Source organism: Pseudofrankia sp. DC12 (assembly GCF_000966285.1).
GTDB lineage: Bacteria > Actinomycetota > Actinomycetes > Frankiales > Frankiaceae > Pseudofrankia.
The window spans coordinates 306,978-363,891 of the sequence record NZ_KQ031391.1 but is presented as its reverse complement, the minus strand read 5'-3'; the positions used below and the strand labels follow the sequence as shown (position 1 = coordinate 363,891).

At 74.0% G+C, this 56,914-nt stretch carries 49 protein-coding genes and 2 pseudogenes; 32 read left to right on the top strand and 19 right to left on the bottom strand.

All coding sequences use genetic code 11. The features are described 5' to 3' along the window. The first annotated feature begins 163 nt into the window (after nt 1-163). Nucleotides 164-1,075: a PAC2 family protein gene (locus tag FRADC12_RS01445; protein WP_045875251.1), complete on the top strand. Its 912-nt coding sequence runs from the start codon at nt 164-166 to the stop codon at nt 1,073-1,075. Between the two features lie 171 nt (nt 1,076-1,246). Here FRADC12_RS01445 and FRADC12_RS01440 read toward each other — a convergent pair whose 3' ends face one another. Both FRADC12_RS01440 and FRADC12_RS34735 read right to left on the bottom strand, forming a co-directional pair. Then, nucleotides 1,247-1,789: a GNAT family N-acetyltransferase gene (locus FRADC12_RS01440; protein WP_157488662.1), complete on the bottom strand. Its 543-nt coding sequence runs from the start codon at nt 1,787-1,789 to the stop codon at nt 1,247-1,249. Between the two features lie 200 nt (nt 1,790-1,989). Beyond that, the gene (locus tag FRADC12_RS34735; protein ID WP_232303539.1) at nt 1,990-2,154 is read right to left on the bottom strand and encodes a VOC family protein; all 165 of its coding nucleotides are present in this window, start codon (nt 2,152-2,154) and stop codon (nt 1,990-1,992) included. A 12-nt stretch (nt 2,155-2,166) separates the two neighbouring features. On the opposite strand from FRADC12_RS34735, the gene FRADC12_RS34730 reads away from it, so the two are divergent. From FRADC12_RS34730 to FRADC12_RS01425, 3 genes are all read left to right on the top strand, one after another. Further along, on the top strand, nt 2,167-2,364 hold the full coding sequence (locus FRADC12_RS34730) for a hypothetical protein (RefSeq protein WP_232303538.1): 198 nt from the start codon (nt 2,167-2,169) through the stop codon (nt 2,362-2,364). Nucleotides 2,365-2,862: 498 nt separating this feature from the next. Next, entirely contained in the window at nt 2,863-3,957 is a 1,095-nt protein-coding gene (locus FRADC12_RS01430; RefSeq protein WP_045878922.1) for a CE1 family esterase, read from the top strand. 49 nt (nt 3,958-4,006) lie between these two features. After that, on the top strand, nt 4,007-5,707 hold the full coding sequence (locus FRADC12_RS01425; protein WP_045878921.1) for a DUF4139 domain-containing protein: 1,701 nt from the start codon (nt 4,007-4,009) through the stop codon (nt 5,705-5,707). Between the two features lie 30 nt (nt 5,708-5,737). On the opposite strand, the gene FRADC12_RS01420 is transcribed toward FRADC12_RS01425, so the two are convergent. Then, complete coding sequence (locus FRADC12_RS01420) at nt 5,738-7,060, bottom strand: DUF1501 domain-containing protein (protein ID WP_045875250.1); 1,323 nt, start codon at nt 7,058-7,060, stop codon at nt 5,738-5,740. An 18-nt stretch (nt 7,061-7,078) separates the two neighbouring features. Next, nucleotides 7,079-8,422 (bottom strand): DUF1800 domain-containing protein, encoded by a 1,344-nt coding sequence (locus FRADC12_RS01415; RefSeq protein WP_232303537.1) that lies wholly within the window; start codon nt 8,420-8,422, stop codon nt 7,079-7,081. Between the two features lie 122 nt (nt 8,423-8,544). On the opposite strand from FRADC12_RS01415, the gene FRADC12_RS01410 reads away from it, so the two are divergent. Both FRADC12_RS01410 and FRADC12_RS01405 read left to right on the top strand, forming a co-directional pair. After that, entirely contained in the window at nt 8,545-9,342 is a 798-nt protein-coding gene (locus FRADC12_RS01410; protein WP_232303536.1) for a response regulator transcription factor, read from the top strand. Next, entirely contained in the window at nt 9,335-10,885 is a 1,551-nt protein-coding gene (locus FRADC12_RS01405; RefSeq protein WP_045875248.1) for a sensor histidine kinase, read from the top strand. The genes FRADC12_RS01410 and FRADC12_RS01405 overlap by 8 nt, the downstream gene beginning before the upstream one ends. A gap of 28 nt (nt 10,886-10,913) precedes the next feature. On the opposite strand, the gene FRADC12_RS01400 is transcribed toward FRADC12_RS01405, so the two are convergent. Then, entirely contained in the window at nt 10,914-11,159 is a 246-nt protein-coding gene (locus FRADC12_RS01400; RefSeq protein ID WP_045875247.1) for a DUF2630 family protein, read from the bottom strand. 77 nt (nt 11,160-11,236) lie between these two features. Next, on the bottom strand, nt 11,237-12,145 hold the full coding sequence (locus tag FRADC12_RS01395; RefSeq protein ID WP_232303535.1) for a hypothetical protein: 909 nt from the start codon (nt 12,143-12,145) through the stop codon (nt 11,237-11,239). A 160-nt stretch (nt 12,146-12,305) separates the two neighbouring features. Here FRADC12_RS01395 and FRADC12_RS01390 point away from each other — a divergent pair, with 160 nt between their 5' ends. The 18 genes and pseudogenes from FRADC12_RS01390 (at nt 12,306) to FRADC12_RS01310 (ending at nt 32,446) form a co-directional block, all read left to right on the top strand. After that, complete coding sequence (locus FRADC12_RS01390) at nt 12,306-12,530, top strand: hypothetical protein (protein ID WP_045875245.1); 225 nt, start codon at nt 12,306-12,308, stop codon at nt 12,528-12,530. A 319-nt stretch (nt 12,531-12,849) separates the two neighbouring features. Further along, nucleotides 12,850-13,335 (top strand): annotated as a pseudogene (locus FRADC12_RS34725) (serine hydrolase); the annotation flags it as partial. Then, nucleotides 13,259-13,705, top strand: coding sequence for a serine hydrolase (locus FRADC12_RS34720; protein WP_052710626.1), 447 nt, complete (start codon nt 13,259-13,261; stop codon nt 13,703-13,705). The pseudogene FRADC12_RS34725 and the gene FRADC12_RS34720, both read left to right, overlap by 77 nt. A gap of 160 nt (nt 13,706-13,865) precedes the next feature. Next, nucleotides 13,866-14,381 carry a nuclear transport factor 2 family protein gene (locus FRADC12_RS01380; RefSeq protein WP_052711237.1) on the top strand — a complete coding sequence of 172 codons (516 nt, stop codon included), beginning with the start codon at nt 13,866-13,868 and terminating at the stop codon, nt 14,379-14,381. Continuing rightward, nucleotides 14,378-14,596 (top strand): hypothetical protein, encoded by a 219-nt coding sequence (locus FRADC12_RS01375; RefSeq protein ID WP_045875243.1) that lies wholly within the window; start codon nt 14,378-14,380, stop codon nt 14,594-14,596. Before FRADC12_RS01380 ends, FRADC12_RS01375 begins: the two co-directional genes overlap by 4 nt. A 166-nt stretch (nt 14,597-14,762) precedes the next feature. Further along, on the top strand, nt 14,763-15,626 hold the full coding sequence (locus FRADC12_RS01370; RefSeq protein WP_052711236.1) for a GNAT family N-acetyltransferase: 864 nt from the start codon (nt 14,763-14,765) through the stop codon (nt 15,624-15,626). A 90-nt stretch (nt 15,627-15,716) separates the two neighbouring features. Next, a complete protein-coding gene (locus FRADC12_RS01365; RefSeq protein ID WP_045875242.1) occupies nt 15,717-18,041 on the top strand; it encodes an FdhF/YdeP family oxidoreductase in 2,325 nt (774 codons plus the stop codon). A gap of 472 nt (nt 18,042-18,513) precedes the next feature. Beyond that, entirely contained in the window at nt 18,514-19,266 is a 753-nt protein-coding gene (fabG, locus tag FRADC12_RS01360; RefSeq protein WP_232303534.1) for a 3-oxoacyl-ACP reductase FabG, read from the top strand. 298 nt (nt 19,267-19,564) lie between these two features. Continuing rightward, nucleotides 19,565-20,959, top strand: a complete 1,395-nt coding sequence (gene gabT / locus FRADC12_RS01355; protein WP_084010383.1) for a 4-aminobutyrate--2-oxoglutarate transaminase — start codon at nt 19,565-19,567, stop codon at nt 20,957-20,959. A 130-nt stretch (nt 20,960-21,089) separates the two neighbouring features. Continuing rightward, entirely contained in the window at nt 21,090-24,500 is a 3,411-nt protein-coding gene (locus FRADC12_RS01350; RefSeq protein WP_232303533.1) for an NAD-glutamate dehydrogenase domain-containing protein, read from the top strand. Beyond that, nucleotides 24,497-24,979, top strand: coding sequence for a hypothetical protein (locus tag FRADC12_RS01345; protein ID WP_045875239.1), 483 nt, complete (start codon nt 24,497-24,499; stop codon nt 24,977-24,979). Before FRADC12_RS01350 ends, FRADC12_RS01345 begins: the two co-directional genes overlap by 4 nt. A 93-nt stretch (nt 24,980-25,072) precedes the next feature. Beyond that, nucleotides 25,073-25,471, top strand: a complete 399-nt coding sequence (locus FRADC12_RS01340; RefSeq protein ID WP_045878917.1) for a pyridoxamine 5'-phosphate oxidase family protein — start codon at nt 25,073-25,075, stop codon at nt 25,469-25,471. Between the two features lie 192 nt (nt 25,472-25,663). After that, nucleotides 25,664-26,437: a creatininase family protein gene (locus FRADC12_RS01335; protein WP_045875238.1), complete on the top strand. Its 774-nt coding sequence runs from the start codon at nt 25,664-25,666 to the stop codon at nt 26,435-26,437. Further along, nucleotides 26,434-28,047: a phytoene desaturase family protein gene (locus FRADC12_RS01330; RefSeq protein ID WP_045875237.1), complete on the top strand. Its 1,614-nt coding sequence runs from the start codon at nt 26,434-26,436 to the stop codon at nt 28,045-28,047. The genes FRADC12_RS01335 and FRADC12_RS01330 overlap by 4 nt, the downstream gene beginning before the upstream one ends. A gap of 235 nt (nt 28,048-28,282) precedes the next feature. Next, a complete protein-coding gene (locus tag FRADC12_RS01325; protein ID WP_045875236.1) occupies nt 28,283-28,462 on the top strand; it encodes a hypothetical protein in 180 nt (59 codons plus the stop codon). A 134-nt stretch (nt 28,463-28,596) separates the two neighbouring features. After that, on the top strand, nt 28,597-29,850 hold the full coding sequence (locus FRADC12_RS01320) for a glycosyltransferase (protein WP_045878916.1): 1,254 nt from the start codon (nt 28,597-28,599) through the stop codon (nt 29,848-29,850). Continuing rightward, a complete protein-coding gene (locus FRADC12_RS01315; protein ID WP_232303532.1) occupies nt 29,847-30,950 on the top strand; it encodes a glycosyltransferase in 1,104 nt (367 codons plus the stop codon). Before FRADC12_RS01320 ends, FRADC12_RS01315 begins: the two co-directional genes overlap by 4 nt. Then, the gene (locus FRADC12_RS01310; RefSeq protein ID WP_052710625.1) at nt 30,947-32,446 is read left to right on the top strand and encodes a glycoside hydrolase family 130 protein; all 1,500 of its coding nucleotides are present in this window, start codon (nt 30,947-30,949) and stop codon (nt 32,444-32,446) included. Before FRADC12_RS01315 ends, FRADC12_RS01310 begins: the two co-directional genes overlap by 4 nt. A 35-nt stretch (nt 32,447-32,481) precedes the next feature. Here FRADC12_RS01310 and FRADC12_RS01305 read toward each other — a convergent pair whose 3' ends face one another. The 9 genes from FRADC12_RS01305 to FRADC12_RS01265 all read right to left on the bottom strand — a co-directional run bounded on the left by FRADC12_RS01305 (nt 32,482) and on the right by FRADC12_RS01265 (nt 44,101). Continuing rightward, nucleotides 32,482-33,783, bottom strand: a complete 1,302-nt coding sequence (locus tag FRADC12_RS01305; RefSeq protein ID WP_045875235.1) for a serpin family protein — start codon at nt 33,781-33,783, stop codon at nt 32,482-32,484. 83 nt (nt 33,784-33,866) lie between these two features. Then, nucleotides 33,867-35,231, bottom strand: coding sequence for an FAD-binding oxidoreductase (locus FRADC12_RS01300; RefSeq protein ID WP_052710624.1), 1,365 nt, complete (start codon nt 35,229-35,231; stop codon nt 33,867-33,869). A gap of 86 nt (nt 35,232-35,317) precedes the next feature. Continuing rightward, the gene (locus FRADC12_RS01295) at nt 35,318-36,547 is read right to left on the bottom strand and encodes an ABC transporter substrate-binding protein (protein ID WP_198152750.1); all 1,230 of its coding nucleotides are present in this window, start codon (nt 36,545-36,547) and stop codon (nt 35,318-35,320) included. Nucleotides 36,548-36,756: 209 nt separating this feature from the next. Continuing rightward, a complete protein-coding gene (locus tag FRADC12_RS01290) occupies nt 36,757-37,689 on the bottom strand; it encodes an ABC transporter permease (protein ID WP_052711235.1) in 933 nt (310 codons plus the stop codon). Between the two features lie 5 nt (nt 37,690-37,694). Continuing rightward, nucleotides 37,695-38,453 (bottom strand): ABC transporter ATP-binding protein, encoded by a 759-nt coding sequence (locus FRADC12_RS01285; RefSeq protein WP_052710623.1) that lies wholly within the window; start codon nt 38,451-38,453, stop codon nt 37,695-37,697. 4 nt (nt 38,454-38,457) lie between these two features. After that, complete coding sequence (locus tag FRADC12_RS01280) at nt 38,458-39,735, bottom strand: amidohydrolase family protein (RefSeq protein WP_045875234.1); 1,278 nt, start codon at nt 39,733-39,735, stop codon at nt 38,458-38,460. A 151-nt stretch (nt 39,736-39,886) separates the two neighbouring features. Beyond that, nucleotides 39,887-41,167 (bottom strand): methylenetetrahydrofolate reductase C-terminal domain-containing protein, encoded by a 1,281-nt coding sequence (locus tag FRADC12_RS01275; protein WP_157488660.1) that lies wholly within the window; start codon nt 41,165-41,167, stop codon nt 39,887-39,889. 138 nt (nt 41,168-41,305) lie between these two features. Next, the gene (gene pruA / locus FRADC12_RS01270; protein ID WP_045875233.1) at nt 41,306-42,931 is read right to left on the bottom strand and encodes an L-glutamate gamma-semialdehyde dehydrogenase; all 1,626 of its coding nucleotides are present in this window, start codon (nt 42,929-42,931) and stop codon (nt 41,306-41,308) included. A gap of 183 nt (nt 42,932-43,114) precedes the next feature. Further along, a complete protein-coding gene (locus FRADC12_RS01265) occupies nt 43,115-44,101 on the bottom strand; it encodes a malate dehydrogenase (protein WP_045875232.1) in 987 nt (328 codons plus the stop codon). A gap of 115 nt (nt 44,102-44,216) precedes the next feature. Between FRADC12_RS01265 and FRADC12_RS01260 the strand changes: the two genes are divergently transcribed. Together FRADC12_RS01260 and FRADC12_RS01255 are read left to right on the top strand one after the other, a co-directional pair. Continuing rightward, nucleotides 44,217-45,797: a carboxylesterase/lipase family protein gene (locus FRADC12_RS01260; RefSeq protein ID WP_045875231.1), complete on the top strand. Its 1,581-nt coding sequence runs from the start codon at nt 44,217-44,219 to the stop codon at nt 45,795-45,797. A gap of 147 nt (nt 45,798-45,944) precedes the next feature. Further along, nucleotides 45,945-46,373 (top strand): cold-shock protein, encoded by a 429-nt coding sequence (locus FRADC12_RS01255; RefSeq protein WP_045875230.1) that lies wholly within the window; start codon nt 45,945-45,947, stop codon nt 46,371-46,373. Between the two features lie 256 nt (nt 46,374-46,629). On the opposite strand, the gene FRADC12_RS01250 is transcribed toward FRADC12_RS01255, so the two are convergent. Then, on the bottom strand, nt 46,630-47,022 hold the full coding sequence (locus FRADC12_RS01250) for a DUF2237 family protein (RefSeq protein ID WP_045875229.1): 393 nt from the start codon (nt 47,020-47,022) through the stop codon (nt 46,630-46,632). A gap of 452 nt (nt 47,023-47,474) precedes the next feature. On the opposite strand from FRADC12_RS01250, the gene FRADC12_RS01245 reads away from it, so the two are divergent. Beyond that, entirely contained in the window at nt 47,475-47,687 is a 213-nt protein-coding gene (locus FRADC12_RS01245) for a DUF3073 family protein (protein WP_045878908.1), read from the top strand. Nucleotides 47,688-47,801: 114 nt separating this feature from the next. Here FRADC12_RS01245 and FRADC12_RS01240 read toward each other — a convergent pair whose 3' ends face one another. Both FRADC12_RS01240 and FRADC12_RS01235 read right to left on the bottom strand, forming a co-directional pair. Beyond that, entirely contained in the window at nt 47,802-48,134 is a 333-nt protein-coding gene (locus FRADC12_RS01240) for an ArsR/SmtB family transcription factor (protein WP_045875228.1), read from the bottom strand. 210 nt (nt 48,135-48,344) lie between these two features. Further along, nucleotides 48,345-48,665: a hypothetical protein gene (locus FRADC12_RS01235; RefSeq protein ID WP_045875227.1), complete on the bottom strand. Its 321-nt coding sequence runs from the start codon at nt 48,663-48,665 to the stop codon at nt 48,345-48,347. A gap of 225 nt (nt 48,666-48,890) precedes the next feature. Between FRADC12_RS01235 and FRADC12_RS01230 the strand changes: the two genes are divergently transcribed. From FRADC12_RS01230 to lon, 4 genes are all read left to right on the top strand, one after another. Next, nucleotides 48,891-50,270 (top strand): M20/M25/M40 family metallo-hydrolase, encoded by a 1,380-nt coding sequence (locus FRADC12_RS01230; RefSeq protein ID WP_045875226.1) that lies wholly within the window; start codon nt 48,891-48,893, stop codon nt 50,268-50,270. Nucleotides 50,271-50,390: 120 nt separating this feature from the next. Beyond that, entirely contained in the window at nt 50,391-51,179 is a 789-nt protein-coding gene (locus tag FRADC12_RS01225; protein ID WP_045875225.1) for a DUF459 domain-containing protein, read from the top strand. A gap of 24 nt (nt 51,180-51,203) precedes the next feature. After that, on the top strand, nt 51,204-52,247 hold the full coding sequence (locus FRADC12_RS01220) for an NAD(P)-dependent alcohol dehydrogenase (RefSeq protein ID WP_045875224.1): 1,044 nt from the start codon (nt 51,204-51,206) through the stop codon (nt 52,245-52,247). Between the two features lie 289 nt (nt 52,248-52,536). Further along, a complete protein-coding gene (gene lon / locus FRADC12_RS01215) occupies nt 52,537-55,008 on the top strand; it encodes an endopeptidase La (protein WP_045875223.1) in 2,472 nt (823 codons plus the stop codon). 142 nt (nt 55,009-55,150) lie between these two features. Here lon and FRADC12_RS01210 read toward each other — a convergent pair whose 3' ends face one another. Next, entirely contained in the window at nt 55,151-56,251 is a 1,101-nt protein-coding gene (locus FRADC12_RS01210; protein ID WP_045875222.1) for a glycoside hydrolase family 26 protein, read from the bottom strand. Nucleotides 56,252-56,350: 99 nt separating this feature from the next. Here FRADC12_RS01210 and FRADC12_RS31925 point away from each other — a divergent pair. Beyond that, nucleotides 56,351-56,914 (top strand): annotated as a pseudogene (locus FRADC12_RS31925) (glycoside hydrolase family 130 protein); the annotation flags it as partial.

Below are 56,914 nucleotides of genomic sequence, written 5' to 3'. Positions count from 1 at the left end.
ACGTTGCCGGCAACGCCGGACCTAGCCGGCAGGATGGCCACGGCGACCCGCCCACGACGTGACAATGGAGGGACGGTGACCCGGCACCGTCCCGGAACCCGGCCAAAGGAGGCGCGGCTGCGCCGTCGGAGGCCCGTGAAGGTGCACAGGGGAGGTCTCGGCCATGCTCGACCCGAGTGAGCTCTACGAGGTCCACGGCGACCTGCCCGACCTGGGCCGGCCGGTGCTGCTCGAGGCGATGACCGGCGTGGTGGACTCGGGCAACGCGGTCCGGCTGGCCAGCGAGCACCTGCTGACGAGCCTGGAGCACGAGGTCGTCGCGACCTTCGACATCGACCTGCTGCTCGACTACCGGTCCCGGCGCCCCGCGATGACGTTCGTCGAGGACCACTGGGAGCACTACGAGGACCCGGTGCTCGCCCTCTACGCCCTGCGCGACCGCGCCGACACCCCGTTCCTGCTGCTCGCCGGCCCCGAGCCCGACCTGATGTGGAAGCGGTTCTCCACCGCGATCCGGGAGCTGACCCGCCGGCTGAACCTGCGGCTCGCGGTCGGCCTGAACGCGATCCCGATGGCCGTGCCGCACACCCGGCCGACGGGGCTGATCGTGCACGGCACCCGCAAGGAGCTGGTCGCCGGCTACGAGCCGTGGGTCCGCCAGGTCCAGGTGCCAGGCAGCGCGGGCCACCTGCTGGAGTACGAGTTCGGCAAGGAGGGCCGGGACGCGATGGGGCTCGCGGCCCTCGTCCCGCACTACCTCAACCAGACGGACTTCCCAGCGGCCACCGAGGTGCTGCTGACCTCGGTCTCCAAGACCACCGGTCTGATGCTCCCGCTGGACGGCCTGCAGTCGGCCGCGGCGACGGTGCGCGGCGAGGTCGACCAGGAGCTCGCCAAGGGCGGCGAGATGGCGTCGCTGGTGCACGCGCTGGAGGAGCAGTACGACGCCTACAAGCGTGGCAAGGAGTCCGGCGGCCTCCCGACCGTCCAGCCCGAGGACCTTCCCACCGCCGACGAGCTGGGCGCCGAGCTGGAGCGCTTCCTCGCCGAGCAGTCCGAGCCGGACGGCCAGTAGGCCCCGGCTCAGCGCAGCCCGTCGATGATTTCGGCGAAGGCGGCGAGGGGGGCTCGGGTATGACCGCTACGCGGCCCAGGGCGGCGACTGGGGCTCGGCCGTGACGTCCGCGCTCGCGGCCCACGACAAGGAGCACCTTGTCGGGATCCACCGGGTTGCGATTCGGCCGCCTCAGGCGACCCGGCCGCGGGTCTTCGTGCGGTAGGGACGGAAGCCGCGGGCGCGGTAGTTCGCCAGGGCGCGCCGGTGATCGAGGGTCGAGGTGTGCAGCCAGACGCGGCGGACGCCGTCGAGCGCCGGGTGGTCGAGGGCCCAGGCGAGCCTGGCCGCGAGCGTCAGCGCGTGGCCGCCGATCCCGGTGCCGACATGCTCGGGTACCAGGCCGAAAGAGACGATCTCCACGTCGTGCGGCGGGTGCGCCTCGGTCTCGACGACCCCGGCGACCTCGCCCTCGGCGCCGCCGACCCGCAGCAGGAAGCTCTGCCGGCGCGGGTCGGTGAACCAGTCCGCCCAGGCGGCGTCGTCCCAGGCGACGGACGGCCACCGGTAGGGGGTGCCGACCCGCACGATGGTCTCCCGCGTCAGCGGTCGGTCGGCGACCGCCGTCGGCATGAGAACCAGCTCCGGTGCGACCCGGCCCGGTCTGAGCTGGTCGGGGCTGGTCATCTCCAGGAACGTGATGACCTCGCCTCGGACCGGCTCCACGACCGCCACGGTACCCCTCCCCGATCAGCCCGCGGGGCGGCCACGGGACCGGCGGACCGACGCCCTCGCGCCGGCCAGCCCCGACGATGCCGGCCGGCGGCGGCCCGTGCCGCGCGCCGCGCCGAGCGAGCCCCGTCCGGCCCGGCCCGCGCCCCGCGCGGCGTCCCGCATCGCCGGACGAGGTGGCCCGAGCCGGCCCGGATCGCCCGTCAGAGCACCTTCGTGCCGTACATCTCGCCGAGCGGGTCGGCGATCAGCTCCAGCCGGGCGCCGTCGGGGTCGCGGAAGTAGACCGAGACCTCGGAGTGGGCCACATGCTCGACCCCGGCAGCCTGGAGCTTGCCGGCCAGCTGGCGCCACTGGTCCGGGGCCACCGAGATGGCGACATGGTGCAGGCCGCCGAGAACCCCGGCGTACGGGCCGAGGTCGAGACCGCGGAAGTCGGAGAAGGCGATCAGGCTGCCGTTGCCGATGTCGAAGAAGAAGTGCGACGAGCCGGCGTAGCCGCGGTTCTCGATCAGCTCGGTCAGCGGGAACTCCAGCAGCCCCTGGTAGACGGATCGTCCGCTCGACGTCGTGGCTGATCAGGGCGGCGTGGTGCAGCCCTCGGGCCGAGGACGGCGCTCGCTCGCCGCCCGGGGCCAGGTAGGTGGCCCGCAGGGCGGCCCGGGCCGCTTCCAGGGCTGGTAGGCCGCGGGCCACGGTCGTCGGCTCACTGCTCATGACTTGCCCCGATGCCCGGTCCGTCCCGGCCCGCCGCTGGGCCGGCGCCGTCGTGCGGCAGAACTAGTTGCCGTTACAACACGTTCCCGGGCCCGATGTCGGCAGGACGATGGGCCGGCCTGGAGGCACCTCGCACAGGTCCAGCGCCGTTCAGTCCTACGCCATGGCCGCGATATCCCCGGCCCAGTGACCACGCCGTAGGACTCGCGCCCGTCCGCGGAGAGCCTGTGGCGGGGCCTGACCTGGTTCTTACAAGACCCTTGCGAGCCGTTGGGTGATCTCTGCAAACGTGCTCCCTGTCGGGGTTGACCAGCCGGACGGCTGGCGGGCGAGGGGACGGGCTGATGCGACGGGGCGTGATGCCACGGCTGACGGCCGTGGCGGCGCTGGTGGCGGTCGCCGCCGGGGCGGCCGCTGCCTGCGGGCCGATGGACCGGCGGGCGCCGGTGGCCGCGTCGCCGTCGTCCGGGACGGCGCCACAGGCGGGGACGGTCAGCCACACGCTGACGGTCGACGGCCTGTCCCGCGACTACGCGATCCACGTCCCGGCCGGGACGGGCACCACCCCGCTCCCGCTCGTCGTCCAGCTGCACGGCGGCGGGGGCAACAACGTCAACATCGAGAAGCAGACCGGCTTCTACGACCTGGCCGACCAGGACCACTTCCTGGTGGCGAGCCCCGACGGCACCGGCGGCAGGGCGGACCGGCTGCTGACCTGGAACGCCGGCTGGTGCTGCGGGTCGGCGCTGAACAACAAGGTCGGCGACGTGGCGTTCGTCGCCGCCATGCTCGACGACCTCGAAGCCCACTACCCGGTGGACCCGCGCCGGATCTACGTCACTGGCTTCTCGAACGGCGCGATGATGACCTACCGGCTCGGCTGCGCGCTCGCCGGCCGGATCGCCGCGATCGCCCCCGTCTCGGGGGCCCTGGACCTCGACGGCTGTGCCCCCGCCCGCCCGGTGCCGCTGCTGGCGATCCACGGGACGGCGGACGAGAACGTGCCGTATGACGGCGGCAAGGGCTCCGACGAGGGGAAACGGTTCCCGTCGCAGAAGGACCGCGTCGACCGGTCGGTGGCGGACTCCGTGGGCTTCTGGGTGAAGAACGATGGCTGCCCGGCGGCCCCGGCCGAGCAGCGTTCCGGCAGCCTGATCCGGGCGGCCTACCGTCCGTGCGCCGGCGGCGCCGAGGTGGTCCTGGACACGATCGTCGGCGGCGTACACGCGTGGCCGGGCGGCCAGAAGATCCGGCCGAAGTCCGGGGAGCCCAGCGACGCCATCAACGCCACGGCCGAGATCTGGGCGTTCTTCTCGGCTCATGAGCTGCCAGGTTCCGCCCCCGGGAGCCCTGGGGCCGCCAGCCCCGCGACCGCGACCGGGGCACGGCCGGCCGGCCTGGTCGGTCTGCCACCCGCGGCGCGCGTGACGGAGCCGGCCAGCGCCGTGACGTAGGCGCGTGGCTCGTGCCGATTTGTCGGAGGCCCTGGTTACGCTGACCGTCATGGCTGATCCAGCAGCGACGGCGCTCACCCTGGACGCTCCCATCACGGCGGTCGTCGTGTACCCGAGGCAGGCCCGCGTCACCCGGCGTGGCGTGGTGACGCTGCCCGCCGCGGCGCCGGACGCCGCCGCGCCCACCGAGCTCACGGCGACGCTGGGCGGGCTGCCGCAGCAGATCGACCCGGACTCGGTCCGGGTCTCCGGGCGCGGGGCGGTCCGGATCCTGGGCGTAGAGGTGGATCTCGAGACCCGCGCCGCCACCGCCGATGCCACGCTCGCCGAGCTGGAGCAGCGGCTGCGCGTGCTGCGGCGCCGTGCCCGTGAGCTGGACGACGCCGCCGAGGCGGAGCAGGTCCTGCGCAGGTTCGTGGAGGTGGCCGGCCGCAACGGCGCCGCGGCGGTCGCCCGGGGCTGGGGCGCGCCGACCTGGCATGGCGGGCCGACGGAGGGGCGTGGGGATGTGCCGCCCCCGCCGGCCGCCGACGTCCCGAGCGCCGAGTCGCTGCGGCTCGCCGAGATCGGCGCAGCGCTCGGCGGGCAGCTCGCCGAGCTGTCCGGGCGCCGCCGCGCGATCGCCGAGCAGCAGGAGGACCTGAACCGCGAGATCGCCGCCGCCGAGGCCGCGGTGGCCAAACGCCAGGGCCGCGCCCGGCCACAGCAGGCCTACCGGGTCACCGTCGCACTGGAGCCCACCAGCGCCGGGGACGCGGCCGCCGGCGCCGAGGTCGAGCTGGAGGTCTCGTACCTGTCCCTCAACGCCTCCTGGTCGGCCCGGTACGACGCGCGCCTGGTCGACGAGACGGTGACGTTGACCTGGTTCGGGCTGGTCACCCAGTCCAGCGGCGAGGACTGGCCGGCGTGCGACCTGGCGCTGTCGACGGCCCGGCCGGCGCGCAGCAGCGGCCTGCCCGAGCTGACTCCCTGGTACGTGGACGTCGCCCGGCCGGCGCCCCTGCCACCGCCGATGGCCAGGCCGATGGCCGCTGCCGCCGCGCCCGGCACGCTGGCGGGCGGCTCGGTCCGCGCGTTCGCCGCCGCCGCGGCGCCCGTCGAGCATGCCGTCGCGACCGTCGACACCTCCGGGACGGCGGCCACCTACCGCCCGGCCCGGCCGGTGCCGGTGCCCGCCGACGGCCACTCGCACCGCGCCACGCTCGCGATCCTGGAGCTCGCGGCCGAGCTGGACCACCTGACGGTTCCCAAGCTGGCCCCCGAGGCCTACCTGCGGGCCAGCGTCACGAACGCGTCGGCGCACACGCTGCTCGCGGGCCCGATCGCGATCTTCCACGGGGCCGACTACGTCGGGACCAGCGCGCTGGACCAGCCCGTCCCGCCGGGCGCCGAGGTGGAGCTGCAGCTCGGCGTCGACGACCGGCTGGTCGTCGAGCGGGAGCTGGTCAGCCGGGCCACCAGCCGCAAGGTCGTCGGCAGCCTGCGCCGCACCGACGTCGGCTACGCGGTCACCCTGACCAACCACACCGGTCGGCCAGCCAGGGTGACCGTCCGCGACCAGATCCCGGTGTCCCGGCACGAAGGCGTGGTCGTCAGGGACTTCCACGCCACGCCGGCTCCCGGCGAGACCACGGAACTCGGCCAGCTGACCTGGCCGGTGGAGCTCGCCGCCGGGGCCACCAGGAAGATCGAGTTCGGTTTCCGCCTGGAGCACAACCGTGGCCTCGACCTGGCCGGCTGGGCCGAGTAGACCCAGCGGGCCGAGCGGGCCGGCCCGGCGTCAGACGAAGGACAGCCGGGGGAAGTGCTCGCCCGCGCCGAGCACGGGGCCGGCGTCGCTCGCCAGCACGCGTTCGAGGAGGGTGGCGTAGATGGACCGGAAGTCGGTGGTGGCCTTCAGGTCGCCGTCGTCGAGGCTCGTGAGGCTCGGCTGGTCGCCGTAGAAGCCGCCCCTGACCCGTGAGCCGAGGACGAGGACGGGCGCGGCGGTGCCGTGGTCGGTGCCGTTGTTCGCGTTCGCCGCGACCCGGCGGCCGAACTCCGAGTAGACCAGCGTCGTCACCCCCGCACCGTGCGGGTCGGCGCCGACGGTGGACTGGAACCGGGTGAGAGCCGCGTCGAGCTGGCCGAGCAGGCGGGCCTGGGTGGCTTTCTCCTCGGTGTGCGTGTCGAAGCCGCCGAGGTTCACCGAGTAGACCCTCGTCGGCACGCCGGCCCGGATGCAGGCGGCGACGACGTCGAGCTGCGCGCCGAGCTCGCCGGCGTCGGCTTTCGCCGTGGTGCCGGCCGTCCCGCCGCCCGCCGCGTTCGTCGTGGCCGCGGTCGGGTCGGAGCCGGCGTCGAGCTGGCCCGTCGGTGCCTGGGTCTGGTCGGACCTGGCGGTGAGGACCGGCGCCAGGGCGCCCGCGACGGTGAACAGGTCGGCGCCGGACGAGGCCACCCGGGCGGCGAGCGGCCCGTCCGCTCGGTCCGGCCGGTAGAGCAGGTGCAGCTCCTGGCCGAGCGCGCCCGCGGGCGCCTTGAACGACCCGGTCGGCACGGCCGCCGCGGCGGTCGAGGCGCCCACGACCAGCGGCGCCAGCGTCGGCCCGACGGAGATCGCGCGCAGCGCGGCGACGCTGCTCGCGGCCTTCGGGTCGGCCTTGGCCTGGGCGTCGAGCCAACGGCCCAGCCAACCTGTGCTCGCCACCGTGTCGGGGGAGGCGGTCTGCCAGATCGCCATCGACCGGAAGTGGCTGTGGTCGGGCTTCGGGTAGCCGACGCCGCGCACGATCGCGAGCTGGTGGGAGTTCCACAGCCCTCGCAGCCCGGTCAGCGCGGGATGCAGCGCCAGTCCGTCGCTCAGCGGCAGCGCGTCGCCGGCCGAGTAGGCGAGCTCGGGCCGGGCCGCCTGGTAGGCCGGGTCGCCGGCCGGGATCACCATGTTCAGGCCGTCGTTGCCGCCGTAGAGGGTGACGACGACGAGCACGCCACCGCCGGCGAGCGGCTGCTCGGAGGCCGCATGGTGCAGGTCCCGGTAGGTGAGCACGCCACCGCTGGCGGCGGCGGCGAGCCCGCCCGTCACCCCTGAGGCGATCAGGAACCGGCGTCGGTCGAACGGCATCGGTCTGTCCTACCTTTCCTAGACCGTCAGGTACTCGGGGGACAGCAGGCCGAGCGCGACCAGCCGGGCCGGGTTGCCGCCCGTCGCCGCGAGGGCCGCGCGGGTCCGGGTGGTCCAGCCGTCGACGGACAGCAGCTGGGCGACCGCGTCGGCGCGGCCGGAGGCCGGCTCGTCGGCGATCACCGACAGGTCCGCCGCTGCCGCCGCCGCGGCGGCGAACCTCGCGCGGACCTGGGCGGAAGCGGTCGTCAGCCAGGCCGCGTTCGACGGCCAGCCGCCGACGCTGGGCGGGTCGAACGGCACCTGGCCGAGTCCGACCAGGACCGCGAGGACCGCCTTCTGCTTCAGCGCGCCCTGGCCCGCGGCGGCGTCGGTCGCGGCGCCCGACCCGTCGGCGTCGGCCGGCGCGACGCGCAGGCCGAGGGCGCGCAGCACCCCGACGACGTACTCGACCGGTTGCGGCACGAGCTGGCCGCGGGTGGCCAGGAACCGCGGTGAGAGCAGCATCGCCCGGACGGCGGCGCCCACGTCGAGCGTCGGGGAGTAGGCCGCGAGCATCGTGGCCGCCGCCGGGTTCGCTGTCGGCGCGGTCGGGGCGGCGAACCTGCTGAACAGCCGGCCACACACCCAGCGGGCCGATGCCGGGGCGTGCGTCACCAGGGCGATGACGTCCTCACCACTGAGGTTGCCCGACTTCCCGAGGACGGTCTTCGTCCCGTCGTCGTGCTGCGCGGCGGCCAGCTGGAAGCCGGTCCGGGCCTTGTCGACCCGCCAACCGGTGAACGCCCGCGCCGCCTCGCGCACGTCGGTCTCGGAGTAGTTGCCGATCCCGAGGGTGAACAGCTCCATCAGCTCGCGGGCGAAGTTCTCGTTCGGGTGCTCCTTGCGGTTCTGGCCTGCGTCCAGCCAGACCAGCATCGCGGGGTCGTGCGCGGCCGCGAGCGTCAACGCGTCGAACCGGCCGGTGCCCTGCTGGCGGAAGATCTGGTTCTGGGCCAGCATCATCGCCGCCGAGCGCACCTTGACGATCGACGTGGCGAAATGGCCGTGCCAGAAGAACGTCAGCTTCTCGGTGAAGGGGGCGTCGGTCGCCGCCATCCGCCGCATCCACCAGCCGGCGAGCGTGGTCGCCTGGTCGCGGACCATCTTTGCGTAGGTGGCCCGCGCCTGGGTGTCAGCGCCGCGGGGGAGGGTCAGCGGGGCGAAGGCCGGCGGCGGTTCCAGCGGCACGGTCGCCGTGGCGCCGAGCAGGGCGTCGACGGTCGCGCCGTAGCCACGGCCGACTGCGGTGTCGAGCTCCGCCGGGCGGGCGCCGAACGCGGCCCGGCGGTAGAGGAACGCGAGGTCCGAACGAGAAGCCACGACGCAGAACATTCCAGCGGACCGTCAGCGGCCCGTGGCCGTCATGTTCGAGGACGGTAAGGGAAGGCGCGCGAGTCCGATAGGCCTCCCGTCGGCGGCCTGTCCGGCCGCACACTGGAGCGGTGGCAGCCCCTCCCTCAGCTCCCGGCCAGCCGCCGTCCACGCCGCCCACCGCCGGGCCGCCGGCCACGGCCGCGACAACCGACGCGCCCGCGCCCGCCGCCGGGCCGGCGCCACGCCAGCAGACCGGCCTGGTGCTGGTGGTCGAGGACGAGCCGCACATCAGCGACCTGATCCGGCTGTACCTGACCAGGGAGGGCTTCGGCGTCGAGGTCCGCCAAAACGGGGCCGCCGGGCTCGCGGCGGCCCGCGAGCTCGCGCCGGTCGCGCTCGTCCTCGACGTCCGGCTGCCCGGCCTCGACGGGCGCGACGTGCTGCGCGCGCTGCGGGCCGAGGAGAACTGGACGCCGGTGCTGTTCGTGACTGCGCGCGACGACGAGGTCGACCGGATTCTCGGCCTGGAGCTGGGCGCCGACGACTACCTGGTCAAGCCGTTCTCGCCCCGCGAGCTGGTCGCCCGGCTGCGCGCGGTGCTGCGCCGCGCCGGCCCGGAGCAGGCTCGGCCGGTGACGCGGACGCTGCGGGCCGGTGCCGTCCAGCTCGACCTGGACCGCCGCCAGGTCGCCGCCGCCGGGGTGCCAGTCGAGCTGACGGCTACCGAGTTCGACCTGCTGGCCGCGCTGCTCGCCCGCCCGGGGCTGGTCTACACCCGGGAACGGCTGCTCTCCCAGGTGTGGGGCTACCAGGCCGCGGCCGGTACCCGGACCGTCGACGTCCACGTGGCGCAGGTCCGGGCCAAGCTCGGGGACGTCTCCCCGATCCGGACCGTCCGTGGCGTCGGGTACACCGCCGATGCCTGAGCTGGGCCGGCGGGCGGGGCGGCGGCGACGCCGGCGCGGCGGGGGGCTCGGGTCGCGCACGGCGCTCGTGACGACGCTGGTCGCGCTGCTGGCCGTGATCATCACTGGGGCGATCTTCCTCGGGCAGCTCGGCCGGGTCGGTGAGGCGCAGGCCCGCCGGGCGCTCGGCAGGCAGGCCGACCTGGTCGCCGACCTGGCCCGCCGGCCCGGTGCGCTGACCGGCACCGCCCGCGACACCGAGCTGCGTGGTGACGTGGCTCGCGCCGTCGGCGCCCAGCAGATCAGCCTGCTGGTGCTCGATCCCGACGGTCTGGCGACGCTCGCCCTCGGCCCGGGTGAGGGCCGCCGGGTGCCGATGCTGACGGCGGGCACCCGGGCCCGGCTGGCCGGCACGGACGCGAACACCGACGTGCGGACCGTGGCGGGCCGCCGGGTCCTCGTCTCCACCCGGCCGCTGGCCGGAGGCAACACGCTGGTGCTCCTCCAGGACGTCTCGGCTGCCCGGGAGCTGACCACGGCCGAGAGCCGCCGGCTGCTCATCGCGCTGGTCGTCGCCCTCGCCTTGGCGACGGTCGCCGGCCTGGTCCTGGCCCGCCGGCTGGCCCGGCCGCTGCGGGCCCTCGCCGGTACCGCGCACGCGCTGGCCAGCGGCCGGCGCGACGTCGACGTGACCCGCGCCCTGCCGACCGGCGGACCGGTGGAGATCGCCGACGTCGCCGACGCGCTCGCGGGGCTCGCCGCGGCGCTCGCGACCAGCGAGGCGCGGCAGCGGGAGTTCCTGCTCTCGGTCTCGCACGAGCTGCGGACCCCGCTGACCGCGATCCGGGGCTTCGCCGAGGCGCTCGCCGACGAGGTCACCCCGGCGGCCGAGACCCCGCATGCCGGCCGGGTGATCCTCGACGAGGCGCTGCGCCTGGACCGGCTCGTCCAGGACCTGCTCGACCTCGCCCGCCTGGACGCCGACGACTTCCGGGTGGACCTCGCGCCGGTCGACCTGGGCCGGGTCCTCGCCGACGCCGCCGACGTGTGGCGGCGCCGGTGCGCGGCCGAGGGCATCCCGCTGCGCGTCGAGGCGCCGGAACCGGGCCGGCCGGTCATCGTCATCGCCGACGCGGCCAGGCTGCGCCAGATCCTCGACGGGCTGGCCGAGAACGCGCTGCGGGTCGTCCCAGCGGGCGCGCCGATCGTGCTCGCCGCCAGGGCCGAGCCGTCGGCCCGCGGCCCGGCCGGGGTGCTGGAGGTCCGGGACGGCGGGCCGGGCCTGACGGCCGACGACTGCGCGGTCGCGTTCGACCGCTCGGCGCTCTACGAGCGCTACCGTGGCCTGCGCCCCGTCTCCACCGGCCTCGGGCTCGCCCTCGTCGGGCGGCTCGCGGCCCGGCTCGGCGGCTCGGCCCAGGCCGGTGCCGCCGCCGAGGGCGGGGCCGCCTTCAGCGTCCGGCTGCCGCTCATCCAGCCCGGCGACGACGGTCCGGCGCGCCGGCGGGTCACCGGGCCGCACCGGGTGCTGGCGCTCGGCCCGTCCCGCGACGGCGCCTCCTGACGCAGGTTCCTGACGGAGAACGCGTGTGCTACTGGATGTAGCCCTCGACCTGGGCGATGGACGCGGGCTTGGCGTCGACGGGGTCCCGGCCGGCGGCGCGCAGCGCGTCGCGGCGGCGCAGCAGGTCCCAGCACTGGTCGAGGGACGCCTCGACGTGGCGGAGGCGGGCGAGCTCCTCCTCCGGGTCGATCGCGCCCGCCGCCCGTTTCGAGCGCAGGTCGTGCTCCTCGGCGACGAGCGCGTTGATCTGAGTGAATATCCCGTTGTCGTCCATGTCGTCAGCCAAGCACGCGCCGGCGGCTCGCGGCCAGACGCCCCGGCGCGACGGCGGCCGCACCGCCCGGCCGCGGGTCAGTCCGGGATCTCGACCGCGATCTCGGCGCCGAGAGAGAAGCCGGCCGTGAGCGGAAGGTCGTCCCCGCTCCAGAACCGGCCCGGGTCGTACCAGTTCGGCCGGCGGCCCGCGGGCAGCAGCCCCATCGCCTGGTAGGTGATCGCGACCACCTCGGCGCAGTAGGCGGTCTCCAGCGATGAGCCGCTCGCCTCGGTCAGGGTCTCCGGGCCGGGTGGGACCGCCACCGGCGGATCGCCGGCCGCTGCCGCGTGCGGCCGGCGTGCCCGGCCGAGCAGGCGCGGCCAGCGAGCGGCCCGGGCCGCGGGCTCGGCGGGTACCGCCTCGTCGGCCCAGCTCGGGACGACGCCCGGCCGCCCGGGGTCGTCGGATCGCGCGCCGTCGGAGCCGGGCTGCCAGCCGGACGCGGCGAACCAGGGCTCGGCCGCCGGATCGTCCAAGCTCCGGTCCGCGTCCTCGGCGACGCCCGCGGGCCGGTGGTGGTGGTTCGGCGCCCGGCCGAGCAGCCACCGGCCGGCGAGCTGGGCGGTCGACGGGAACGGGGTGCCGTCAAGCCGGGCGACGATCCGCAGGGCGGCGTCCTCCGCCTCCCGGGGGACCTCCGGCTCCAGCTGGCGCAGCCAGGCCCGCTGGTCGTACCGCTGGCCCCACTGCTCGACGGCGGCCCGCAGGTCGTGCAGCTGGACCCCGCGGTGGCGGCCGCCGGTCCACCGGTCGGGCAGGGACCGGCCGAGCTCGGCATGCCAGATCATCGGCGGCATGTCGTCGAGGACGAGGGCCATGCCGACATGGTTGACGGGACTGTTCGTGAGCGTCTGGATCGCCCGGTCGGCCGCGGTCCGCCCCCGGAACAGCCACAGGTCGCCGGTGCGGCTCGCTTCCACGGCCGCATCCAGGCTGACGGGCATGGCGCACATAACGTCCAGACTAGGCCGACGTGGGCGGTGACCGGGGCGAGTCGGCCAAGGCCTCGGCAACTGCGGCCCGCGACTGGACTTTTCTGGGGCGGACGCGGCCTCGTCCTGCGATGGCCCACTCAAGACCGGCGGATTCGACTTAGCCTGAGGTATGCGTGTGTGGAAGGTGCTCGGGCTGGCCGGAGTCGTCGGCGTCGCGGCGACGGGCGCGATGGTCGCCCGCGCCGAACGGGCCCGCCGGTCCTACACCCCGGAAGAGATCCGCGAACGGCTGCACGGCCGGTTCGCCGGCAGCGCCGCCGAGCCGGCGCCGGACGGCACTGGAGCGCCTGCCGGTGCCGAGGACGCCCGCCGCGCCCGCCCCGACGCGTCCTGACGGTCCGTCGAGGGCCTGGCCCGCACGAGCTGGCCCGCCGCCTGCCACGGCGACCCGGCGGGGAGCGCGTCCGCCGGCGCGTCCGCGACCCCGGGCAGCTCCGCACCAGCCGGGGGCCGACTGGGAGACCGTCGACCCGGTGTCCGCCGGTCTGGACCCGAGCGTCCTCGCCGATCTCGCGAGGACCGCCGAGACCGGGAAGTCGAACTGCCTCCTGGTGGTCCGCTGGTGGTCCGCGATGGGAAGATCGCCGGCGAGTGGTACTTCCGGGGCATGAACGCGAACGCCGAGCAGGACGTCCTTCTCGGCGACGAAGTCGGTGACGAGCACCCTGACCGGCATCGCTCAGGACGACGGCGACCTGAAGATCACACAGGCCGCGTCGACGCGGATTCCGTCCTGGCGGGGGACACCGTCCGCGGCCGTCACCGTCCGTGATCTGCTGAGCAACGACTCCGGCCGGCAGTGGAGCATCGATCTCGACTACAACCAGCTCATCCGGGCCCGGGACAAGACAGCCTTCGCCGTCGGGCGCGGCCAGGCCGAGGCGCCCGGCCAGGTCTGGGCCTACAACAACTCGGCGATCCAGACCCTGCAACAGGTGCCCCAGGGCGCGACCGGCCAGGATCCGGCGGCGTTCGCCCGGCAGCGGCTGTTCACGCCGCTCGGCAGGACCCGCACGTCGATGTCGCACGACGGGGCCGGCAACACGGAGATGTTCACCGGGGGTGCACAGCACCTGCCGCGACCTGGCCCGGTTTGGGCAGCTGGCCCTCGGCCACGGCGTCTGGCACGGCAAGCAGATCGTCTCCGCCGACTGGCTGCGCGCCGCGACCGGGACGTCCTCGACCCAGCTCAACGCGGCGTACGGCTACCTGTGGTGGCTCAACCACGAGGGGCTCGTCGGCAACCCGCTGGTCGCCACGGACCTGTCCCAGGTCGGCAACCAGACGTCCAGGCAGGGCCGGCTCGTCGCCGGCGCCCGGGACGACATGTTCTGGGCGACCGGTCTCGGCAGCCAGGTGGTCCAGGTCGACCCGGCGACCGACACCGTCGTTGTCGGGCTCGGCACCCCCGATGCCGTCCCCAGGCCGCCCACCTTCGGCCCGGCCGAGGCCAGCCGCGTCGTCACCCAGGCGGTCACCGGCGCGGCGAAGCCGGCCACCGGCGGATAGCGCGTCGTCCGGCGACTCGCCCGCGTCGCGTTCGAGAATGCGTGGCAGTACGCTCCGGCCGGCCGGCCGGAAGGCGGCGCTGATTTCTCGGAACGGCGTACCGTGCCCGCGCTGCCGATTGTGGCGAACGGGCGCCGTGAAGCGGCATAGGGGGATGCTGGTGGATATCGGAGACCTCTGTGAGATCGAGGCTGTCAAGCAGCTCAAAGCGCGCTACCTGCGCCTGGTCGACGAGAAGAAGTGGGACGAGTGGGCCGACGTGTTCACGCCGGACCTCGACGCGTGGATCGCGGACGTGCCGGATGAGCGGTTCAGCACCCGCGAGCAGTTCATGGAATTCATCCTCCGGGCCATCGGCGCCGGGCTGACTGTTCATCACGCCCACATGCCCGAAATCGAGATAACCGGGCCGGAGTCGGCCCGCGGAATCTGGGCGATGAACGACTACGTGCGGTTCACCGGCGACGGCGGAATGCTGGAGATCGCCGGGAGCGGCCATTACCACGAGGAATACCGCAGGTGCGCCGACGGGCAGTGGCGCATCTGCAGGCTGCGGATCACCCGGCTGCTCGGCATGGTCGACGAGCTGATGAGGCGCGGCGTGGTCGAGCAGCCCGCGGTGTCGATCCCGCAGGGCCGTGCCGTCGGGGTCGACGAGAAGCTCGTGGAGCGGTGACCGAGCGACGGCTCCCGGGCCGGCGGCGCGACGCCCTCGCGGCGAACCTGGCCGACCTGGTGATGGTCGCCATGACCCAGTGGCGGTCCTGGCTGGTGCGCCAGGTGCCGCCGGCCCGGCCCGCCCGAGTGGCGAGCCCGCCGCGGCCGCGGCCGCGGCCGCCGGAGCGCCCGCCCGTCCCGGCGTCCGGCGGCGCCGGGCGGGACTCCGGGTAGCCGGCGCGGGCCGGCGTCGCGACCGTCCACGCGACGCCGGCCTGCGCGGCCGTGCCCTCTCCGTGCCCTCCGTGCCAGCCACGTCCTGGCGCGGTCTGGCCGCTCTTGGCGCCGTAGGGTGTCCATTGGGTCGGTTCGGGTGCTGGCGGGCGAGAGGATGATCGCGGTGACGGATGCCACACGGGTGCGGACGCAGCAGGACAGGCCGCCGGAGCAGGGTCTGGGCGCCGCGGCCGGCCCGCTGGGCCACGACGTGCTTGACAACGTGATCTGGACGGCGCTGACCGGTCCGCAGGCGGGTTTCGCCGACCGGTCCGACCGGGCCGGGGCCGCGCGGGCCGCGCAGTTCCAGCCCGAGGTCGCGCCGTTCGCAGCGATGGCCGGCGGGCCGGGGGAGTGGGCCTGGGACGACCTGGCGGCCGTCGTCGGGCCCGGCGGGGTCGCGACGCTGTTCTTCGTCGAGGACGCTCCACCGGCGGGCTGGACCGTGCTGGACCGGATCGGCCTCGTCCAGATGGTCGCCACCGCCGCGTTCACCGACGCGCCCGAGCCCGCGGCCCGGCCGCTCGGCCCGGCCGACGTGCCCGCGATGATCGAGCTGGTCGAGCGCACCAAACCCGGGCCGTTCCGCTCGCGCACCGTCGAGCTGGGCTCGTACCTCGGCGTCTTCGAGGGGGACACGCTCGTCGCCATGGCGGGGGAGCGGCTCCGGGTCCCCGGCTACACCGAGATCAGTGCCGTCTGCACGGACCCGGCCCTGCGCGGCCAGGGCCTGGCCACCCGGCTGATGCGCGCGGTCGCGACCGGGATCCACGCCCGGGGCGAGACGCCGATCCTGCACGCCTCGGCGCTCAACGTCAACGCCATCCGGCTCTACGAGCACCTCGGCTTCGTCACCCGTGTGGTCACCAACTTCCAGTTCGTCCAGGCCCCAGCCCTTCCCGAGCAGCGGCCCGCGGCGGACGTGGACCCGGACCCGGATCACGACGACGAGGATGAGCCGTTCGTCCGCAGGGGCGAGTGCGGCTAGCCGGCCGCGGCCGGCGGGTACCCGCGGGGGAGACCGGCGCGTAGCGTCCGAGAGGCGTCCGGACCTCCGCGCCGGGCGGGGAGGTGCGTCGTGGCGCGCAAGGCACCGGTCAGCGATCCGGCGGACGACGCCGACGCGGCGCACGAGCCGGCGAACTGGGCGGCCGGCGTCCCCGGGGTGGCCCACGCACTGGCGCAGTCCTGGGCACAGATGGGGGCGCGCCGCAGCCTGACGACGCTGCGCCTGCTCAACCAGGCCGACGGCTTCGACTGCCCCGGCTGCGCCTGGCCCGACCCGGGCCCCAGGCACCGCGCGCACGCCGAGTTCTGCGAGAACGGCGCCAAGGCCGTCGCCGAGGAGGCGACGCTGCGCCGGGTCACCCCCGAGTTCTTCGCCGAGCACAGCCTGACCGACCTGGCCGGCCGGTCCGGCTACTGGCTCGGCCAGCAGGGCCGCCTCGTCGAGCCGATGCTGCGCCGGCCCGGCAGCGACCACTACGAGCCGGTGAGCTGGGCCGACGCGTTCGACCTGGTCGCCGCCGAGCTGACCGCCCTGGAGCGCCCCGACCAGGCCGTCTTCTACACGTCCGGGCGGACCAGCAACGAGGCCGCGTTCCTCTACCAGCTGTTCGTCCGCGCCTATGGCACGAACAACCTCCCGGACTGCTCGAACATGTGCCACGAGTCCTCGGGCAGCGCGCTGACCGAGACGATCGGCATCGGCAAGGGCTCCGTCACCCTGGAGGACCTGGAGAACGCCGACCTCGTCCTGGTCGTCGGCCAGAACCCGGGCACCAACCACCCGCGGATGCTGACCTCGCTGGAGAAGGTCAAACGGCGCGGCGGCTCGGTCGTCGCCGTCAACCCGTTGCCCGAGGCGTCGCTGATGCGGTTCCGCAACCCGCAGAAGCCGTCCGGGATCGTCGGCGCCGGCACGGCGCTGGCCGACCAGTTCCTGCGGATCCGGGTGAACGGCGACCTGGCCCTGTTCCAGGCGCTGTCGCGCCGGCTCCTGGACGCGGAGGACGCCGCCCCCGGCGCCGTGCTCGACCATGGCTTCCTGGCCGCGCACACCGCCGGGTTCGACGCGTTCGCCGCCCACCTGCGCACGCTCGACGAGGCCGACGTCGCCGCCGCGACGGGCCTGGCCGCCGCCGAGATCGACGAGCTGGCCGGCCGGGTGCTCGCCGCCGAGAAGATCATCGTCTGCTGGGCGATGGGCCTCACCCAGCACGCCAACGCCGTCGCGACCATCCGTGAGGTCGTGAACTTCCTGCTGTTGCGGGGCAACATCGGCCGGCCCGGCGCCGGTGTCTGCCCGGTCCGCGGCCACTCCAACGTCCAGGGCGACCGGACGATGGGCATCTGGGAGAAGATGCCCGACGCCTTCCTCGACCTGCTCGGCGCCGAGTTCGGCTTCACGCCGCCGCGCCACCACGGGTACGACGTCGTCGACGCGATCCGGGCGATGCGCGACGGGCGGGCGACGGTGTTCGTCGGCCTCGGCGGGAACTTCGTCTCCGCCACACCGGACAGCGCGGTGACCGAGGCGGCGATCCGGTCCTGCCGGCTCACCGTGCAGATCTCCACCAAGCTGAACCGCTCCCACGCCGTCACCGGCGCGGCCGCGCTGATCCTGCCGACGCTCGGGCGCACCGAGCGCGACGTCCAGGCCGCCGGCCCCCAGGTGGTCACCGTCGAGGACTCGATGGGCTCCGTGCACGCCTCCCGGGGCACGCTCGCGCCCGCGGGCCCGCGGCTGCTGTCCGAGGTGGCGATCATCGCCGGCCTCGCGGCGGCGACGCTGTCCCGGCGCGACCAGGCCGCGGCCGGCCACGCGGACGTCGACTGGGCTGGCCTCTCGGGCGACTACCGCCGGATCCGCGCCCACATCGCGAACGTCATCCCGGGCTTCGACGGCTACGAGGAGAAGATCGCCGAGCCCGGCGGGTTCCTGCTGCCGCATCCGCCGCGTGACGCGCGGGAGTTCCGCACCCCGTCCGGCCGGGCGGTCCTCACGGTCAACGAGCTGTCCGTGCTGCGCGTCCCGCCCGGCCACCTGCTGCTGCAGACAGTGCGCTCGCACGACCAGTACAACACCACGATCTACGGCCGTGACGACCGCTACCGCGGCATCCGCAACGCCCGCCGGGTGGTCCTTGTCAACCCCGAGGACCTGGCTGGCCTCGGCCTCGCCGACGGCTCGCGCGTCGACCTGGTCGGCGTCTGGACGGACGGGGCCGAGCGGCGCGCGCCGGGCTTCCGCGTCGTCGCCTACCCCACCGCGCCCGGCTGCGCCGCCGCCTACTTCCCGGAGACCAACGTCCTGGTCCCGCTCGACTCGACCGCCGAGCGTTCCAACACCCCGACGTCGAAGTCGCTGGTCGTCCGGCTGGAACCGCGCGACGAGCGCTGAGCCGGCGGGTTCTGAGGAACTCCTCGACGGACCGCTTCCAGCACGCGGCCTGCAGCGGGTCCGAGCCATCGATCGGCCGGCTGCGGATGAGGAAGGCCGCGCGCTGGACCAGCTCGCGCGCCTCCTCGTTGGTGATGGTGATGTCGTCGGTCAGGATTGACATCGGTCCCTCCCTGGGACTGTCTCGGTCGGCCGCGCGGCCGCCTCGACATCAACCCTCCGGCACCCCGGCCGGGCTTACGGAACCTGACACAACCGGCCAGGGGCCGGGCCAGACGGGCGCACCGCCACGTTCGTCGCCACCGCGTCAGCCACCCTCGTACGTGAGATCCGCCGGCTCGGGGCGACCCCGGACCGCCCGGTTCGGCAGTATGGCGGCGACGACACGTACCGGGCCGGCTTCGGCGGACCGGCCACGACCCGCTGCATCATCGGTGGCCGTGAGCCGCCCGGAGAACGGGAGCACATCAGCATGACCGAACGGGTGGCGATCGTGACGGGGGCGGCGCGGGGCCTGGGCGCGGCCATCGCCCAGCGACTGGCGCAGGACGGCTTGGCCGTCGCGGTGCTCGACCTCGAGGAGCAGGCCACCAAGCCGGTCGTCGACCAGATCGTCTCGGCCGGCGGCAAGGCGATCGGCGTCGGCGCGGACGTGAGCGACGCGGCGGCCGTCGAGGCGGCGGTCGCGAAGGTCGTGGCCGAGCTCGGCCCGCCGACCGTGCTGATCAACAACGCCGGCATCACCCGCGACAACCTCATCTTCAAGATGGCGGCGTCCGAGTGGGACCAGGTCATGGCCGTGCACCTGCGGGGCGCGTTCCTGATGACCAAGGCGACGCAGAAGTACATGGTCGAGGCGAAGTTCGGCCGGGTGGTCAACCTGTCCAGCACCTCGGCGCTCGGCAACCGCGGCCAGGTCAACTACTCCGCGGCGAAGGCCGGCCTGCAGGGCTTCACCAAGACCCTCGCGGTCGAGCTCGGCAAGTTCGGCGTCACCGCCAACGCGATCGCGCCGGGCCTCATCGAGTCGGAGATGACCCGCAAGACCGCCGAGCGCCTCGGCGAGACCTGGGAGCACTACGAGGCCCGCCGCGCCAAGGAGATCCCGGTCGCCCGGGTCGGCCAGCCGGCCGACATCGCCCACGCGGCGTCGTTCTTCGTCAGCGAGGGCGCCGGCTTCGTCACCGGCCAGGTCCTCTACGTCGCCGGCGGCCCGCGCGCCTGAGGTCGCGCTGGCCTGGACGGCCGCGCCGACCTGGCAACGTTTGATCGGGGTCGGTGTGCTCACCGGGGTGGGGCCGCGGCTCTGCTGGTGCGGTGGTCGCGTGTCGGCTGCGGCCTGGAGGGCCGCGGTTGTGAGCGACGGCCGCGCCGGCCTGGCAACGTTTGATCGGGGTCGGTGTGCTCACCGGGGTGGGGCCGCGGTTCTGCTGGTGCGGTGGTCGCGTGTCGGCTGCGGCCTGGAGGGCCGCGGTTGTGAGCGACGGCCGCGCCGGCCTGGCCGTTCGGCCTACCGTAGAGGGATGACGACGACTGCCGGCCCGTTGACGCCGGTTTCCGCAGCGCCCGCCGGCCCGCTCGCGGTGACCGGCGGGCCTGGTCTGCCGCAGCGGCGTCACCTGGTCACCGAGCTCCCGGGGCCGCGGTCCCGGGAGCTGCTGGCCCGCCGCGAGGCCGCGGTCGCCCGGGGCGTCTCGATCACCTTCCCGGTGTTCGTGGCGGCGGCCGGCGGCGGCATCCTGGTCGACGTCGACGGCAACGCGCTGATCGACCTGGGCTCCGGGATCGCGGTGACGACCGTCGGCAACAGCGCCCCGGCCGTCGTCGACAACGTGATCAACCAGGTCCAGGCGTTCACCCACACCTGCTTCATGATCACGCCGTATGAGGGCTACGTCGCGGTCTGTGAGCAGCTGGCCCGGCTCACCCCCGGCGACCACGAGAAGCGCTCGGCGCTGTTCAACTCCGGGGCTGAGGCCGTCGAGAACGCTGTCAAGATCGCCCGGATCCACGCCGGGCGGCAGGCTGTCGTCGTGTTCGACCACGCCTACCACGGCCGCACCAACCTGACCATGGCGCTGACGGCGAAGAACCACCCCTACAAGAACGGCTTCGGCCCGTTCGCCCCGGAGATCTACCGGGTCCCGCTGTCGTACCCGTACCGCGACGGGCTGTCCGGCCCCGAGGCGGCGGCCCGGGCGATCCACCTCATCGAGAGCCAGATCGGCGCGCACAACGTCGCCGCGGTCCTCATCGAGCCGATCCAGGGCGAGGGCGGCTTCGTCGTGCCGGCGGAGGGTTTCCTACCGGCGCTCGCGGCCTGGTCGATGGCGGCCGGCGCGGTCTTCGTCGCCGACGAGGTGCAGACCGGGTTCGCCCGCACCGGCGCGATGTTCGCCTGCGAGCACGAGGGCGTCGTCCCCGACCTGATCGCCACCGCCAAGGGCATCGCCGGCGGGCTGCCGCTGTCCGCCGTCACCGGCCGGGCCGAGATCATGGACTCGGCGCACCCGGGCGGCCTCGGCGGGACCTACGGGGGCAACCCGCTGGCCTGTGCCGCCGCCCTCGGCGCCATCGAGACCATCGAGCGCGACGGCCTCGTCGAGCGGGCCCGCGCCCTCGGCGCTCGGGTGCTGCCGAAGCTGCGCGCCGTCGCCGAGCGGGTCCCGGCGGTCGGGGACGTCCGTGGCCGGGGTGCCATGCTCGCCGTCGAGCTCGTCGACCCGGCCACCGGCCGGCCCGACAGCGCCGCGGCCTCGGCGGTCGCCCGCCGCTGCCACGGCGAGGGCGTCGTCGTCCTCACCTGCGGGACCGACGGGAACGTCCTGCGCCTGTTGCCGCCGCTGGCGATCGGCGACGAGCTCCTCGACGACGGCCTCGCCGTCCTCACCGCGGCTCTGGAGTCGCTCGCCGGCTGATCGCCGTCGGGAGGACACGAGCCGCTCGCGGCGTTCTACGGTCGAGGGCATACGGACGGCCTCCGAAGTGGCGAGGCCGAGCCGTCAGCACTAGGGGCAGAGCCGGTGAGCTGTGAGCATGGGTGGCAGCGTGGCAACGGAGGCCGTTGACGCTGCGGGTCTCGCGACCGGCGGCGACGAGGGGATCCCGCAGGTCAGGTTCGTCGACGACGCGGCGGGACCGGCGGGTGGCGCGCGCTGCGTGCTCACCTGGCCGCCGGGCGCCGGCCGGCCCGCGCTGGCCGCGGTGGTCGGTGTGTTCGGCCGGCTCGGTGTCGAGGTCGTCGACCACAGCCGCCCGCCGGCCGGGGCCCGGGACTCGGCCGCCCAGGACGAGTACCTGCTGCGGCTGCCCGACGGCGCCGGCGCCGGTCCGGACCAGTCACCGGACGACGCCCGTGACGCGTTCCGGCAGCTGTTCGTGGCGGCCTGGACCGGGCAGGCGGAGCTGGACGGTTTCACCCGGCTGGCGCTGACGGCCGGGCTGCCGTGGCGCGAGGTCGCCGTCATCCGGGCCGCCTGGCGGTTCCTGCACCAGACCGGGGTCACGTTCAGCCACGGCTACGCCGAGCGGACGGTGCTCGCCAACCCCGCGTTCGCGCAGGCCCTGCTGGAGCTCTTCCGGGCCCGGTTCGACCCCGACCGGCCGGCGCGGACCCGGGAGCCGGCGGCCCAGCAGGCGGCGGCCACCCTCGACGTGCTGCTGGGGAACGTCGCCAGTCTCGACGAGGACCGCATCCTGCGCGGGCTGCGCGACGTGCTCACCACCGTCGTGCGCACCAACTTCTACCAGCGCGACGCGACCGGGGCGCCCCGCCCGGCGCTCGCTCTGAAGATCGCGTCCAGCCGGCTCGCGCTGCTGGCGCCGCCGCGGCCGTGGGTCGAGGTCTTCGTGACGTCGCCCGAGGTCGAGGGCGTGCACCTGCGCGGCGGCCGGGTCGCTCGCGGCGGGCTGCGGTTCTCCGACCGGCCCGAGGACTACCGCACCGAGGTGCACGGCCTGTTCCGCGCGCAGGTCACCAAGAACGTCGTGATCGTGCCGGACGGGGCCAAGGGTGCCTTCGTCCTGCATGAGCCGGCGCTCCGCGGCCGGGCCACCGGCGGCGGGCGGCCGGACCAGGCCCGGGTGCGGGCGGCCTACCGGACCTTCGTCTCAGCGCTGCTCGACGTCACCGACAACCTGGTCGCCGGCAAGCCCGTCGGGCCCGAGCGGACCGTCGCCTATGACGAGCCCGACCCCTACCTCGTCGTCGCCGCCGACAAGGGCACCGCGTCCTTCTCCGACCTGGCGAACGAGATCGCCGCCGAGCACGGCTACTGGCTCGGCGACGCGTTCGCCTCCGGCGGGTCGGTCGGCTACGACCACAAGGCGATGGGGATCACCGCGCGGGGTGCGTGGGAGTCGGCCCGCCAGCACCTGCGCGAGCTCGGCGTCGACGCCGGGAGCGACCCGTTCACCGCCGTCGGCATCGGCGACATGTCCGGCGACGTCTTCGGCAACGGGATGCTGCGCTCGCGCTCGATGCGGCTGGTCGGCGCGTTCGACCACCGCCACGTGTTCGTCGATCCCGACCCGGACCCGGAGGCGTCGTTCGCCGAGCGGCAGCGGCTCTACGACCAGCCCGGCTCGTCCTGGGCCGGCTATGACCCGGAGGTCCTCTCGGCCGGCGGCGGCGTGTTCCGCCGCGACGCCCGCCGGGTGGAGCTGTCCGCGCGGGCCCGCGAGGTCCTCGGCCTGCCCGCCGCCGCCGGGGACGACGACGGGATCTCGCCGGTCGAGCTGATCCGTGCCCTGCTGCGGGCCCCGGTCGACCTGCTCTACAACGGCGGCATCGGTACCTACGTCAAGGCGAGCACCGAGAGCCAGGACGACGCCGCCGACCACGCCAACGACGACGTCCGGGTCGACGCCGCCGAGCTGCGGGCGAAGGTCGTCGTCGAGGGCGGGAACCTCGGCGTCACCCAGGCCGGCCGGGTCGAGGCGGCCCACCACGGCGTGCGGCTCAACACCGACTTCCTGGACAACTCCGCCGGGGTGGACACCTCCGACCACGAGGTCAACCTGAAGATCCTGCTCGCCGGCGCGGTCGACGACGGCGAGCTGACCCGGGCCGGCCGCGACGAGCTGCTGGCGGCACTGGCCGACGACGTCGCCGCCGCGGTGCTCGACGACAGTGCGCAGCAGGCGGCCGCGGTGAACCTGTCGGCCGCCTACGCGTCGTTCTACCTGGACCGGCACCGCCGCCTGCTGCGCAACCTGGAGGCCCGCTCCGGGCTGGTCCGCTCGCTGGAACACCTGCCGTCGGAGGCCCGGCTGGAGGAGCTGCGCGCCGCCGGGGCCGGCCTGACCCGCCCGGAGCTCGCGGTGCTGCAGGCGAAGGCGAAGACGCTGGTCCGCCAGGAGCTGCTGGACTCGACGCTGCCCGACGAGCCGGCGCTCGACCTGGTCGCGCAGCGCTACTTCCCGCCGGCGGTGCGGTCGCGGTACGCGCGGCGGATCAGCGTCCACCCGCTGGTCCGCGAGATCATCGCGACCCACCTGGCGAACGAGCTGGTCAACCGGCTGGGACCGGGCTTCGTCTTCCGGCTGGAGGAGCAGGTCGGCGTGACGACCGCCGGCGCGGTCCGGGCCTGCGCGTCCGCCGTCGTGCTCTTCGGGCTCGACGAGCTGTGGGCCGACCTCGACCGGCGCGGCCGGGCCCTGCCCGCCGCCGACGAGCTGGCGGCCCGGCGCGCGGCCCGCGACTTCCACGAGCTGGCCACGGAGTGGCTGCTGCGCCACGCCCGCGGCCGGGAGGGCACGGCCACCGTCACCCGCCGGCTGCGGGCCTCGGCCGCGGATCTCGCCGCGTCGTTCGGGGTCCGCGGCCCCGCGGCCGAGCCGGGCCTCGCTGCGCGGATCGCCGGGCTCGGGGAGCTCGGCACCGCTCTCGACCTGCTCGTCACCATGCCTACCCCCGCACCCGGCCCGATTGAGGATGCCGCCGGCGTTCACGTGGCGCTCGGGGAGCGCCTCGGCCTCGCCGGACTCTACGAGCGGCTCGACGATGTGGCCGGGGACTCGCACTGGAACCTCGGCGCGAAGGGCGCGCTGCGGGCCCAGCTCACCGAGCTGTGGGCGACCCTCGACTGGCAGGTCGTCGCCACGACCCGGGCCGACGCCGTCGCGGGCGTGACCCCGATCGACCCACCGGCCGCGGACGCGGCGGACTGGCTGGCCGAGGGGCCACGGGCGATCACCTCCCGGTGGCTCGACGCCCGTCGCGAGGAGGTGGGGCCGTTGCGGGCGGTCCTCGCCGAGCTGGCCGGCGGCGCGCCGTCGGGCGAGCCGCGCCGGGTCACGGCCCGCGCCGCCGGGGTGGCGAACGCCCAGGTCGGCACCGGGCCGATCGATGTCGCCGCGGCCACCGTCGCCCTGCACGAGCTGCGCGTCCTGGTCGAACGCTTCCAGTTCGACGCGGCCGGCGTCGGCCGCCGCCTGCAGGGCAGCGGGGCCCGGTGACCACGGCCGGGCTACCACCGGTGGGGCAGGCCATCACGCGGGCGGTGACGGAGCTCGGGCGTGCCGCGACGGCGCGTGACGAGGCGGCGTTGCGGGCGGCCTGCGAGCGGCTGCGGGGCTGCGACGAGGTCCTGGTCCGCGACGTGCTGCACCGGCTGACCCTCGGCCTGGTCGAGCGGGCCTACCCGGATGGCCTCGACGGGGACGACATCCGGGCACTGTACGGCGAGGTGGCCCGGCCGGCGGCCGGCTGGCTCGGCGGCCTCGACCCGGACGCGGCGCTGGTCGTGCTCGCCGGCGCGCTGGGTGTGCACCCGCCGGACGACGCGTCGCGGCCGAGCCTCGACCGGGACGCGCTGCCGATCGCCTGCGCCCTCGTCGTCGACGAGCTGCTGCGCCGCCTCGGCGCCCGGCTCGGCCCGGAGCTTGATCGGGCCTTCGAGGAGCTGCGGGTCGCCCAGACCATGGAGATGCCCTGACGGCATGTCCGCCGCCAGGCGGAACACCTGGTGACTTGGCCTGGGTTGAACAGCGGTACCACCCGTCCGATCGACATTGAGGAGACAGCGGAGATGGCGGACCTGCTGGTGCCGGAGACACACCGGGACCTGTTCACCGGCACCACGATCATGCTGAGCACGGTCAACTCGGACGGCTCGATCCAGACGACGGCGGTCTGGTCCCTGCTCGGCGAGGACGGCGTGCTGCGGACGTCACTGTCGAAGAATCGTCAGAAGTACAAGAACCTGCTGGCCAACCCGACGGCGACGGTGTTCGCGCTTGCCGCGGACAACCCGTTCCGGTCCCTGGAGATCCGCGCGACGGCCTCGATCGAGGACGACAGCGACAAGTCGTTCCTGACCAGCCTGCTCGCCAGCTACGGACTGACCCTGGAGCAGTTCGGCGCCCCCGGCCTCGAGCCCCGGGTCGCCGTCACCTTCGACGCGACCCGGGTGCGCCCGAGCGGCTGACCAGGCCGCCGCGGCCGCCGGCGGGCCCGCGACTTCACGGCCGGGAAATTTGGCGCTGACGGGTCTGTCATGCCGGGTCGCCACAGTGTTGGTCAGATGCAGTGTTGGTCAGGCGAACATCTAGGGGCAGACCTGGACGGCCGGGCGGGGTGCCGCCGGGCCGGACGTGTTCGCCCGGCGGCTGGAGGCAGCATGACCCGGATCTTTGCCGACCTGAGGGCTCCCGAGATCGCGGACCTGTCGCCCGGGGCGGTGGCGGTCCTGCCGGTCGGGTCCGTCGAGCAGCACGGGCCACATCTGCCGCTCTCGACGGACCTGGTCGTGGCCGACAGCCTCGGCCGGGACGTCGTGGCGGCCTACGGCGACGAGATCGACCTGCTGCTGCTGCCGGCCCTGGCCTACAGCAAGTCCAACGAGCATGCCTGGTCGGCTGGCACGATGTGGCTGTCCGCGGCGACGATGCTGGCGATGCTCGACGACCTGGGCCGCTGCCTGGCGACGACGCCGGTCCAGCGGCTGGTGTTCCTCAACGGCCACGGCGGCAACAGCGCCCTGCTGCAGGTCGCCAGCCGCGACCTGCGGCTCGCGCACGGCCTGCGCACCTTCGTCATGCACCCGTCGGTCCCACCCGACCAGGGCGGGACATCGCCGGCCTCCGAGCTGGGGATGGGCATCCACGCCGGCATCGAGGAGACGTCGGTGCTGCTGCACCTGCGCCCCGAGCTGGTCCGTCTCGACCTGGGGACCCGGTCCGTGCCCGAGCACCTGGCGTCGTACGAGCGGGTCGGTTTCGGCCGTTCGGTGTCGTTCGGCTGGCTGTCCGACGACTTCGGCACCGACGGCACGATCGGCGACCCGACCGGCGCCACCGCCGAACACGGCAAGCAGCGCTACGAGGCGATGGTCGAGACCGCGGCCGCGTCGCTGCGCGAGATCGCCCGGTTCGACCCCAGGACCAGCCGGTGACGGCCGACGTCGCGGCCGCGGGCGTGCGCGCCCCGGTCCCTGACGCGCTGCCGCCCAGGGCGGACGCCGTCGTCATCGGCGGCGGGCACAACGGGCTGGCCTGCGCGGCCTACCTGGCCCGGGCCGGGCGCTCGGTCGTCGTCCTGGAGGCCCGCGGGCAGGCCGGCGGGTGCGCGTCGACCGTCGACGCGATCGGCGCCCGGGTCAACATCTGCAACTGCGACCACACGATGATCCGGGCGAGCGGCATCGTCGAGGAGCTCGACCTCGCCGCCCACGGCCTGCGCTACCTCGACGTCGACCCGATGCTCATCGCCGTCGGCTGGGCCGACGAGCCCGTCTTCATCCAGTGGCGTTCCATCGAGCGGACCGTCGACGGCCTCGCCCGCGTCGCCCCGGCCGCGGCCGACGCCTACCGGCGCTACCTCGACGTCGCGCTGCCCGCGGCGAAGCTCGTGCTGGCCGTGCAGGGCGGCCGGCCGACCACGCCGTCGATCGTCGCCACCGTCGTCGCGCGGCAGCGGCTTCGCGGCGCCAACGTGCTGCTGGACTGGCCGCGCCGCAGCCTCGTCGACGTGCTGACGTCGTTCGGCCTGCCCTCCTGGGTGATCGCGGCGACGCACACGGTCGGCCCCGCGGTCTGGGGCCTGGGCCCGGATGCGCCGGGCACCGGCCTAGGCGCGCTGGGCCTCGCGATCCGCCACCTCGTCGGCGTCGGCCGGCCGGTCGGCGGCAGCGGCGCGGTTCCCGCCGCCCTCGAACGGTACGTGCGGGCCCATGGCGGTCGGGTCGTCACCGGCGCGCGGGTGACCGGCCTCGACGCCAGCGGCGGACGGGCTCACGGCGTGCGCCTCGCCGACGGCCGGCGGGTCACCGCGCACACTGTCGTCAACGCCACCGACCCGCGGACCCTGCTGGTCGACTGGCTCGCCGGCGAGCACGCCGCCGCCCGGCTGCGCCGGCGCTGGGCCGCCGCGCCGGCCGAGGACGGCTACGAGTCGAAGCTCGACGCGGTCGTCACCGCGCTGCCGACGCCGCGCGCCGTCGCCGCCCTGCCCGAGGACGTGCTGCCCGCGGCGCTGCGCCACGTTCCGACGACGATCGTCAGCCCCACCCCGCGGCAGCAGATCGAGGCGTCCGCCGACCTGAAACGGGGCCTGATCGCGCAGCGGCCGATGTTCTTCCTGAACATCCCGTCAGTGCTGGACGAGACGATGAGGCCCGGCCCCGGCGCGCACGTGCTGAGCCAGGAGATCCTCTGGACCCCGTGGGCGCTCGAAGGCGGCTGGGGCGACCGCGCGCTGCCCTGGGGCTGGCTGGAGCAGTACGCCTCGATCTGCGAGAACGGCCCGGAGCTGCTGAGGTCGGTGCGCGACTGGCGCGCGATGACCCCGCCCGACTACGAACGCGAGTTCTACCTGCGCCGCGGCTACGTCCCGAGCTTCCCCGACGGCGTCATGTCGGCCCTGCTCGGCCGCCGCCGCGAGCTCTCCCGCTACAAGACCCCGGTAGCCGGCCTCTACCTCACCGGCGGCGCCACCTTCCCCGGCGCCGGCGTCTGGGGCGCCTCCGGCCGCAACGCCGCCCGGACCATCCTCGGCCGCCACTGAGCCGGCGCTCGACTTCATTTTCCAAAACCGGCCGGCGGTTGCCGTAGACCAATTTGCTTTTGTTCGCCCCGGGAGATATACCGGGGTTGGAACTTAAGAAGGTTGAGTACCAACCACTGGCGCGACGGGTGCCTGGGCGCTGACCACACGAGGTCATCCAGCCACCGAGTTTTGTCGCGGGCCTCCTGGCGGCCGGTGCTCCTCCGCACGGCATGAGCCTAGGAGGACCACCCAGATGTCGAAGACTGTTGCCCCTGACCAGGGGATCCGGCGCGGCCTGACGCGCGGCATGCATCAGCTGAGCGACGAGGCCAGAGCCATGATCGGTGCGCAGCGCTGGGGGCGGCTCTGGCGGCACGGTCTGGTGAACTCGCCGAACTTTTTGCTGCGATCGCGTTTGGACGAGATTTTCTGACATTTTCCCGGGCGTAGGGTACGCCACTTGTTCATGATCTCTGACCCGGAATTCCTCGGCGTTTTCGGGCCGAGCTCGATGCTCTTGTGCCTGCCGGCGGCCCGATGCCGGCGACGCTCGGAAGGATGGGCATCGTGCCCCTGGGTTACGGATTTCTCAGCACGTACCCGCCGACGCAGTGCGGGCTCGCCACCTTCACGGCGGCGCTGCGCGAACACCTGACCACCCTGGTGCCGGGAGCCCCCAGCGGCGTCGTGCGACTGCTGGACGCGCCAGCCGGGACGGGTGCAGGCCTGGCCCCGGCGGGTCCGGCCGAGGTGATAGGCGACCTGGTCGCCGGGACGAGCGGAGGCCCCGCCCACGCGGCCAGGCTGCTGAACCGTTTCGACGTCGTCCTGGTGCAGCACGAGTACGGCGTCTACGGCGGCCGGGACGGCGCCGAGGTCGTCGACGTCCTGCGCCGCCTCGAGGTCCCCGCGGTCGTCGTCCTGCACACTGTGCTCACCAGGCCGACCCCGCATCAGCGCCAGATCCTGGAGGCGGTGGCCGCGGCGGCGGCCGCGATCGTCGTCATGACCGAGACAGCCCGTGACCGGCTGGCCGCCGGCTATCGGGTCGACCAGCGCCGGGTGTCGGTCATCCCGCACGGCGCCGCCGGCGACCACCGCCCGGCGTCGGCACGGGCAGCGGCGCCCGTGCCGACGCCGGCGCGGGCCCGGCAGCCGACGATCCTCACCTGGGGGCTGATCGGGCCCGGCAAGGGAATCGAGTGGGGGATCGCGGCTCTCGCGGCGCTGGCCGACCTCGGCCCGTCCCCGCGCTACGTCGTCGCCGGCGAGACCCACCCCAAGGTGCTCGCCCGCGAGGGGGAGGCCTACCGCGACGGGCTGGTCGCGCAGGCCCGCCGGCTCGGCCTGGCCGGGTCGGTCGTCTTCGACGCCCGCTACCGTGACGCGGCCGCGCTGGCGGAGCTGGTGCGGTCGGCCGACCTGGTGCTGCTGCCCTACGACTCGCTCGACCAGGTCACCTCAGGTGTGCTCATCGAGGCGGTCGCGGCGCACAAGCCGATCGTCGCCACCCGGTTCCCGCACGCGGTGGAGCTTCTGGGCGACGGCACCGGCCTGCTGGTGGCGCACCGCGACCCCACGGCTATCGCGGCGGCGGTGCGCGCCGTGGTCACCGACGACGGTCTGCGGCACCGGCTGGCCCACTCGGTCGCGGCGCGCGCCCCGGAGCTGCTGTGGCCGGCGGTCGCTCGCCGCTACCAGCGGCTCGCCGTCGAGCTGGTCGCCCGGACCGAACCGGCGCCCTCCGTCGGCCGCGCGGTCCGGCGCTCCGGCCGGACGACCGAGCCGGCCGCCGGCGGTCCCGCGTTGGCGAACCGATGACCGTCGACGTCTCCTTCGCCCATCTGATCCGGCTCACGGACGACATCGGCCTGTTCGAACACGCCGAGGGCACCGTCGCGCGCCCCGAGCACGGGTACTGCGTGGACGATGTCGCTCGCGCGCTGGTCGTGCTCGCCCGCGAACCTGATCCGGAGTTCACCCTGATCCGGCTGCTCAAGCGCTACCTTGCCTTCGTCGCCGCCGCGCAGGCCACGAACGGGGCCGTGCGCAACCGGCGGGACGCCGACGGGCCATGGCGTGACCGGCCGAGCCTGGGCGACTGGTGGGGCCGGGCACTGTGGGGGCTGGGCACGATGGCGGTGCGGGCGCCCACCATGCGGCTGCGGGCCACGGCACGCACCCGGTTCTACGCCAGTGCCCACCGCCGCTCCAGCTGGCCCCGGGCGATGACGTTCGCGGCGCTGGGCGCCGGGGAGATCCTGCTGGTCAACCCCGGCGACGCCGTCGCGCGTGCCCTGCTGACCGACGCGGTCGCGGCGATCGGGCCGGTGAGTCGCGACCCGGCCTGGCCATGGCCGGAACAGACGCTGCGGTACGCCAACGCGGCCGTGCCCGAGGCGCTGATCCTCGCCGGTGCCTGTCTGTCGGACGAGAAGGTGCTCGCCGATGGTCTGCGGCTGCTGGAATGGCTGCTCGCCAAGGAGACCCGTGGCGGTCGTCTGTCGCTGACCCCGGTCGGCGGCCGCGGGCCCGGGACGCGGGCGGGCGGCCAGCCCGGGTTCGACCAGCAGCCCATCGAGGCCGCGGCCCTCGCGGACGCCTGCGCCCGGGCCTACGACCTGACCGGCCACCCGCGGTGGCTGGTCGGGCTACGCCAGGCGCACGCCTGGTTCCTCGGCGACAACGACAGCATGGTGCCGCTCGTCGACACCAGCTCGGGCGGCTGCTGCGACGGCCTTGAGCGTCACGGCCGCAACCTGAACCAGGGGGCCGAGTCGACCCTGGCGCTGCTCTCGACGGCCCAGCATGCCCGCCGCCTGCTCTCGGCGCCGGTGGCGTCGGCCGAGCCGGCCGCCCCCACCAGGCCGGTGCTGCCGGCCGCGCCGGCTCGACCGGCGAGCTCGGGAGCCGGGCCGTGAGCAGCTTGGCCCGGGCGACGAGCCCGCCGGTCGAGGTCACGCGACATCCCGTGACGCTGGCCGCGGACCCGGGCCGGGTCATCGCGCGGCTGTTCCTGCCCGGGGAGGAGGCCGGCGAGTCCGGCTCCCGGGCCGCCGGCATCGTCGCCCGGGTGCTCGCGCTGCCGGAGCCGGAGGTCGTGGGCCTCGTCGAGGGTCTGCTGGTGACGTTCACGCCGCGTCACCGGGACTACCAGGGGCTCCTGACCCGGCACGCCGCCGCGGTGGCTTCCCGGCTGCGGGCGCCCGCCACGCTGTCGCCGGCCCGTCTGCTGCTGCTCGGCGCGTGTTTCACCGCCGAGTACGCGGTGGAGGGCGCCGCGGTGACCAACCCCTCGGCGGTGGCGCATCCTGACCAGTCGGGGCTCGCCCCCGGAGCACTGCGGGTGGCGCTGAGCCTGCGCGGGATCGGTGAAGGCCACCTGTCCTCGATCGGCTTCGCGGCCTGTGTGGTCGGGCCCGGTCCCACGGTGCGACTGGAGCCGCGGGCCGGCCCGCTGACCGTCGGCGTCGCGGTACCGGTCGACTGGGAACCTGGCCAGCTGCGGGCCGTGCTCGTCGAGCACGGGCTCGACGACGAGGTGACCAGCGCCGTGCTCGACGGTCTTGACGGCCAGCCGGCCGGGGACGAGAGCGACATCGAGCGCGCGTTCGCTCAGGTGCCGCCCGACCTGCTCCGACGCCTGCAGGCGGCCGGGATCATGGCGCGGGTCCGGACGGCGGCCGGCCTGTTGCACCGGGTCGAGTTCCCCGCCGACAGCGCCCTGGCGCAGCGGGTACTGTGGCCCGCCGTCACGGTCGAGAGCAGCGGCATGGAGGACGCCCGCTTCGTGCGCTTCACAGCGCCCGACGGAACGGTCGACTACCGCGCGACGTACACCGCCTACGACGGCGAGCGCATCCTTCCGCGGCGACTGACCAGTCCCGACCTGAGGGTCTTCACCTCCTCCCCGGTCACGGGCCCGGCGGCGCGCAACAAGGGCATGGCCCTGTTCCCTCGGCTCGTCGCCGGTTGCCACACGGCGCTGTGCCGGTGCGACGGCGAGACGACCAGCATCACCATCTCCGGGGACGGCCATGCCTGGGGGCCGCCGGCCCCTGTCCACGCGCCGCGGTCGGCGTTCGAGCTCCTGCAGGTCGGCAACTGCGGCTCGCCCATCGAGACCCCCGAGGGCTGGCTCGTCCTCACCCACGGGGTCGGGCCGATGCGGACGTACAGCATCGGGGCGATCCTGCTCGACCTCGCGAACCCGACGACGGTGTTGGGCGCGCTGCCCGAGCCGCTGCTGTGCCCGGCTCCGGCGGAGCGGGACGGCTACGTCCCCAACGTCGTCTACTCCTGCGGCGGCCTCGTCCACGACGGCCTGCTGTGGCTGCCCTACGGCATCGACGACGTCCGGGTGGGCCTGGCCAGCGTCCCGGTAGCGAGCGTCCTCGCGCGAATGACCTCCGGGTGATCTGACCCGGCCCGCCTGGTTCGCTGGACGCCTGCCTACGCGGTCGGGTCGGTGACCTGGCCGAGGAAGAGCGGGGTGCCGATGGGGCGGTCGTGGATGACGTAGAGGTAAGGCCGGTTGACGGTTACCTTGCGGGTTGGCGCGACGATCGCGGAGATGCCCATGACGACGGCGGTGGCGGCCGCGGCCTCGGTGCCGTGCTCGTCGACGGCGACGAACGCCTCCTGCGGGACCGCGGCGATGGAAAGCCGTTCGGTCGTGGTCATGCCGCTGAAGTCGGCGCTGTCGCCGAACGCGGTCGGCATGCCCAGTGCGACCAGCGCGTCGTCGAGGCGGACGCGGGTGCGCGTCGTCCACTTCGGCAGGTCGAGCTGGACGCCGGTCACGTGCAGACCGGTCAGCAGGCTGCGCAGCGCGGTCCCGTCGAGGGCGGAACGGACAGCATCGAACCGGCCCTGATCGGGCAGGATCACCGCCATCGCCAGCTCACCGCCCGCATAGGGGACGTCGACCGCCTGCCAGTCAGGCCCGGTCGCGTAGCCCGCGTCGTAGGCGTCGACGCTCATCAGCTGTGCCTGGACGACCGAGCCGTCGAGGCGGGTGAACGGCGCGGGCTGTGCGTCGCCGAACGGGGAGTTCCAGGGGGCGCGCAGGTACAGCGCGCTGGTGAGTACCAGGCGGGTGGAGGCGTCCAGGCCATCGACGATCTTGGGAATGCGGCCCTTGGTCTGCTGGGAGGTCCAGGCGTTGATCGCCTTCGCGGCGCCGGCCGAGTCGGCGCGGTAGTCGACGAGCCGCATGCCCGCGCCGTAGTACCGGGCCAGGCTGGCCAGGAACGGCGCCTCCCACTGCTCGCCGTCCTGGCCCCAGAGCGCGTTCGCCACGTCGAGGCTGATCGTCGCCTTCACGCCGTGGATGTCCTTGCGTGCGCCGGCGCGAGCGCCCAGTGCCAGGGTCAGCGCGTTCAGCCCGGGCGCTAGCGGATCGCCGCCGCCGGCCGTGGGAGCGTGCAGCACGGTGTCCAGCTCGGTGGCCGTGCGCCCGGCGGCGCCGGCGCGCGCCATGGCCAGCGCCATCGCCGCCGAGTATGGCGAGCAGATCAGGTTGCCGGCGGCGCCGGCTGAGAGCCTCCGGTACAGATCGGCGCTGAAGGCGGTGACGGCCGCGGCGGCCCCGGGCAGCGCCGCGCCGTCCGCGGCCGCGCGGCTCTGGTCGCCGGCCGTCGCCACCGGCCCGCTGGGGGAGCCGTTCGATCCGCACCCGGTGGCCAGCGTGCCGACCCCGAGGCCGGCCGCGCCCAGCACCGCCCCTCGCAGGAACTCACGTCGCGCAAGCATGGCCGGTTGGACGCGGCCCCAGCCGGTGCGGTTCCGCGAATCCTGTCGGGTACGCGACCCGCCCCGGCGGGCGGGGCCACGGGTCAGGCGGCCGGGAGCTTGCCGGGGTTGAGCAGGCCGTCGGGGTCGAAGCGTGCCGCCGCCGCGCGGATGAGGTCGAGGTTGTAGTGCAGGACCCAGGTGTGCGGGTCGTTGACGTAGACCTCGACGTCGGCGAGCCGCGTCATCCGGTCGTAGAGGGTGTCGACGTCGTCGAAGCGCAGGAACAGCATCGACGCCCAGTCCCGGCCGCCGGTGGACGGCTGGTAGAAGCCCTCCAGGTGCAGCAGCGACTCGGGGGCGATCTCGGCGACCTCGGACCGGCGCGCGGTCAGCCCGGGGCCCGAGCACTGCAGGTGGGTGAGCTCGGGGCGGGCCTTGCGCACCCGGTAGGTGGTGTGGTTGTAGGACAGCGACGTCACCAGCGCCGGCCCCTTCGGCCGCACCGCCTCGACCCGGCCGCCGTGGCGCTCGACGATCGCCGTCGCCGCGTCGACGCTGTCCACGGTGACGATCCCGCGGACGGACAGCCGGTCGGCGGGCATCGCCGGGTCGGCCGGGCGGTAGGTCGCGACGACGCCCGCCTCGTCCAGGGACAGCAGCCGGGGCGTCGGCTCCAGGTCGAACAGCTCCAGGCCGGCGGCGACGGCGCCGTCCAGCTCCGGGAACGAGGTGAACAGCGCGGTCCAGCTCCGCGCCGGGCGCAGGGCGACGGTGGCGGTCGAGATCACGCCGCTGACCCCGTAGGCGTGTGACTGCGCGATGTTGTCCGGGTAGCCGACGTCGACCGGGGTGGCGTCGGCGGTGCAGGGCACGACCCGCAGCGAGCGGATGTAGCCGTCCCAGATGGCGCCGTTCGCGATCGAGCCGGTGCCGCCGGCGCCGCCCGCGATGAAGCCGCCGATCGTGGAGCCGACGGTCGAGGGCATGATGGCCAGCTCCTGGCCGGTGGCCAGCGCCGCCTTCTCCATCAGGACGAAGGACGCGCCGGCCTCGGCGGTGATCCAGCCGTCCTCGACCGCGAGCACCTTCGTCGCCCGGGACGTGTCGATCACCAGGCCGCCGAACAGCGGGATGCCCTGGCCGTAGTTGCCGGTGCCCTGGCCGCGGACGGTGACCGGGACGCGGTGGCGGTGCGCCGCGCCAACCGCGGCGGCGATCCCGTCGGCGTCCGGCGGGCGCACGACGAGGTCCGCGACGCCGCCGGGCAGCATCGGCTGGAGCACCGGGCTCATGTGCGCCCAGTCGGCCGACGCGGTCAGCCGCGTGGCGTCGTCCCGGGCGACGGCGCCCGCGCCGAGGATCCGGCTCAGCTCGTCGTCGAGGCTGTTGAGCGCCTCCGGATCGACCGGCGTGGCCTTGGGCAGGCGTGCCTGTTCGAACCGGGGGCGGGCCGTGGGTTCCGCCATGGGCTTCCTTCCAGCGATACAGGCCCGGTGGCCGCCTGGCAGGGCGGCCACCGGGCCCGAGCCTTTCTCCTGGAGAAACGCAAGCCCTAGGAGGTCAGGCCGATCTTCGTGTCGAGGAACGAGTTGTCGACCAGGTCGGACGGCGCGAGGCCCGTCTTGGTCGGCTTGCCCTCGCTGTCGTAGATCGGGGCCAGAATGCCGATCAGCCCCTGCACCCGGGTGGTGTCGAAGTCACCGAGGGTCGGCGTGGAGCCGTCGCCGATGATGCCCAGGGACTTCATCGTCGAGACGGCGTAGTCCGCGACGCCGTCCGAGTAGGTCCAGCCGTTGTTGTACTTGTTCACCAGGTCGACGATCAGCTTGTTCGTCGCGCCGGGGCTGCCGACGAAGTCCACGATCGCCTGCTGCATGATCGGGATCAGCTTCGTCAGGCACGGCTTGAGCGCGGCCTCCTTGTCGGCCCGCACCCCGATCGCCTGCTGGTAGAAGTTGAAGCCCGTGTCGGCGATCAGCTGGTACTTCAGCGGCTTGTCCCAGGACCGGACCTCGTGCGACCAGGTGTACGGCTCGGAGGTCGCGAAGCCCTGGACGGCGTACTTGCCGCCGGAGGCGACGAAGTTCGTCGGGGTCCCGTCGTAGGAGCCGTCGATCTGGCTCTTCTTCAGGATGCCCTTGCCGGTCAGGTAGTCCATGTAGGCGGCGCCCTGGAAGTACAGGACCTTGGTGTCCGTCTTGCCGATGTCGGCGATCGTGGTGAAGTCCGGGTGCGTGGCCGGGTCCCACTGGATCATCTGCGGGCTCTTCTCGAGCCCGGCCAGCAGCGCGACGGTCGGCTGCGTCTTCGACAGCTGGATCTGCTCGTCGGTGGAGACATAGCCGAGGGTGATGCTGTCGTCGGCGTAGAGCTGCGAGGTGACGGTCTGGAAACCGATCGCCGGGCCGCCGGCGCGGATCTGCAGCTTCACCCCGGTGTCGACGCCGCCGTGGGCGACGAGCTCACCCGTGACGGACTTCTTCTTGGTGTCGATCGACGGGTTCGGGCCGAGCAGCTGGTACTGGCCGCCGTGCTCCGACTCCGGGTTCCAGTCGGTCTGCAGCACGATCGTGCTCGGGCAGCCGGCTGCCTTCAGGTCGTACTGGGCCGGCACCGCGGCGCCGCCGGCCGACGTCGCCGGCGTGCCCCCCGTGCCGCCGGTGGTGCTGCCGCCACAGGCGGCGGCGACCAGGGCGACGGTGGCGGCAGCCGCGGTGGCGGCGACGAGCCGGCCGCGGCCCAGGCGCGCGATCCCGCTAATGGACCTAGATGAGACGGTCAACGAGTCTCCCCCTGCGTCCTCAGGCGCTGCGGCCTGGGATGGCGTTGATGGACGTGGAGCTGTACTTCGGTGGAGCGGGTGTTGCGGGTTTTCGCGGCGCGAACCTCGTGCGCCGGGAAATGGTCCGCCCGTCGCGGCACCGGTGCCGCGAAACCGGGCGACGAGAGGCGCGGCCCCCACCGTTCCTCCCGAGCCGAGGGTCAGCCGCGCTAGGGCTGGTACCAGCGGCCGACGACGCGGCGCGACAACCAGCCGAAGAAGACGAACACGGCGATGCCGAGCAGGCTGGCGACGATGGTCGTCGCCCACAGCCGCTCGCCTTCCAGCCGCGATTCGTACACCGACAGGTTGGTGCCGAGCCCGGCATTGCCCTGCTTGAAGAAGAACTCCCCGACGATCGCGCCGATCACCGAGAGCCCGGCGGCGACGCGGAACCCGGCGAACATGGCCGGCATCGCCGCGGGCAGCTGAAGTTTCCACAGCCGGGTGAGGCGGCCGGTCCGGTGCAGCGAGAAGAGCTCGTGCATGCCTCGGTCGACGGACTGCAGGCCGAACAAGGTGTTCGACACGATTGGGAAGAAGGCGATGATGACACAGACGATCGTCCGGCTGGTCAGCGCGAACCCGAAGAAGAAGCTGAGTACCGGGGTCAGCGCGAGGATCGGCACCGTCTGCAGGACGACGGCCCACGGGTAGAGGCCGTTCTCCAGCCACTTCGCCTGGTTCATGAGGATCGCCGCGAGCACGCCGAGCACGATCGAGATGGCCAGGCCCAGGAACGTGACGATGCAGGTGTACTCAAGGGCGTCCAGGATGTCCTTGAGGCTCGACCAGTCCAGGAAGCCGACCTTGACGACCTCGTGCGGGAACGGCAGCATGAAGCGCTGCTGCGGCGTCAGCGCCAGCCAGGTCACCAGGTACCAGCCGCCGATGAACACCGCGAACACGGAGAGCGGCAGCAGGAACTTGTTGACGAACCCGACCGCCCCTCGCAGCCGGAAGGCCCCCGCCTGGCCTTGTGTCACCACGAACTCGGCCGCGGGCGGCACCAGCAGGCCGTCGGGAACTGCCGGCGCGGCGGTCACGACCGGCAGCGTGCCGCCGGGCGCGGAGCCCGCCGGCGTCACGGCGTCAAGCGACATGATCCTCACTCGTCCCTGAGATGGCGGGAGACCTCGCCGCAGAGCGCGGCGAACTCGGCGCTGTACCGGATCTCCGGGACGCGCGGGTAGGGGAACGGGACGCTGACCTCGGCCTTGATCCGGCCTGGCCGCGGGCTCATCACCAGCACCCGGCTCGACATGAACACCGCCTCGGCCACCGAGTGGGTGATGAACAGCGCCGCGAACCGCTGCTGGGTGAACATCCGCAGCAGCTCGTCGTTGAGCCGTTCCCGGGTGATCTCGTCGAGCGCACCGAACGGCTCGTCGAACAGGAAGACGTCCGGGGCGAGCACCATCGACCGGGCCAGCGACGTGCGCATCCGCATGCCGCCGGACAGCTCGTGCGGCAGGTGCTTCTCGAAGCCGGCCAGCCCGACCAGCTCGATCGCCGCGGCCACCCGCTGCTCGCGCTCGGCCTTGGGCAGGCCCTCCAGCTCGGCGAGCAGCCGGACGTTGTCGCGCACGCTGCGCCAGGGCAGCAGGGTGGCGTCCTGGAACACGTAGCCGACGGACTCCGAGTGGACGTCGACCTCGCCGCCGGTCACGTCGTCCAGGCCGCTGGCCAGCCGCAGCAGGGTGGACTTGCCGCAGCCGGACGGGCCGACGACGGAGACGAACTCGCCGGGCGCGACCATCAGGTCGGCGTTCGCGAGCGCGACCGTCCCGTCCTTGAACCTCTTGCTGACCCCGGCGAAGCGCAGCGCGGCGGTGGTCGCGGGCGGGGGTTCGGTTGTCATCGTCATCGGCTTAGGCCTTCGGTCCGAAGGAGGAGCTCGCCAGCGGACGGGCCGGCCCCGGCCCGCCCAGGGCCGCCGGCGGTGCGGCGAGCTCGGAGTGCACGACGGTGTGGGCGACGATCCGCCCGTCCCGCCAGACGGTGCGGGCGACGCCGGCGGCGCCCAGGGCGTCGAGCGCGTCCGCGCCCGGGATGGCGACGAGGTCGGCGGGCGCGCCGGGGGACAGGTCGACGGTCGGCAGGCCGAGCGCCGCGCGGGGCGCCTCGGTGACCGTGTGCAGCGCGCGGGCCGGGTCGAGGTGGCCGGCGATGACCATCAGCGCCGCGACCTCAAGGGCGTCGCCCCGGCCGACGAGGTGGAACGGGTCGCGCAGGTTGTCGCCGCCGGCGGCGACGGTCGCCCCGGCGCGCAGCAGCGCGGCGACGGCGGTCAGCCCGCGCGGCGTCGCGACCGGGTGGCCGCGGCCCTGCAGGAACAGGTTGGTCTGCGGCAGCGCGACCACGGCGATGCCGGCGGCGGCGACCTGCTCGGCGATCTCCTCCTGGCGGGCGAGCGGCTGCATCGACAGGCTCACGCAGTGGCTCGCCGTCACAGCGTGAGGGAAGCCGGTCCGGCTGACCAGGTCGGCCATCGTCACCAGACTGAGCGCGTCCGGGCTGAGGGTCTCGTCGGTGTGCAGGTCGATCGGCACCCCGGCCTCGCCGGCCGCGTCCAGGCACGCGGCGACGGCCCGGTCGGGGTCGTCCTCCATGTGCGGGCAGCCGCCGGCGACGTCCGCGCCCTCGCGCAGCGCCGCGCGCAGCAGCGGGCCGGCCGTGTCGTTGACGAGCGCGACGAGCTGCAGGTCGACGACCCCGCGCCAGCGCTCCCTGACCTCGATCAGCGCGTCGAGCCCTTCGAGGCCCACCCCGGTCAGCACGTTGACGTGGGTCCGGATGTGGGTTGTGCCGAACGCGAGGTGGATCCGCAGCGCCGCCTCGGCGCGGGCGATGATGTCCGCCCGCGCCGTCGCCGGTCGCAGCGTTTCCATCGCGGCGACCGCGCCGGCCAGGTCCCCGGTCAGGTTCGGGACCAGCGACGCGGTCAGCGCCTTGTCCAGGTGCGCGTGCGGCTCGACGAACGACGCCATCAGGACGTGGCCGGACAGGTCGACGTCCCCGGGGCCCGCCCCGGCCGCGGTGGCCGAGCCGGCGGGGCTCGCCGCCATGACCTGCGCGATGACCCCGTCCACCAGCTCGACGTCGACGGTCTCGCCCATCGCCGTCCGCGCCGACCGCAACCAGCTCATGCGACCTTCCGTCCGCCGGTACCGGCTCGCCGTCCGACCACCGTGTCTCCCGTCTGGCCTGTCCCGCCTGGGCTGGTCCCGGGCCGGCCGGTCCCGCTGGCCGCGCCGGTGCGCCGCTGCGTCCGTCCGTAGGCGGTTCGTGCCCATTCACTCATGCGCCTGATGCTCCCGGTACAGCAGTCCCCACCCGCGCGGCCGGCCCGCGGGACCGGCGGCGGGCGGGCGGCCCGGACGCGCTCAGCACGCGGCGCGCGATCTCGGCCATGGCCGCGGCCAGCGCCACCTCCTGGCCGGGCGGCGCGCCACCCGAGAGGTTCACGCCGTCGACGCCGGGGATCTCCAGCATCCGTTCGGCGAGCTCCGTGCCCTCCGCGATCCCGGCCGTCTCGATCTCGGCCGTCTCGATCTCGGCCGTCTCGATCTCGGCGGTCTCGGCCGCCGTCAGGACGGCCGGGCCGTGGCCGTTCGCGTGCGGCATCCAGTCGGCGGCGGTGCCGCCCGTGATCCGGTCGAGGTACCCGGCCGGCAGCCGGTCGCCCGCGAACGAGGCGACGACGGCCGCCGACGCGGCGCTCGTGACGACCGGGACACAGGCGAGCACCAGCCCGCCGAACCCGGCCGCGCGCAGCTCGCCGACGGCGTCCGCGACCGGCCCGGGGCCGCCGCAGTGGTCGACGAACACGACGTCCGCCCCTGCGTCGATCTTGGTGAGCAGCCGGGCCAGTCGCCTGTCCGTCGGAGGCGTCGCCGGGGCGTGCGACACCGAGCACAGCGCGCCGCCGCCGCCGGCCGCCGCCGCGGCGGTCAGCGCGACCACGCCGACGCTGTCGAGGTCGAAGACCGCCGCCGCGTCCGGGCGGTGGCCGAGGGCCGGATGGTCGCCGGTCACGCAGTGGACCGCGACCGCCCCGGCGTCGAGGCAGGCGGCGATCTCGCCCTCGATCGCGACCCGGTTGCGGTCCCGGCAGTTGATGCCCACCCAGGCCGGGACGCCCGCGTCGGCGAGCAGCCGGGCCCGGTAGGACGGCGGGAACTGGACCCGGGCGCCGCCATGGTCGCCCAGCAGGCAGGCGTCGGCCGCACCGGCGAGCGTCGCGGCGCTGGCCAGCAGGCTGGCCGCCGACAGCGGTGCCGTGGGCAGGTCGGCCACGACGACCGGCCGTGTCCCCGCGGCGGCGAGGAACGTGGCGACGGCCGGGTGGCGCTCCTGGCTGGTGGCCGCGGCCCCGTCCGAGCCGGGCGCGGCGGCGCCGAGGGTCCGCGCGTACGGCCAGTCGACGGCGGCGACGTCCAGGAACGCGCAGGTCCCGAAGCCGGGGACCTCGCATGCGCCGTCCGCCCCGACACCCGCGCAGGGGCCGTGGGCCATCGTCTTCGGGCACCGGGCAGCGGCGTCGCGCCAGGCGGCGGTCGCGTGCGACCCAATGTCCATCACATGAACAAGGGTGCTGCAGTCCTCGCCGCGCCCGGTTTCGGAGTTATCAAAACTGAGTTTCAGACCGAACTCACACCGGCGCTTTCCGTGGCCGTGGCCCGGTTCTGCGCCAATACGGCGGTCAAAATGGCGCGGTCAGGCCGGGTAGCGGTGGTCCGTGGGCGGGCGCAGGTTCTCCTTGAGCGTGCGGGGAGCGGTCCAGCGCAGCAGGTTCAGCGGTGAGCCGGCCTTGTCGTCGGTGCCCGACGCGCGGGCGCCGCCGAACGGCTGTTGGCCCACGACGGCGCCGGTCGGCTTGTCATTGACGTAGAAGTTGCCGGCGGCGTACCGCAGTGTCTCGGCCGCCGCGCCGGCGGCGGCCCGGTCCTCGGCGATGACCGCTCCAGTCAGCGCATAGCGGTTCGCCGTGGGTTCGGCCAGGCCGGCGACCACCCGGTCGTAGTCGGAGTCGGCATACACGTGGACGGCGAGCAGCGGTCCGAAGTACTCGGTGGTGAAGGCCTCGTCCACCGGGTCCGAACCGACGAGAACCGTCGGGCGGACGAACCAGCCGCGGCTGTCGTCGGCCCGCCCGCCGGCCAGCACGGCCAGCGAGTCGACCCGCCGGGCCCGTTCCAGAGCCCCCGTCACCCGGGCGAAGGCGCGGGCGTCGATGAGCGCGCCGAGGAAGACCCCCGGGTCCGTGACGTCGCCCTCGACCAGCGCCTCAGTGGCCCCGACGAGATCGTCACGCACCCGGTCCCACACCGAGCGCGCCACATAAGCGCGGGACGCGGCGCTGCACTTCTGGCCCTGGTACTCGAACGCGCCGCGCAGCAGCGCCGCGCGCAGCACCGCCGGGTCCGCCGACGGATGCGCCAGCACGAAGTCCTTGCCGCCGGTCTCGCCGACGAGGCGCGGATAGCCGCGGTACTGCCCGATCCGCTCGCCCACCTGGCGCCACAGCCGCTGGAAGGTCGCCGTGGAGCCGGTGAAATGGATGCCAGCGAGGTCAGGCTCGGCCAGCGCCACGGCTGAGACGGCCCGGCCGTCGCCCGGAAGCATCGAGATCACGCCAGGTGGCAGCCCGGCCGCTTCGAGCAGGTCCATCAGGAAATGCGCGGCGAGCTGCTGGGTGGGGGCTGGCTTCCAGAGGACGACATTGCCCATCAGCCCGGGAGCCGTCGGCAGGTTCCCGGCGATCGAGGTGAAGTTGAACGGGCTGATCGCGTAGACGAAGCCCTCCAGCGGCCGGTAGTCGGTCCGGTTCCAGACACCGGACGAGGAGGCCGGCTGTTCGGCGAGGATCTGGCGGGCGAAGGCGACGTTGAACCGCCAGAAGTCGATCAGCTCGCAGGCGGCGTCGATCTCGGCCTCGTGCGCGACCTTGCTCTGCCCGAGCATGGTCGCCGCGTTCAACGTGTCCCGCCAGGGCCCGGCCAGCAGCTCGGCCGCCCGCAGGAACACCGCCGCCCGGCCGTCGAGGCCCAGCGCCCGCCAGCCCGGCGCCGCGGCCCGTGCCGCGGCCAGCGCCGCCCGGGTGTCGTCCTCGGTGGCCGCGTGGAACGTGCCGAGGACGTGCTTGTGGTCGTGCGGCATCACGACGTCCACGGCCGGTCCGCCGCCGGGCCTGCGCTCCCCGCCGATCGCCGCGGTCAGCTCGACGGGCCCGGCGGCCAGCTCGTCGCAGCGCGCGGCCAGCGCCGCCCGCGCGGCGCTCCCGGCCGGGTACGTCCGCACCGGCTCGTTGACCGGCACCGGAACGGTAGTGATCGCGTCCATCGCCCACCTCCGTCGTGTCTGGAGGTCTACCCCGCCGCCCGCCGCCCCGCCACCGCTGATGGGGGCTTGAGCTGTTCGGGGCAGGGCGCGAACCGAAAACCGCCCGCCACCGGACGGGAAGTCCGGCGGCGGGCGGTCAGCCCGTCGTGTCCGGGTGGCGAGCGGTGGGCCGGCGCGGGTGGCTCAGACGAGGCCGAGCGCCCGGATCGCGTCGCGCTCCTCGGCCAGCTCCGCCACCGAGGCGTCGATGCGGGTCTTGGAGAACTCGTTGAGGTCCAGGCCCTGGACGATCTCGTACGCGCCGTCCTTGGTGACGACGGGGAACGACGAGATCAGGCCGGCCGGCACGCCGTAGGAGCCGTCCGACGGGATCGCCATCGAGGTCCAGTCGCCCGCGGCCGTGCCGTTCACCCAGGTGTGGACGTGGTCGATCGCGGCGGAGGCGGCCGACGCGGCCGACGAGGCGCCACGCGCGGCGATGATCGCCGCACCGCGCTTGGCCACGGTCGGGATGAACTCGTCGGCCAGCCACTTCTCGTCGACCTGGTCGGCGGCCGGCTTGCCGGCGACCTCGGCGTGGAAGACGTCCGGGTACTGGGTCGCCGAGTGGTTGCCCCAGATGGTGAGCTTCCTGATGTCCGCGACGCCGACGCCGAGCTTGGCGCCCAGCTGGGACAGCGCCCGGTTGTGGTCGAGACGGGTCATCGCCGTGAACCGCTCCGCCGGGACGTCCGGGGCGTTCGTCTGGGCGATCAGCGCGTTGGTGTTCGCCGGGTTGCCGACGACGAGCACCTTGATGTCGTCGGCCGCGCCGGCGTTGATGGCCGCGCCCTGCGGCTTGAAGATGCCTCCGTTGGCCTGCAGGAGGTCACCGCGCTCCATGCCCGCCGTGCGCGGCCGCGCACCCACCAGCAGGGCGACGTTCGCGCCCGCGAAGGCCTTCACCGGGTCGTCGAAGATGTCCACCCCGGAAAGCAGCGGGAAAGCCGCGTCGGCGAGCTCCATCGCCGTTCCCTCGGCGGCCTTGACGGCCTGCGGGATCTCCAGAAGGCGCAGCTTGACCGGGGTGTCCGGGCCGAGGAGCTGGCCGGAGGCGATCCGGAAAAGGAGCGCATATCCGATCTGCCCGGCGGCGCCAGTTACGGTTACGTTGACGGGTGTACGTGCCATGGCCCGGATGCTATCCTCCTGCGTCCGCTCCCGCCGCGTCCACGAGCCTGACGGGCCCCCGGTCCGGCGTGGCGCCGGCCACAGCGGCCCGGCCGTCCCCAGCCCTGGAGGTCGCGTGACCGGCGTCGTGGAGACCACGGCCGGCAAGGTGGCCGGCCGGGCCGAGGACAACGGGACGTTCGCCTACCTGGGCGTTCCCTACGGGGGACCTACCCGCGGCGGGGGCCGGTTCCGGCCGCCGCCGCCGCCCGAGCCCTGGGCCGGGGTGCGTGACTGCACCCGCTGGGGTGCCCGCTGTAAGCAGTCGATGCTGCGGCTGGGGGCCCGCTACGGCGCTGACGACCCGAGCGCCGACCGGTCGGCCGCACTGCGGCGCAGCATCACCCTGATCAACCTGACCGGCGGCGGCGACCAGGGCCCGGTCAGCGAGGACTGCCTGAACCTCAACGTCTGGACGCCCGGCCACGACGACGCCCGCCGCCCGGTCATGGTCTGGCTGCACGGCGGCGGATTCTCCAGCGGCAGCGCGAACAACGCCGTGTACGCGGGGGACCGGCTGGCCAGGCGCGGCGACGTGGTCGTCGTGACCGTCAACCACCGGCTCGGCGTCCTCGGCTTCCTGCACCTCGCCGAGACGGGCGGCGAGCGGTGGGCCGGCTCCGGCAACGCCGGCCTGCTCGACGTCACGCTGGCGCTGGAATGGGTCCGCGACAACATCGCGCGGTTCGGCGGCGACCCCGGCCGGGTGATGGTCTTCGGCCAGTCGGGCGGTGGCGCGAAGGTCTCCACCCTGCTCGCGATGCCGGCGGCACGTGGGCTGCTGCACCGGGCGGCGGTCCAGAGCGGGCCTGCGCTGCGGGCCGTCACCGCCGACCGGGCCGACCGGGCCGCGCACGCCCTGCTGCGGCAGCTCGGCCTGGACCCCCGCCACGACGCGGACCGGCTGGCCGACGTGCCGAGCGCGGCGCTGATGACCGCGGCGGCGAAGGTCATCCTCGCGGGAGCCGGGCCCGGCCCGCTGGGGTTCGCCCCTGTCCTGGACGGGACGACGATCCCGGCGCACCCGGGTGACCCCGGCCCCGCGCCGGCTGGGCTCGACGTGCCGGTCCTGCTCGGCTGCACGGCGGACGAGGCGGCCTTCATGTCCGCCTTCCACCCGCGGTTCGGCGCGTTCACGATGGACGACGTCCTGCCGGGGCTGCGCGACGCCTGGGGCGCCCGGACCGACGAGCGGGTCGAGCTGCTGCGCCGGCTGCGGCCCTACTGGACGCCGTCGTTCCTGCGTGCCTGGAGCCAGGGCCTCGGCTTCCAGACCAGCACGTCCCTGCTAGCGGACCGCCGCGCCGACGGCGGCGCCGCGCCCGTCCACGCCTACCTGCTGGCCTGGCGCACCCCGGTGCTCGACGGCATCCTCGGCGCGCCGCACTGCCTGGACCTGCCGCTGGTCTTCGACAACCACGACCGAGCCCGGATCGGCGGCGCCGGCCCGGACGTGCGCCGCCTCGTGGACGAGGTCGCCGGGGCCTGGGTCGCGTTCGCCCGCGAGGGCGACCCGAACCACCTCGACCTGCCCGACTGGCCGGCCTACACGACCGAGGACCGCTCGACGATGGTCTTCGACCGGCCGACCCGGCTGGTCGAGGACCCGGAGCCGGAGATCCGGGCCGAGTTCGAGCCGTCGCCGATCTTCTCCTGACACCGGAGCTGGACCTGACCGGCCTCGGCTAGACTCGTGCGTTGACCGTGTGACGTCCTGCGCGCCGATGGGCGTGAGGACGAGCGTGCTTGCAGGCGTGAGGACGAGAGCCACCGGTCCGGTGTTCGGTGCTTTACGGGGTGATGTGTGCGCACAGGCAGGGTGTTGAGGTTCGACCAGGTTCGGGGCTACGGGTTCATCGCGCCTACCGGCGGCGGGGAGGACATCTTTCTGCACGCCAATGACCTGCTGGTCGACAAGCACGTCGTGACGGCTGGCGTGACCATGGAGTTCGAGGTGGAGCAGGGTGACCGCGGGCCGAAGGCGACGGGCGCCCGGCTGGTGCGGTCCGCACCCGGTGCCCCCACGCCCGCCACGCCGGCCGAGGACGGTGCCGTGCGGGAGCCCGGCGACGAGGGTGAGGACTTCTTCTACGTCCCGTCGACGAAGGAGTTCTCCCGGGAGGTCACCGAGATCCTGCTGCAGACCGAGCCGACCCTGACCGGTGCCCAGATCCTCGCGGTGCGGCGCGGGATGACCCGCCTGGCCGAGAAGAACGGCTGGATCGAGGGCTGACGGGGCTCCGCCCCAGCCCGACGAGGCATGCGCGCTGGTTCCGGACCGAGGGCAGGCTCACGCAGGGACCTGCGATCTGCCGGCCGATCGCCGCCATCCGCTACGCCTAGTGATGATGACCAAGGCTTAACGCCGAAACTGCTGGTCAGGTGCGCTTGCGTCGCGCGCCGTGGAGCGGATGTTCGTCACGCTACGTCAATTTTACTCGATCTTCACGGCTTTCGCCGACCAAGCCTTCTAGCCAGGCGGCCGACGGTCAGGTCAGCGACCGGGGGTCGGCTGGGACGTCGACGGCGTGCTCGCGCAGCGCGTCGAGCGGGACGAGCTCCAGTGCGCGGGCGTTCGTGGACGCGAGGACCACCGGGGCGGCGACGCCGGCCCGGTAGGCCTGCAGCCAGCGGGCGGCGACAACGCACCACCTGTCGCCGGGCCGCAGCCCCGGGAAGGCCCACTCGGGGCGCGGGGTGGACAGGTCGTTGCCGACCTCGCGCTGATGATCCAGGAACTCCTTGGTGACCACGGCGCAGACGGTGTGGCTACCGAGATCCTCCGGCCCGCTGGTGCAGCAGCCATCCCGGGAGAAACCGGTCATCGGGTCAGTCCCGCACGGCTCCAGCGGGCCGCCGAGGACGTTGCGCTCGTCCGTCACGCCCTCAGTGTGGCATCTTCGCCGCACTCGGCTACCGCCGTCCCGCCGGTGGGCCCGCCGCCGGACGGGAGATGACGCCCCGCGGCGCCGGGCCGGGCGGGACCGAAGCCCCCGGGCGTGGCGGGCCGCAACGCCGCTCACCGCAACGCTCACAATCTGAGAAGGTTGTAAGGTATTCAGCGGTCGGCCACTGACGACGTGACCGCGCGGGGCACGGCGGGCAGCCTTACGGCGGGCTGAGCGGCGGGCCGTGTGGCGGGACAGCGGCGTGCCGAGTGGTGCGTGTGTGGACGGCCGACGGGATTGTGATGGTGGCGTCGTCTCATGGGCGGCGGCGTCACGCCGTGCACGGTGCCGCCTTCGCAGAGGCGGCACCGTCGCAGGTGGCAGGCACGGGCGACAAGCACGACGCGCGGCGGCGGGCCCCCCGCGTCGCGGAAGGGAGTCGGGCCATGGGGCGGGGTCGGGCCAAGGCGAAGCAGACGAGGGTTGCCCGGGAGCTCAAGTACCAGTCGCCGAACATCGATCTCGACCGGCTGCGCGCCGACCTCGGGGCCGTGACGGACGACGGCTTCGGCGACCAGACGGACGGCGTGGACGGCCACGCCGGCTGGGGCGACCAGTACGAGGACGAGGAGGACGAGGCGCGAGCCTCGTCCTACTGAGTTCCCGCGCGGTTCCGGCGGCGAGAGCCCGGGCGTCCGAGGACGCCCGGGCTTCGTTCGCCTGGACTTGAGCTGACTGGCTTGCAGGCGCTTCGGCGCGCCTGGGGAACCGGGTCAGCGATGGGCGTCGAGCAGGTCCCGCAGGATCTCCGCCTGCTCGTTCAGGACACCGGTGAGGATCAGGCGGGTCTGGTCGAGCAGGTCGGCGAGCAGCGGCGTCGACAGCGCGTAGTAGACGGTCGTGCCCTGCTTGCGTGTCGTCACGAGCCCGGCCCGGCGCAGCACGCCCAGCTGCTGGGACAGGTGCGACGCCTCGAGGCCGACGTCCCCGACCAGCTCCCCGACGGAACGTTCCCCCTTGCGCAGGAGCTCCAGCACCCGGATACGAGCCGGATGCGCGAGGGAGCGGAAGAACTGGGCCTTGAGCTCGTAGAGCGGGGTGGCCATCGGACTAGTCACCTCGCCGGCATGCCCAGCCGGACCAGTCTGGGCCTACCGCGCAGCTGGCCAGCGGGTGGCGAACAGGGTGAGCCACCCGCCCCCCGGTGATGACCGATCGTGGTGAAAAGTTTGGTCGACGGGAAGGCAACACCTGCGAATCTTACGACATTGTCAGGTTCCTGGCCGCCTTCCCTGTGCTGGCAGGCCCAGCCGGCGTCAGCCGTGGCGGGCCAGGCGGCGCAGGCGGCCGGCGGACGCGTGGCTGGTGCGGCGCGCGCGGGTGGCGCCCCTCGTCGCGCCGGGGCCGAAGCCGCGGGTGCCCACGGCGGCTCGCTCGGTCTGGGCGGCGCGCCTGGCCGCGAGCGCGGTGACGGCGGCCTGGCCGCCGACCGGCCGCGCCGCCGGCCGGAACGCGGCGGCGTACCGCGAGGAGCGCCGGTAGCCGTGCTGCCAGTGCAGATGGTTGTCGAGGTCACCCGACGTGGCGAAGTCGCTGTCGCAGCCCAGGTCGGCGCGCGGGCACCTGTAGGCGATCATCAGTCCTCCCCATGCCGGCCGGGGCCGCCCGATGGGGGTTCGTGCGGCGGCGTCCGGCGCTCCGGCGCAGGCCCTGTACCCGTGAGGTGCGCAGCCGAAGCCGCGTGGGGCTGGACCGCCTCGTCCGGCCGTTCACTACCTCAGTGTTGCCAGCAGGTCACCGCGGTCTGGCTGGATGAGTGGCCGATCAGGCACGCCCGCGGTGACCGGGGCAGACTTACCGCCATGGCCAGCGAATCCACGACCTTCTCCGGAACCCAGACGAGGCTGGCGGGCGACATCGCGGCGGCGACCCGGGCGCTGCCGTCGACGGGCGCGCAGGACGAGGTCGTCGAGCTCTGCCGGGACCTTCTGATGATCGACTCGACGAACCGCGGCAACGGGGACGGTTTCGAGCGGGCCGCCGCCGAGTACGTCGCCGCGAAGCTCGCCGACGTCGGCCTCGAGCCGACGCTGCTGGAGTCGCAGCCCGGCCGCACCAGCGTGGTCACCCGGATCGAGGGCACCGACCCGAGCCGGCCGCCGTTGCTGATCCACGGGCATCTCGACGTCGTCGCCGCGGACCCGTCGGAGTGGCGGCACCACCCGTTCGGCGGTGAGGAGGCCGACGGCTGCCTCTGGGGCCGCGGCGCGATCGACATGAAGGACATGGACGCGATGACCCTGGCGGTCATCCGCGACCGGGCCAGGACCGGCCGCAAGCCCCCGCGGGACCTGGTCGTCGCGTTCGTCGCCGACGAGGAGGCCGGCGGCCCGCTCGGCGCGCACTGGCTGGTCGACCACCACGCGGACCTGTTCGCCGACTGCACCGAGGCGATCAGCGAAGTCGGCGGCTTCTCGTACACGGTCCGCGACGACCTGCGGCTCTACCTCATCCAGACCGCCGAGAAGGGTATGGCCTGGATGAAGCTGACCGCTCGCGGCCGCGCCGGGCACGGCTCGATGCTCGCCGCCGACAACGCAGTCACGAAGCTGGTCGAGGCCGTCACCCGGATCGGCCAGCACAGGTTCCCGGTCGTGCTCACCCCGACGGTCCACCAGTTCCTCGACGCGCTCGGCGACGCCCTCGGCATCAAGATGGACTACGACGACCTGGAGACGACTGTCGCCAAGCTCGGCGGGCTGGCCCGGATGATCGGCGCGACGATCAGCGACACGGCGAACCCGACCCAGCTCAACGCCGGGCACAAGGTCAACGTGATCCCCGGCGAGGCGACGGCCGGTGTCGACGGCCGGTTCCTGCCCGGGCGCCAGGAGGAGTTCATCCGCCAGATCGACGAGCTGATCGGCCCGGACATCCAGCGCGAATGGGTCGTGCTGGACCGCGCCGTCGAGACGCCGTTCGACGGGCCGATGGTGGACGCGATGGCCGCCGCGCTGCGCGCCGAGGATCCCGGCGCGCGCGCTGTCCCGTACATGCTCTCCGGCGGCACCGACGCGAAGTCGTTCTCCCAGCTGGGCATCCGCTGCTTCGGCTTCTCGCCGCTGAAGCTGCCGCCGGACCTGGACTTCTCCGGCATGTTCCACGGCGTCGACGAGCGGGTACCGACCGAGGCGCTCAGGTTCGGCACCCGCGTCCTGGACCGCTTCCTCGCCGCCAGCTGAGCCACGGCCCGGCCGGGAGCCTGCGCGGCTGGGCTTCGAGGGACCCAGGCCCGGGCATCCCGGAGTGGACGACCAAGGTGGCCGCGGCATGCCCGGGGCCGGACAGGACTGGAGGGCCAGGTGGCCTTGGAACGCCCGGGGCCGATCGGCTGGCTGTTGATCGCCGCGGTCGTGGTCGCGCTCGTGGGCGTCCTCGGCCACAGCGCGCAGCACGGTTCCGGCGGTCGGCGGGTCGCGCTCTGGGGCGACTCGATGGCGTGGGAGGCGCAGGACGACTTCGCGGCCGACGTGACCGCCGCCGGTGGCACGTCGCTGCTCCTGCACACCTACGGCGGCACCGCGCCCTGCGACTGGCTCTCCGACATCCGCAAGCAGTCGCGCAGCTGGCACCCGACCGTCGCCGTGCTGGCCTTCTCCGGCAACACCGGCACGAAATGCATGAAGGGCCGGGACCTGACCAGCGCGTACCGTTCGGACGTCCTGGCCGCGGTCGCCCGGCTCAGCCGCGACGGCGCCCACGTGCTGCTCGTCGAGGCCCCGCCGCGACGGGACCAGACGGTCGACCCGCAGGGGCTCACCTCGCTGGACCAGCTCTGGCAGAAGATCGCCGGCCAGGTGCCGAACACGACCGTGGTGCCCGCCGGCCGCGCCGTCACCGACACCGCCGGCCGGTTCGTGCAGACGGTCCCCTGCGGCCCTGGCGATGTGTGCCCGGCGGGCGGCCAGGTGACGGTGCGCAGCCCCGACGGCGTGCACTTCTGCCCGGTCGAGCAGCCGCCGATGACGCGCTGCCCGGTCCCGTCGGCCGGTGCGGCCCGCTACGCGCACGCCATGGCCGCCGCGGCGGTGGCGCTGCTCGGCCCCCTGCCGTCCACGTCCCCGACCGGAGCGCCGGTGCCCGCGACGTGACCTCACGATCATCCAAGGAGAGCCATGGCCACCGTACGGGCGCTTGTCGTCCCCACTGCCGGCGCGGCCGTCGTGCCGGCCACGATCTCCCGGCGTGACCCGCGCCCGGACGACGTCGTCATCGGCATCAGGTTCGCCGGGATCTGCCACAGCGACATCCACCAGGCCCGCCAGGAGTGGGGCCCGGCGATCTTCCCCATGGTGCCCGGCCACGAGATCACCGGTGTGGTGGCGGCCGTCGGCGCGCAGGTCACCCGGTTCGCGGTTGGTGACCGGGTCGGCGTCGGCTGCTTCGTGAACTCCTGCCGACACTGCGAAGCCTGCGTGGCCGGCGAGGAGCAGTACTGCACCGACCCGGGCCCGGTGTTCACCTACAACGGCACCGACTACGACGGCGAGCCGACCTACGGTGGCTACAGCCAGCAGATCGTGGTCCGGGACGCCTACGTGCTCCGGATCCCCGACGCCGTGGCGCTGGACGCCGCCGCGCCGCTGCTGTGTGCCGGCATTACGACCTACTCGCCGCTGCGCCACTGGAAGGTCGGCCCGGGCTCGAAGGTCGCCGTCGTCGGCCTCGGCGGCCTGGGCCACCTGGGCGTCCAGCTCGCGCACGCCCTGGGCGCCGAGGTCACGGTGCTCAGCCAGTCACTGGCCAAGGAGAAGGACGGCCTGCGCCTCGGCGCCGACCGGTACCGGGCGACCAGCGACCCGGCGGCCTTCGAGGAGCTGCGGGGCAGCCTCGACTTCATCCTCAACACGGTCTCGGCGAACCTCGACCTGGACGCGTACCTGTCACTACTGAAGCTCGACGGCACGATGTGCAACGTCGGTGGCCCTGCCGAGCCCGACGCGCACCGGGCCTTCTCGCTGATCGCGGCCCGCCGCAGCCTCACCGGCTCCAACATCGGTGGCATCCGCGAGACCCAGGAGATGCTTGACTTCTGCGCCGAGCACGGCATCGCGGCCGAGATCGAGCTGATCACAGCCGCCGACGTCGACGCCGCCTACGACCGCGTGGTCGCCAGCGACGTCCGCTACCGCTTCGTGATCGACATCGCGACCCTGTAAGGCGATCGGCCGGAGACGGCGCTTCGCGCCTCCGGCCGCTCCGCCTAGCGGGCGCTGAGCGCCCTCCCAACGTCTGTCGTCTCGTGGCGTGGACGCCGCTGGTCAGGCCGCGTCGCGGTCGGGACCGTGGCTGGGCTGGGTACCTCGTCCGTCTCCGGCTGTTCCCTGTGGGCGAACGCGGGACGAGCAGGCGGGAGGAACAAGGGGCCGCTCTGGGGACTTTAGTCGGTCGGGCTCAAGTTCATTGGGCCGACCGACCACCGTTCCGACCTTGAGTGGATGTGCCTACGTGACTGAGAACCGTGTGCTGCCCGTCCTGCCGATCGACGACGTGGTCGTGCTGCCCGGCATGGTCGTCCCGCTCGCCCTGTCCGACGTCGAGACGCGCGCCGCGGTCGACGCGGCCCGCGCGGCGGCCCAGTCGCGCGCCCCGGCCGGCGCCGACGGTGGCTCCGCCGGCCCCAAGGCCGAGGTCCTGCTGACCCCCCGCCTCGACGGGAGGTACGCGGCCGTGGCCGCGCTCGGCGTGATCGAGCAGGTCGGCCGGCTGCCCGGCGGTGAGCCCGCCGCCGTCGTGCGCGCCGTCGGGCGCGCCCGGATCGGCACCGGCTCGACCGGCCCCGGCGCCGCGCTGTGGGTCGAGGCGACGATCCTCGACACCACCGGCACGACGCCGACCGGCACGTCCCCAAGCGGCAGAGTCGCCGAGCTGGCCCGCGAGTACAAGGCCCTCGTCACCACCCTGCTGCAGCAGCGCGGCGCCTGGCAGGTGGTCGACTCGGTGACCTCGATCGACGACCCGTCGGCGCTGGCCGACACCGCCGGCTACGCCCCCTACCTGACCGCCGCCCAGAAGCTGGAGCTGCTGGAGGCCGCCGACGTCACGACCCGGCTGGAGAAGGTGCTGGCCTGGACCAGGGAGCACCTCGCCGAGCTGGACGTCGCCGAGACGATCCGCAAGGACGTCCAGGAGGGGATGGACCGCCAGCAGCGGGAGTTCCTGCTGCGCCGCCAGCTGGAGGCCGTCCGCAAGGAGCTGCGTGAGCTCTCCGGCGGCGAGGGCGGCGACGGCGAGAACAACGACGACTACCGCGCCCGCGTCGAGGCGGCCGGCCTGCCCGAGAAGGTCCGCGAGGCCGCGCTCAAGGAGGTCGACAAGCTGGAGCGGACCTCCGACCAGTCACCGGAGGGCGGCTGGATCCGAACCTGGCTCGACACGGTCCTCGACCTGCCGTGGAGCTCCAGGACCGAGGACTCCTACGACATCGCCGGCGCCCGCGCGGTGCTGGACGCCGACCACGCCGGCCTCGACGACGTCAAGGACCGGATCATCGAGTACCTGGCCGTCCGGCGCCGCCGGGCGGACGCCGGGCTCGGCGTCGTCGGCGGGCGGCGCAGTGGTGCCGTGCTGGCCCTGGTCGGTCCGCCCGGGGTCGGCAAGACGTCGCTCGGCGAGTCGGTGGCCCGCGCGATGGGGCGCAAGTTCGTCCGGGTCGCCCTCGGCGGCGTCCGGGACGAGGCGGAGATCCGCGGGCACCGGCGCACCTACGTCGGCGCGATGCCCGGCCGGATCGTCCGGGCGATCACCGAGGCGGGCACGATGAACCCCGTCGTGCTGCTCGACGAGGTCGACAAGGTCGGCGCCGACTACCGCGGCGACCCGACCGCGGCCCTGCTGGAGGTCCTCGACCCGGCGCAGAACCACACCTTCCGCGACCACTACCTCGAGGTCGAGCTGGACCTCTCCGACGTGCTGTTCCTGGCGACGGCCAACGTGATCGAGTCGATCCCCGGGCCGCTGCTGGACCGGATGGAGCTGGTCCGCCTCGACGGCTACACCGAGGACGAGAAGGTCGTCATCGCCCGCGACCACCTGCTGCCGCGCCAGCAGGAGCGGGCCGGCTTCGCCGCCGGCGAGGTCACGGTCGACGACGACGCGCTGCGGCTGCTGGCCGGCGAGTACACCCGCGAGGCGGGCGTGCGTGACCTGGAGCGCGCGATCGCCCGGGTGCTACGCAAGATCGCCGCGAAGGTCGCCCTGGACGCGGACGGCGCCCGGGAGCCGGTCACGGTCGGCGCCGGGGAGCTGGTCGGCTACCTCGGCCGGCCGCGGCACACCCCCGAGTCGGCCGAGCGGACGGCGCTGCCGGGGGTCGCTACCGGCCTCGCGGTGACCGGGGCGGGCGGCGACGTGCTGTTCATCGAGGCGTCGCTGGCCGACGCCGAGTCCGGCGCGGCCGGCCTGGCCCTGACCGGCCAGCTGGGCGACGTGATGAAGGAGTCGGCGCAGATCGCGCTGTCCTACCTGCGGTCACGCGGCGCCGAGCTGGAGCTGCCGGTCGGTGACCTGGCCAAGCGCGGGGTCCACGTCCACGTCCCGGCCGGAGCGGTGCCCAAGGACGGGCCGAGCGCCGGTGTCACGATGACGACCGCGCTGGCGTCGCTGCTGTCCGGCCGGCCGGTCCGGGCCGAGGTGGCGATGACCGGCGAGGTGTCGCTGACCGGGCGGGTGCTGCCGATCGGCGGGGTGAAGCAGAAGCTGCTCGCCGCGCACCGGGCCGGCATCACCACGGTCCTGCTGCCGAGCCGCAACGGGCCGGACCTGGACGACGTGCCGGCGGCGGTGCGCGACGCGCTCACCGTCCACCTGGTCTCGGACGTCCGTGAGGTCCTCGACCTGGCCCTGGAGCCGGCCTTCGACGGCGATGGGCCGGAGACGGCGCTTCGCGCCTCCGGCCGCTCGGCCTTGGTCGGGCGCTGAGCGCCCCAACGTGACTCGGGGGTGGTGTTGATGTACGGGGTGGACGCTTGTCCAGGGCTGGCGGCCGGGTTGCGTCTCGCTTAGAACGATCGCCCGGGAGCTCCCAGCTTGGGGGCTCCCGGGCGAAGCCGTCTCCGCGGATTCAGGGGCGTAGCGGCAGGGTCAGCTCTGGTCTGCTCGTCCAGCGCCAGGTCGTGTCGTAACGCGGGTTGGCCGCGCCGACGGCGAAGGCCCGGGAGGCGGTCGGCGACACCGCGACCCGCCAGTCGACCTCCTTCGTCGACTCCTGCCAGATCACCCCGATGATCTCGGGGTACCGCGGTAGCGAGGCGAAGAGCTGGGCGATCCACGCGGCCTTCAGTCCCGCGTTGTCGGCCGCGCCGGTCTCCGTGATCACGATCGGCTTCTGGGCGATGGTCTGGACCTCGGCGATGCTGCTCGCGAAGATCTCGTCAAAGGACTTGTAGGTCTCGTTGCCCACCGTGCCGTAGTAGCCGGAGAAACCGAACCAGTCCACATACGCGTCACCTGGGTACAGCTCGGCCAGCGGGGTGGAGTTCGCGTAGGTGACGTTGGGGCTCCAGATCCAGGCGACGTTGGTCGCCCCCTCCTGGGCGAAGATGTCGTGCACGTGGCGCCAGGCATGGACGTACTGGCCGGGCTGGTTGCCGTTGGCCTGTTCGGCCCAGGGGTACCAGTAGCCGTTCATCTCGTGCGCGAACCGCAGGCCGATCGTGTAGTCGAGCGCCCTGACCCCGCGGGCCCAGGAGCGGATGTAGGAGTCGAACGAGCCGTCGATGATCCGGCTGAGCCGGTACCTCGGCTGGGCGCCGCGCAGCTTGTCGCTCTGGGGCTTGTTCGAGAAGTCCCACGGCTCCCACGCGACGATCGGCATCATGCCCATGCTCGCGACCTTGTTCAGGTCATTGGCATTGAACCTGTCCGCGGCCCAGCCCTCGGAGAACTGGTAGGCCCCTGGCTTGTAGCTCGTCTTCTGCGTGAAGCTGAGCAGGTTGGTGAAGTCGTGGACCCCGGCGGTGGTCATGATGCCGACGAAGGTCTTTCCCGGCGCGGGGAACGGTGCCGGCGCGGCGGCCAGGCCGGTGGAGGGCGCCAGGAGCTCGGCCGGTAGCGCCGCCCCGGGAGCCGGGGGACCGGTCAGGTGCGGAGCCACCCGGAAGACGTAGCCGGCGAGCACGACCACGAGGATCACCGCGACCACCCGAGGCACCGTCAGCCTCACTGGCCGTTCTCCTTGACGGAGGTCTCCTCGGCGAGCCGAGCTGTCAGCAGGAGCTGGGACTCCAGCGGGTTCGCGGTGGCGGGCACTCGCGCGCGCTGCGTGGCCACTCTCGGCGGGCCCCCAAAAAAAAAAGCCGCGGACCCGGGCCGGGTCATCGCGCGGCTGTTCCTGCCCGGGGAGGAGGCCGGCGAGTCCGGCTCCCGGGCCGCCGGCATCGTCGCCCGGGTGCTCGCGCTGCCGGAGCCGGAGGTCGTGGGCCTCGTCGAGGGTCTGCTGGTGACGTTCACGCCGCGTCACCGGGACTACCAGGGGCTCCTGACCCGGCACGCCGCCGCGGTGGCTTCCCGGCTGCGGGCGCCCGCCACGCTGTCGCCGGCCCGTCTGCTGCTGCTCGGCGCGTGTTTCACCGCCGAGTACGCGGTGGAGGGCGCCGCGGTGACCAACCCCTCGGCGGTGGCGCATCCTGACCAGTCGGGGCTCGCCCCCGGAGCACTGCGGGTGGCGCTGAGCCTGCGCGGGATCGGTGAAGGCCACCTGTCCTCGATCGGCTTCGCGGCCTGTGTGGTCGGGCCCGGTCCCACGGTGCGACTGGAGCCGCGGGCCGGCCCGCTGACCGTCGGCGTCGCGGTACCGGTCGACTGGGAACCTGGCCAGCTGCGGGCC

What these genes read in the sequence shown, in the direction of transcription:
- FRADC12_RS01445 (WP_045875251.1), top strand. Translation starts at nt 164, where the DNA reads ATGCTCGACCCGAGTGAGCTCTACGAGGTCCACGGCGACCTGCCCGAC.
- FRADC12_RS34730 (WP_232303538.1), top strand. Translation starts at nt 2,167, where the DNA reads ATGGTGCAGGCCGCCGAGAACCCCGGCGTACGGGCCGAGGTCGAGACC.
- FRADC12_RS01430 (WP_045878922.1), top strand. Translation starts at nt 2,863, where the DNA reads ATGCCACGGCTGACGGCCGTGGCGGCGCTGGTGGCGGTCGCCGCCGGG.
- FRADC12_RS01425 (WP_045878921.1), top strand. Translation starts at nt 4,007, where the DNA reads ATGGCTGATCCAGCAGCGACGGCGCTCACCCTGGACGCTCCCATCACG.
- FRADC12_RS01420 (WP_045875250.1), bottom strand. Translation starts at nt 7,060, where the DNA reads ATGCCGTTCGACCGACGCCGGTTCCTGATCGCCTCAGGGGTGACGGGC.
- FRADC12_RS01405 (WP_045875248.1), top strand. Translation starts at nt 9,335, where the DNA reads ATGCCTGAGCTGGGCCGGCGGGCGGGGCGGCGGCGACGCCGGCGCGGC.
- FRADC12_RS01400 (WP_045875247.1), bottom strand. Translation starts at nt 11,159, where the DNA reads ATGGACGACAACGGGATATTCACTCAGATCAACGCGCTCGTCGCCGAG.
- FRADC12_RS01395 (WP_232303535.1), bottom strand. Translation starts at nt 12,145, where the DNA reads ATGCCCGTCAGCCTGGATGCGGCCGTGGAAGCGAGCCGCACCGGCGAC.
- FRADC12_RS01390 (WP_045875245.1), top strand. Translation starts at nt 12,306, where the DNA reads ATGCGTGTGTGGAAGGTGCTCGGGCTGGCCGGAGTCGTCGGCGTCGCG.
- fabG (WP_232303534.1), top strand. Translation starts at nt 18,514, where the DNA reads ATGACCGAACGGGTGGCGATCGTGACGGGGGCGGCGCGGGGCCTGGGC.
- gabT (WP_084010383.1), top strand. Translation starts at nt 19,565, where the DNA reads ATGACGACGACTGCCGGCCCGTTGACGCCGGTTTCCGCAGCGCCCGCC.
- FRADC12_RS01340 (WP_045878917.1), top strand. Translation starts at nt 25,073, where the DNA reads ATGGCGGACCTGCTGGTGCCGGAGACACACCGGGACCTGTTCACCGGC.
- FRADC12_RS01335 (WP_045875238.1), top strand. Translation starts at nt 25,664, where the DNA reads ATGACCCGGATCTTTGCCGACCTGAGGGCTCCCGAGATCGCGGACCTG.
- FRADC12_RS01325 (WP_045875236.1), top strand. Translation starts at nt 28,283, where the DNA reads ATGTCGAAGACTGTTGCCCCTGACCAGGGGATCCGGCGCGGCCTGACG.
- FRADC12_RS01315 (WP_232303532.1), top strand. Translation starts at nt 29,847, where the DNA reads ATGACCGTCGACGTCTCCTTCGCCCATCTGATCCGGCTCACGGACGAC.
- FRADC12_RS01305 (WP_045875235.1), bottom strand. Translation starts at nt 33,783, where the DNA reads ATGCTTGCGCGACGTGAGTTCCTGCGAGGGGCGGTGCTGGGCGCGGCC.
- FRADC12_RS01300 (WP_052710624.1), bottom strand. Translation starts at nt 35,231, where the DNA reads ATGGCGGAACCCACGGCCCGCCCCCGGTTCGAACAGGCACGCCTGCCC.
- FRADC12_RS01290 (WP_052711235.1), bottom strand. Translation starts at nt 37,689, where the DNA reads ATGTCGCTTGACGCCGTGACGCCGGCGGGCTCCGCGCCCGGCGGCACG.
- FRADC12_RS01285 (WP_052710623.1), bottom strand. Translation starts at nt 38,453, where the DNA reads ATGACGATGACAACCGAACCCCCGCCCGCGACCACCGCCGCGCTGCGC.
- FRADC12_RS01280 (WP_045875234.1), bottom strand. Translation starts at nt 39,735, where the DNA reads ATGAGCTGGTTGCGGTCGGCGCGGACGGCGATGGGCGAGACCGTCGAC.
- FRADC12_RS01275 (WP_157488660.1), bottom strand. Translation starts at nt 41,167, where the DNA reads ATGGACATTGGGTCGCACGCGACCGCCGCCTGGCGCGACGCCGCTGCC.
- pruA (WP_045875233.1), bottom strand. Translation starts at nt 42,931, where the DNA reads ATGGACGCGATCACTACCGTTCCGGTGCCGGTCAACGAGCCGGTGCGG.
- FRADC12_RS01265 (WP_045875232.1), bottom strand. Translation starts at nt 44,101, where the DNA reads ATGGCACGTACACCCGTCAACGTAACCGTAACTGGCGCCGCCGGGCAG.
- FRADC12_RS01245 (WP_045878908.1), top strand. Translation starts at nt 47,475, where the DNA reads ATGGGGCGGGGTCGGGCCAAGGCGAAGCAGACGAGGGTTGCCCGGGAG.
- FRADC12_RS01240 (WP_045875228.1), bottom strand. Translation starts at nt 48,134, where the DNA reads ATGGCCACCCCGCTCTACGAGCTCAAGGCCCAGTTCTTCCGCTCCCTC.
- FRADC12_RS01235 (WP_045875227.1), bottom strand. Translation starts at nt 48,665, where the DNA reads ATGATCGCCTACAGGTGCCCGCGCGCCGACCTGGGCTGCGACAGCGAC.
- FRADC12_RS01230 (WP_045875226.1), top strand. Translation starts at nt 48,891, where the DNA reads ATGGCCAGCGAATCCACGACCTTCTCCGGAACCCAGACGAGGCTGGCG.
- FRADC12_RS01220 (WP_045875224.1), top strand. Translation starts at nt 51,204, where the DNA reads ATGGCCACCGTACGGGCGCTTGTCGTCCCCACTGCCGGCGCGGCCGTC.